51 protein-coding genes (2 of these 51 running past the window's edge) are annotated in these 56,739 nt (G+C 72.3%); 28 read left to right on the top strand and 23 right to left on the bottom strand.

Annotated elements, in window-relative coordinates:
- Positions 1-723, bottom strand: the start of a protein-coding gene (locus ACZ6TU_RS06985) for an alpha/beta hydrolase (protein WP_469547378.1). The gene continues 813 nt to the left of window position 1, outside the view; 723 of the gene's 1,536 nt are visible here — the first part of the coding sequence; the start codon lies at positions 721-723; the stop codon falls past the left edge of the window.
- A 474-nt stretch (positions 724-1,197) separates the two neighbouring features.
- Between ACZ6TU_RS06985 and ACZ6TU_RS06980 the strand changes: the two genes are divergently transcribed.
- Positions 1,198-1,713, top strand: a complete 516-nt coding sequence (locus ACZ6TU_RS06980) for a signal peptide protein (RefSeq protein ID WP_467679132.1) — start codon at positions 1,198-1,200, stop codon at positions 1,711-1,713.
- A gap of 182 nt (positions 1,714-1,895) precedes the next feature.
- On the opposite strand, the gene ACZ6TU_RS06975 is transcribed toward ACZ6TU_RS06980, so the two are convergent.
- The gene (locus tag ACZ6TU_RS06975; RefSeq protein ID WP_469547201.1) at positions 1,896-2,075 is read right to left on the bottom strand and encodes a hypothetical protein; all 180 of its coding nucleotides are present in this window, start codon (positions 2,073-2,075) and stop codon (positions 1,896-1,898) included.
- 58 nt (positions 2,076-2,133) lie between these two features.
- Positions 2,134-2,640: a hypothetical protein gene (locus ACZ6TU_RS06970; protein WP_467679130.1), complete on the bottom strand. Its 507-nt coding sequence runs from the start codon at positions 2,638-2,640 to the stop codon at positions 2,134-2,136.
- A gap of 98 nt (positions 2,641-2,738) precedes the next feature.
- Here ACZ6TU_RS06970 and ACZ6TU_RS06965 point away from each other — a divergent pair, with 98 nt between their 5' ends.
- Positions 2,739-4,082 carry a BTAD domain-containing putative transcriptional regulator gene (locus ACZ6TU_RS06965; RefSeq protein ID WP_469547199.1) on the top strand — a complete coding sequence of 448 codons (1,344 nt, stop codon included), beginning with the start codon at positions 2,739-2,741 and terminating at the stop codon, positions 4,080-4,082.
- 46 nt (positions 4,083-4,128) lie between these two features.
- On the opposite strand, the gene pip is transcribed toward ACZ6TU_RS06965, so the two are convergent.
- Entirely contained in the window at positions 4,129-5,097 is a 969-nt protein-coding gene (gene pip, locus ACZ6TU_RS06960; RefSeq protein ID WP_467679126.1) for a prolyl aminopeptidase, read from the bottom strand.
- A 320-nt stretch (positions 5,098-5,417) separates the two neighbouring features.
- On the opposite strand from pip, the gene ACZ6TU_RS06955 reads away from it, so the two are divergent.
- Positions 5,418-6,359 carry an amidohydrolase family protein gene (locus ACZ6TU_RS06955; protein ID WP_467679124.1) on the top strand — a complete coding sequence of 314 codons (942 nt, stop codon included), beginning with the start codon at positions 5,418-5,420 and terminating at the stop codon, positions 6,357-6,359.
- Between the two features lie 273 nt (positions 6,360-6,632).
- Here the strand turns inward: ACZ6TU_RS06955 and ACZ6TU_RS06950 are convergent, their stop codons facing one another.
- Positions 6,633-7,625, bottom strand: a complete 993-nt coding sequence (locus ACZ6TU_RS06950) for a LacI family DNA-binding transcriptional regulator (RefSeq protein ID WP_467679440.1) — start codon at positions 7,623-7,625, stop codon at positions 6,633-6,635.
- Between the two features lie 324 nt (positions 7,626-7,949).
- Between ACZ6TU_RS06950 and ACZ6TU_RS06945 the strand changes: the two genes are divergently transcribed.
- Complete coding sequence (locus ACZ6TU_RS06945; protein ID WP_467679122.1) at positions 7,950-10,001, top strand: RICIN domain-containing protein; 2,052 nt, start codon at positions 7,950-7,952, stop codon at positions 9,999-10,001.
- 140 nt (positions 10,002-10,141) lie between these two features.
- Here ACZ6TU_RS06945 and ACZ6TU_RS06940 read toward each other — a convergent pair whose 3' ends face one another.
- Positions 10,142-10,819: a response regulator gene (locus ACZ6TU_RS06940; RefSeq protein ID WP_467679120.1), complete on the bottom strand. Its 678-nt coding sequence runs from the start codon at positions 10,817-10,819 to the stop codon at positions 10,142-10,144.
- Entirely contained in the window at positions 10,816-12,057 is a 1,242-nt protein-coding gene (locus tag ACZ6TU_RS06935) for a sensor histidine kinase (protein ID WP_469547196.1), read from the bottom strand. Before ACZ6TU_RS06935 ends, ACZ6TU_RS06940 begins: the two co-directional genes overlap by 4 nt.
- 183 nt (positions 12,058-12,240) lie before the next feature.
- On the opposite strand from ACZ6TU_RS06935, the gene ACZ6TU_RS06930 reads away from it, so the two are divergent.
- Genes ACZ6TU_RS06930 through ACZ6TU_RS06920 form a run of 3 tightly spaced genes read left to right on the top strand, consistent with a single transcriptional unit; the run spans position 12,241 to position 15,157 of the window.
- A complete protein-coding gene (locus tag ACZ6TU_RS06930) occupies positions 12,241-13,590 on the top strand; it encodes a glycosyltransferase 87 family protein (RefSeq protein ID WP_469547194.1) in 1,350 nt (449 codons plus the stop codon).
- Between the two features lie 6 nt (positions 13,591-13,596).
- Positions 13,597-14,733, top strand: coding sequence for a glycosyltransferase family 4 protein (locus tag ACZ6TU_RS06925; RefSeq protein ID WP_469547192.1), 1,137 nt, complete (start codon positions 13,597-13,599; stop codon positions 14,731-14,733).
- 7 nt (positions 14,734-14,740) lie between these two features.
- Positions 14,741-15,157 (top strand): SMP-30/gluconolactonase/LRE family protein, encoded by a 417-nt coding sequence (locus ACZ6TU_RS06920; RefSeq protein ID WP_469547190.1) that lies wholly within the window; start codon positions 14,741-14,743, stop codon positions 15,155-15,157.
- Positions 15,158-15,191: 34 nt separating this feature from the next.
- Here ACZ6TU_RS06920 and ACZ6TU_RS06915 read toward each other — a convergent pair whose 3' ends face one another.
- Both ACZ6TU_RS06915 and ACZ6TU_RS06910 read right to left on the bottom strand, forming a co-directional pair.
- Complete coding sequence (locus tag ACZ6TU_RS06915) at positions 15,192-16,625, bottom strand: DEAD/DEAH box helicase (RefSeq protein ID WP_467679111.1); 1,434 nt, start codon at positions 16,623-16,625, stop codon at positions 15,192-15,194.
- A 155-nt stretch (positions 16,626-16,780) separates the two neighbouring features.
- Complete coding sequence (locus ACZ6TU_RS06910) at positions 16,781-16,984, bottom strand: cold-shock protein (RefSeq protein ID WP_010032345.1); 204 nt, start codon at positions 16,982-16,984, stop codon at positions 16,781-16,783.
- Between the two features lie 348 nt (positions 16,985-17,332).
- Here ACZ6TU_RS06910 and ACZ6TU_RS06905 point away from each other — a divergent pair, with 348 nt between their 5' ends.
- From ACZ6TU_RS06905 to ACZ6TU_RS06895, 3 genes are all read left to right on the top strand, one after another.
- Positions 17,333-19,546: an MMPL family transporter gene (locus ACZ6TU_RS06905; RefSeq protein ID WP_467679109.1), complete on the top strand. Its 2,214-nt coding sequence runs from the start codon at positions 17,333-17,335 to the stop codon at positions 19,544-19,546.
- 107 nt (positions 19,547-19,653) lie between these two features.
- A complete protein-coding gene (locus tag ACZ6TU_RS06900; RefSeq protein ID WP_469547186.1) occupies positions 19,654-20,904 on the top strand; it encodes a sensor histidine kinase in 1,251 nt (416 codons plus the stop codon).
- On the top strand, positions 20,901-21,581 hold the full coding sequence (locus ACZ6TU_RS06895; protein ID WP_467679105.1) for a response regulator transcription factor: 681 nt from the start codon (positions 20,901-20,903) through the stop codon (positions 21,579-21,581). The genes ACZ6TU_RS06900 and ACZ6TU_RS06895 overlap by 4 nt, the downstream gene beginning before the upstream one ends.
- Before the next feature lie 6 nt (positions 21,582-21,587).
- Here ACZ6TU_RS06895 and ACZ6TU_RS06890 read toward each other — a convergent pair whose 3' ends face one another.
- From ACZ6TU_RS06890 to ACZ6TU_RS06865, 6 genes are all read right to left on the bottom strand, one after another.
- Positions 21,588-22,757 carry a serine hydrolase domain-containing protein gene (locus ACZ6TU_RS06890; protein ID WP_469547184.1) on the bottom strand — a complete coding sequence of 390 codons (1,170 nt, stop codon included), beginning with the start codon at positions 22,755-22,757 and terminating at the stop codon, positions 21,588-21,590.
- 97 nt (positions 22,758-22,854) lie between these two features.
- Positions 22,855-23,562, bottom strand: coding sequence for a response regulator (locus ACZ6TU_RS06885; RefSeq protein ID WP_467679101.1), 708 nt, complete (start codon positions 23,560-23,562; stop codon positions 22,855-22,857).
- A complete protein-coding gene (locus ACZ6TU_RS06880; RefSeq protein ID WP_469547181.1) occupies positions 23,559-24,737 on the bottom strand; it encodes a sensor histidine kinase in 1,179 nt (392 codons plus the stop codon). The genes ACZ6TU_RS06885 and ACZ6TU_RS06880 overlap by 4 nt, the downstream gene beginning before the upstream one ends.
- Positions 24,737-25,588, bottom strand: coding sequence for an ABC transporter permease (locus tag ACZ6TU_RS06875; RefSeq protein WP_467679098.1), 852 nt, complete (start codon positions 25,586-25,588; stop codon positions 24,737-24,739). Before ACZ6TU_RS06875 ends, ACZ6TU_RS06880 begins: the two co-directional genes overlap by 1 nt.
- Positions 25,585-26,556 (bottom strand): ABC transporter ATP-binding protein, encoded by a 972-nt coding sequence (locus ACZ6TU_RS06870; RefSeq protein ID WP_467679097.1) that lies wholly within the window; start codon positions 26,554-26,556, stop codon positions 25,585-25,587. Before ACZ6TU_RS06870 ends, ACZ6TU_RS06875 begins: the two co-directional genes overlap by 4 nt.
- Before the next feature lie 91 nt (positions 26,557-26,647).
- The gene (locus ACZ6TU_RS06865; RefSeq protein WP_467679095.1) at positions 26,648-27,301 is read right to left on the bottom strand and encodes a MerR family transcriptional regulator; all 654 of its coding nucleotides are present in this window, start codon (positions 27,299-27,301) and stop codon (positions 26,648-26,650) included.
- A 199-nt stretch (positions 27,302-27,500) separates the two neighbouring features.
- On the opposite strand from ACZ6TU_RS06865, the gene ACZ6TU_RS06860 reads away from it, so the two are divergent.
- Together ACZ6TU_RS06860 and ACZ6TU_RS06855 are read left to right on the top strand one after the other, a co-directional pair.
- Positions 27,501-28,421, top strand: coding sequence for a hypothetical protein (locus ACZ6TU_RS06860; protein ID WP_467679438.1), 921 nt, complete (start codon positions 27,501-27,503; stop codon positions 28,419-28,421).
- Positions 28,418-28,888 carry an ABA4-like family protein gene (locus tag ACZ6TU_RS06855; RefSeq protein ID WP_469547178.1) on the top strand — a complete coding sequence of 157 codons (471 nt, stop codon included), beginning with the start codon at positions 28,418-28,420 and terminating at the stop codon, positions 28,886-28,888. The genes ACZ6TU_RS06860 and ACZ6TU_RS06855 overlap by 4 nt, the downstream gene beginning before the upstream one ends.
- Here the strand turns inward: ACZ6TU_RS06855 and ACZ6TU_RS06850 are convergent.
- Both ACZ6TU_RS06850 and ACZ6TU_RS06845 read right to left on the bottom strand, forming a co-directional pair.
- Positions 28,873-29,532, bottom strand: coding sequence for a response regulator (locus ACZ6TU_RS06850; protein ID WP_469547176.1), 660 nt, complete (start codon positions 29,530-29,532; stop codon positions 28,873-28,875). The genes ACZ6TU_RS06855 and ACZ6TU_RS06850 overlap by 16 nt on opposite strands.
- A 13-nt stretch (positions 29,533-29,545) precedes the next feature.
- On the bottom strand, positions 29,546-30,811 hold the full coding sequence (locus tag ACZ6TU_RS06845) for a sensor histidine kinase (RefSeq protein ID WP_469547174.1): 1,266 nt from the start codon (positions 30,809-30,811) through the stop codon (positions 29,546-29,548).
- 111 nt (positions 30,812-30,922) lie between these two features.
- On the opposite strand from ACZ6TU_RS06845, the gene ACZ6TU_RS06840 reads away from it, so the two are divergent.
- Together ACZ6TU_RS06840 and ACZ6TU_RS06835 are read left to right on the top strand one after the other, a co-directional pair.
- Positions 30,923-31,696, top strand: a complete 774-nt coding sequence (locus tag ACZ6TU_RS06840; protein WP_467674444.1) for an ABC transporter ATP-binding protein — start codon at positions 30,923-30,925, stop codon at positions 31,694-31,696.
- On the top strand, positions 31,693-34,074 hold the full coding sequence (locus ACZ6TU_RS06835; RefSeq protein WP_469547172.1) for an FtsX-like permease family protein: 2,382 nt from the start codon (positions 31,693-31,695) through the stop codon (positions 34,072-34,074). The genes ACZ6TU_RS06840 and ACZ6TU_RS06835 overlap by 4 nt, the downstream gene beginning before the upstream one ends.
- 30 nt (positions 34,075-34,104) lie before the next feature.
- Here the strand turns inward: ACZ6TU_RS06835 and ACZ6TU_RS06830 are convergent, their stop codons facing one another.
- The 3 genes from ACZ6TU_RS06830 to ACZ6TU_RS06820 are packed head-to-tail and all read right to left on the bottom strand — an operon-like array spanning position 34,105 to position 36,847.
- Positions 34,105-35,553: a hypothetical protein gene (locus ACZ6TU_RS06830; RefSeq protein WP_469547170.1), complete on the bottom strand. Its 1,449-nt coding sequence runs from the start codon at positions 35,551-35,553 to the stop codon at positions 34,105-34,107.
- Positions 35,550-36,002: a hypothetical protein gene (locus tag ACZ6TU_RS06825; RefSeq protein WP_469547169.1), complete on the bottom strand. Its 453-nt coding sequence runs from the start codon at positions 36,000-36,002 to the stop codon at positions 35,550-35,552. The genes ACZ6TU_RS06830 and ACZ6TU_RS06825 overlap by 4 nt, the downstream gene beginning before the upstream one ends.
- 5 nt (positions 36,003-36,007) lie before the next feature.
- Positions 36,008-36,847, bottom strand: coding sequence for a glycoside hydrolase family 16 protein (locus tag ACZ6TU_RS06820; protein ID WP_467674451.1), 840 nt, complete (start codon positions 36,845-36,847; stop codon positions 36,008-36,010).
- A 453-nt stretch (positions 36,848-37,300) separates the two neighbouring features.
- Between ACZ6TU_RS06820 and ACZ6TU_RS06815 the strand changes: the two genes are divergently transcribed.
- Positions 37,301-41,167: an nSTAND1 domain-containing NTPase gene (locus tag ACZ6TU_RS06815; RefSeq protein ID WP_469547166.1), complete on the top strand. Its 3,867-nt coding sequence runs from the start codon at positions 37,301-37,303 to the stop codon at positions 41,165-41,167.
- 46 nt (positions 41,168-41,213) lie between these two features.
- Here ACZ6TU_RS06815 and ACZ6TU_RS06810 read toward each other — a convergent pair whose 3' ends face one another.
- Both ACZ6TU_RS06810 and ACZ6TU_RS06805 read right to left on the bottom strand, forming a co-directional pair.
- The gene (locus ACZ6TU_RS06810) at positions 41,214-42,128 is read right to left on the bottom strand and encodes a hypothetical protein (RefSeq protein WP_469547164.1); all 915 of its coding nucleotides are present in this window, start codon (positions 42,126-42,128) and stop codon (positions 41,214-41,216) included.
- A gap of 132 nt (positions 42,129-42,260) precedes the next feature.
- Positions 42,261-42,641: an ArsR/SmtB family transcription factor gene (locus ACZ6TU_RS06805; protein ID WP_467674457.1), complete on the bottom strand. Its 381-nt coding sequence runs from the start codon at positions 42,639-42,641 to the stop codon at positions 42,261-42,263.
- A gap of 97 nt (positions 42,642-42,738) precedes the next feature.
- Between ACZ6TU_RS06805 and ACZ6TU_RS06800 the strand changes: the two genes are divergently transcribed.
- The 13 genes from ACZ6TU_RS06800 (at position 42,739) to ACZ6TU_RS06740 (ending at position 56,450) form a co-directional block, all read left to right on the top strand.
- Entirely contained in the window at positions 42,739-43,944 is a 1,206-nt protein-coding gene (locus tag ACZ6TU_RS06800) for an MFS transporter (RefSeq protein ID WP_469547162.1), read from the top strand.
- Between the two features lie 224 nt (positions 43,945-44,168).
- Positions 44,169-46,214 (top strand): flavin monoamine oxidase family protein, encoded by a 2,046-nt coding sequence (locus ACZ6TU_RS06795; protein WP_469547160.1) that lies wholly within the window; start codon positions 44,169-44,171, stop codon positions 46,212-46,214.
- Entirely contained in the window at positions 46,211-48,055 is a 1,845-nt protein-coding gene (locus ACZ6TU_RS06790) for a thiamine pyrophosphate-binding protein (RefSeq protein ID WP_469547158.1), read from the top strand. The genes ACZ6TU_RS06795 and ACZ6TU_RS06790 overlap by 4 nt, the downstream gene beginning before the upstream one ends.
- 25 nt (positions 48,056-48,080) lie before the next feature.
- Complete coding sequence (locus ACZ6TU_RS06785) at positions 48,081-48,590, top strand: inclusion body family protein (protein ID WP_338781416.1); 510 nt, start codon at positions 48,081-48,083, stop codon at positions 48,588-48,590.
- A 341-nt stretch (positions 48,591-48,931) separates the two neighbouring features.
- Complete coding sequence (locus ACZ6TU_RS06780; RefSeq protein ID WP_469547155.1) at positions 48,932-49,300, top strand: hypothetical protein; 369 nt, start codon at positions 48,932-48,934, stop codon at positions 49,298-49,300.
- 78 nt (positions 49,301-49,378) lie between these two features.
- Positions 49,379-49,927: a GNAT family N-acetyltransferase gene (locus ACZ6TU_RS06775; protein WP_469547153.1), complete on the top strand. Its 549-nt coding sequence runs from the start codon at positions 49,379-49,381 to the stop codon at positions 49,925-49,927.
- 10 nt (positions 49,928-49,937) lie between these two features.
- Entirely contained in the window at positions 49,938-50,849 is a 912-nt protein-coding gene (locus ACZ6TU_RS06770; protein WP_469547151.1) for a LysR family transcriptional regulator, read from the top strand.
- A 165-nt stretch (positions 50,850-51,014) separates the two neighbouring features.
- Positions 51,015-52,184, top strand: coding sequence for a CaiB/BaiF CoA transferase family protein (locus ACZ6TU_RS06765; protein ID WP_467674471.1), 1,170 nt, complete (start codon positions 51,015-51,017; stop codon positions 52,182-52,184).
- A gap of 19 nt (positions 52,185-52,203) precedes the next feature.
- The gene (locus ACZ6TU_RS06760) at positions 52,204-52,977 is read left to right on the top strand and encodes a crotonase/enoyl-CoA hydratase family protein (protein WP_467674473.1); all 774 of its coding nucleotides are present in this window, start codon (positions 52,204-52,206) and stop codon (positions 52,975-52,977) included.
- A 7-nt stretch (positions 52,978-52,984) separates the two neighbouring features.
- Positions 52,985-53,731, top strand: a complete 747-nt coding sequence (locus tag ACZ6TU_RS06755; RefSeq protein WP_467674475.1) for an acetoacetate decarboxylase — start codon at positions 52,985-52,987, stop codon at positions 53,729-53,731.
- A complete protein-coding gene (locus tag ACZ6TU_RS06750; RefSeq protein WP_469547148.1) occupies positions 53,728-54,678 on the top strand; it encodes a 3-hydroxyacyl-CoA dehydrogenase NAD-binding domain-containing protein in 951 nt (316 codons plus the stop codon). Before ACZ6TU_RS06755 ends, ACZ6TU_RS06750 begins: the two co-directional genes overlap by 4 nt.
- 1 nt (position 54,679) lies before the next feature.
- Complete coding sequence (locus tag ACZ6TU_RS06745) at positions 54,680-55,882, top strand: acyl-CoA dehydrogenase family protein (protein WP_467674479.1); 1,203 nt, start codon at positions 54,680-54,682, stop codon at positions 55,880-55,882.
- A 145-nt stretch (positions 55,883-56,027) separates the two neighbouring features.
- On the top strand, positions 56,028-56,450 hold the full coding sequence (locus ACZ6TU_RS06740) for a hypothetical protein (RefSeq protein WP_469547146.1): 423 nt from the start codon (positions 56,028-56,030) through the stop codon (positions 56,448-56,450).
- A gap of 65 nt (positions 56,451-56,515) precedes the next feature.
- Here the strand turns inward: ACZ6TU_RS06740 and ACZ6TU_RS06735 are convergent, their stop codons facing one another.
- Positions 56,516-56,739, bottom strand: the final stretch of a protein-coding gene (locus tag ACZ6TU_RS06735; protein WP_469547144.1) for a protein-arginine deiminase domain-containing protein. It continues 1,666 nt past the right edge of the window; the window shows 224 of its 1,890 coding nt (coding positions 1,667-1,890); its start codon lies off the right edge, out of view; its stop codon occupies positions 56,516-56,518.

Raw genomic sequence — 56,739 nt, 5'->3', positions numbered from 1 at the left:
GTCGAGGAAGCGGCTCATCGCGCCGTCCAGGGCCAGGTACTGGGGCCGGTCGTAGGCGTAGGGCTCGTTGGCGTAGTGCTCGGGGTCGTAGGCACCGTCGAGCGCCAGCGCGCGCACCCGCTCGGGGAACATGGCGGCGTAGACGGTGCCTATGTAGCTTCCGAACGACCGTCCGTAGTACGTCAGTTGCTCCTCACCGAGAGCCTGACGCAGCAGGTCGATGTCGCGGGCGACGTACTCGGTGCCCACGTACGGCGCCAGCTCGCCCGCGTTGTCCTGGCAGGCCTGGCCGAACGCGGCGGCCTGGCGCACGGCGGGCTCGTAGGCGTCCGGGCCGGGGACGCCCTTGGCGGCGGTGATGGCCTGGGTGTAGGTCGGGTCGTCCCAGCACGTGACCGGTGAACTGCGCCCGACGCCGCGTATGTCGTACCCGAAGACGTCGAAGGAGTCGCGCATCGCGGCGGGCAGGCCGGCGTAGTTGCCGCGCACGAAGTCCACGCCGGAGTTGCCGGGCCCGCCGGGCTGGAGGAAGAGCGTGCCCTTCTTCTTGGCCTGGTCCGGGGCCTTCTTGCGGATGACCGCCAGAGTGATGGTCTTGCCCTGCGGGTCGCGGTAGTCCAACGGCACGTCGGCGTTCGCGCACTCGAAGCCGCCCTGGCAGTCGGACCAGGACAGGGACGGCACGGACGGCTGCCCGTCGCTCTCGTCCGGCTCGGCGGCCATCACCTGGGCGGCGGTTCCGGCGAGAGCGAAGGAGACGGCGGCGGCGATGGCGATCCTCAGGCGCGGGAGGCGTCTGCGCGCGCGGGTGCCGGACCGACTCGGTCCATGAGCTTGCTCGGTCACTGTGGTGATTCCCCTCGGGCGCGGCGCGTGTGCCGTCGAGCACCCTGCGGTGCGGCTGGTTGTTGAAGTTTCTAGCTCACCCGGAGGGGGAAGGGAATGGCGATCGGCCTTGTGGCCCTCATCCCGCGAGATCTCTCCAATACCCGCCGGTAGTTGCGGTGCCGTTCACTTCCGGAACGGTGGGGAGTACCCGACGGCGATGCGGGGTGCCTCGGCCGTTCGGCCGATCCGCGGGGGCCGGGCCGCTGCCTGGGATCCGCTGCGTAGTCTGAGGACAACACTGGTCAAGTGCCGTGTCCGGCCGACCGGTTCACCCGAGCGAATTCCTCCCCCACCCCAAGGACAGCCAACGTGTCGTCGTCGAAAAACAGTCGTCTCGAAGTCGCCGTTCTCGCCGCCCTGGTCGCGGTCACCGGCCTGGCCACGGCGGGACCCGCCCTCGCGGCCGCGCCGGCGGTCACCACCGCGGTGACCGTCACGGCTTCCCGGGCGCAGGAGCCCGCCACACCCACCGATTTCGTGGACCTGCCCCCGAGTCCCCTCCGGGCCGGGGGAAGCCAGGAGGTCACGGTCACGTACCGCAACGCCACGCCGACGGACACGACCGTCGCTCCGCAACTCCTGGTGACGTCCCCGGACACCGCGCCGTTCCTGTCGCCGTCGGACGTCAAGGTGGAGCGGCGCACGGGGCACGGCTGCTGGGTGCCCGTGCGGCTGGGCAGCCAGACGGGGACGCTGTTCACGGATCTCATGGGGGCGCAGCGGGAGTTGGGCGCGGGGGAGACGCTCAAGGAGCGGTACCGGGTGACTGTCCTGAACCCGAAGGCGGTTGGGACGGTGGAGCCGAGGGTGGCGTTGTACGGCTGAATCGGCGCTCTCGTCCCAGGACGGAGGGGCTGATGCCGAGGTGGGGCGGGGCGCGGACGTTCCCCGTCACCACCGTCTGAACGACGGCAGCTACGGCGGCCAGTGCCGCGAGTACGGAGACCGCCCCCGGCAGCGCCTGGCCCTCGCTCACGCCTCGGCTACGCGCCGATGGTGACACTCAGTCAGGGCCGCCGCCATTCGTCCCGACCGGCACGCCCGGCCCGGCCCGGCACACCGATGGACGCGCGGCCGAACGGGCCGGGGCGGTCCGGCCGTCTGTCGTCGGGTGCGCTGCCCGCACGGTGCTCGACGCCCGCGACCGTGCCGTACTCACGGCAGGTCGGCTGCCTGGAGGTCGCCACCGGCCCGGCCCGTATGGAACAGGCCCACCAGGACGTCGAGCAGGGCGGGCAGGCCCGTTCAGTCGATGTGCGCACACAGATCGTCCGTCGTCCCGTGCAGGAGTCGTACGGACTTGTATCCGGTGGGGCCGATGTCCATCGTGTAGACGCCGTCGACGAGGTACAGGCCGCGCGGCAGACTGCCCTGGTCCTGGCCGACCCCGACGAGCACCGGGCCGTGCACGGACCAGAGTTGGGAGCCGTCGGGCCGGTACTCGACGACGGCCGAACCGCTCGCGTCGGCGTCGTAGGAGGCGCCGGTCCCGGTGTTGGTGACGCGTACGACCAGATCGCCCTTGTACGCGACCCGCCGCACGGAGCCGTCGGGGTAGGTGCTCAGCACGCGCCGCACCACCTCGTCGACGACCGGCTCGCCGTGGACGGGGAAGTCGCACCGCACGCCGGCGTCGACGTCCCACGGCGCGGAGGGTGCCGGTTCCCAGCCCTTCGCCGTCTCCGCGGACGCGGGCTGCGTCCCGACGAGCACGGCGGCAAGTGTCAGCGTGGCGAGGGCGGTTCGGCGCATGGTTCTCCCTGGGCAGAAACGGGTGGAAGGAGGCCAGCCTCTCCCCGGCCTCTGACCAAAGCCTGACCATCGACGTCCCGTTAGGCTGCCGGACAGCCATGGAGTTCCAACTGCTCGGTCCGTTCGCCGCCCGCCACGAGGGTCGGCAGGTGCTGGTGGGCAGCCGCCGCCAGGAGCGGTGCCTGCTGGCCGTCCTGCTGCTGCACGCGGGCCGCGCCGTCCCGACAGATCGCCTCATCGACCTGCTGTGGGACGACGAGCCGCCCGCCTCCGCCCGCGCCACCGTCCACACCTATGTCGGCCGCCTGCGCGCCGCGCTCAGACCGCACGGGGTGTCCGTGGAGACCCGGCACGACGGTTACGCCGTGGAGCAGGGGCCTCATGGGATCGACGCCCAGGAGTTCGTCGGGCTCGTCGGGCAGGCGGCGGACTCCGCTGATCCCGCGGAGCGGATCCGCCTCTACGACCAGGGCCTCGGGCTGTGGAACGGCCCGCTGCTCGCGGACGTGGCCGACGAACGGCTGCGCACGCGCCTCGGCGGCAGGCTGGGCGAACTGCGCCTGTCCGCCGCGGAGCGTCGGGCGGAGGACCAGGTCACGATGGGTCTGCACGACCGTGTCGTGGCGGACCTGACGCCGCTGCTGGAAGAGCACCCGACCCGTGAACGGCTGGTCGGCGCCCAGATGACCGCCCTGTACCGCGCGGGCCGCCAGGCCGATGCGCTCCAGCTGTATCGCAGCACACGCACCCTGCTGGCCACCGAACTCGGCATCGAACCGAACGGCGAACTCCGCACCCTGCACGAGCGCATACTGCGCGCCGACCCCCGGCTCGACCGGCCCCCCGGGCCCGTCTACGCGGTGCGGGTCGGCGACCAGTGGCTGCCGTGGAGCACGAGCGGACACCCCGCGCTGGAGTTCTGCAACACCTACGCCGGGTGGGGCGGGGAGCGGCTGCCCGGGTCGGACTGGCTGCGCGGCTACGCCACGCTCGCCGTATGGGCCGGTCACCTCGACCTGATCGAGGACCGGCAGGTCACCCGGCTGCGGGAACAGGCCCTGCGGCAGCCGGCCAAGGCCGCCGCCGTCCTCGACGAGGCCCGGCGGTTGCGTACGGACCTGTACGCCTGCCTGACCGATCCGCAGGACCGCCGGGCGTTCAAGGCGGTGGCCGGGGTGGTGGAGGACGCCGCGCGGCTCTCGGTCTTCACGCGTGGCGAGGACGGTCTCGGACGCTGGCAGCCGTCGCCCTCCGCCGGTCTTCGCCTGCCCGTCTGCGCGGTGGCCCGCAGCGCGGGCGAACTGCTCGCCGACCCGCGGCGCTTCACTGTCCGCGGCTGCCCCAGCCGGGACTGCGGCTGGCTGTTCCTCGACGAGAGCGGGCGGCGCCGGTGGTGCAGTCTGGCGACGTGCGGTGCCAAGAGGTCGGCCGACGGCCGATGACAGTGGTTCGCTCCGACACCGGCGTCCGCACCGTCGAGGGCATTTCCTACGGGGTGCGGGCCGGCCGGAACCGGTCCGTGGCCGCCAGCACGGCCTCCGTCGTGGCATCCCCCGACAGCCCGTGCCCCTCCTCGCCGATCAGCACGAGTTCCGCGTCCGGCCACACCTGCGCCAGCCGCCACGCGACGTCCGGAGGCCCGCTGATGTCCATCCGCCCGTGGACCAGCACGCCCGGGATGCCGGAGAGCTTCCCGGCGTCGCGCAGCAGCGCCCCGTCCTCCAGGAATCCGGCGTGCCGCCAGTAGTGCGTGACGAGGCGGGCGAAGCGCAGCCGGAAGTGCGGGTCCTCGTAACGGGAATCGGGCTTGTGCCCGGGGTGCGTGGACACGTGCACGTCCTCCCACCGGCACCACTCCCGCGCGGCCCGCTCCCGTACGGCCGGGTCGGGGTCGGCGAGCATCCGGGCGTACGCCTCCACCAGACTGCCGTCGCGCTCCGGCTCGGGGACGGTGTCGCGGAACCGGTCCCATTCCTCGGGGAAGATCCGGCCCATGTCCCGGGTGACCCACTCCACCTCGCGGCGGGTGGTGTTGGTGACGCTGAAGAGGACCAGCTCGGACACGCGTCCGGGGTGCTGCTCGGCGTAGGCCAGCGCGAGGGTCACGCCCCAGGAACCGCCGATGACGAGCCATTCCCCGATGCCGAGGCGCCGGCGCAGCAACTCGATGTCGGCGATCAGGTGCGGGGTGGTGTTGGCGTCGAGCGGGGTCCGCGGATCGGCGGCGTCGGGTGTGCTGCGCCCGCACCCACGCTGGTCGAAGAGCACGATGCGGTACGCCGCCGGGTCGAACAGCCGGCGCCAGAACGGCCCCGCCCCGGACCCGGGCCCGCCGTGGAGCACGAGGGCCGGCTTGCCCGCCGGATTCCCACAAGTCTCCCAGTACACGCGGTTGCCGTCGCCGACGTCGAGCATGCCGTGCTCGTACGGCTCGATGGGGGGATAGAGCTCGGCCATGTGCGACGCACTCTCCTCGACCCTCGGCAGATGTAACAGCGCTGTCAGACTAGGTGCTCCGCCACATCCTGGTGGCGCGCCCGAAGCCGTGACCAGGGGTGGGCGGAGCCCGCAGACAGGTCGTACTGTGTCTGCCCCGCTCGCGCGATGGCGCTGTTCCCCTCCTCGTCGCGGCGTACGGTGGCAGCGTGGCAAACGAAGACCTGGGGCGGACTCTGCGTCGCTTGCGCCGTCTGGTCTCCTTGACGCAAGGATCCCTCACCGCCCCCCTCGCGCAAGGCAGTGGACCCACCACCGCACCCGGCCCGATCGTGGACGGCATGGACGATCACCGCGTGGTGCCGGTCGACGACCCTGCCGGTTCGCCCGGACACGGGACTGTGGGTGGTGCGGAAGTCGAGGAGGTCCGCCGTTTCTGGGGGCGGCTCGGGCTTCCCGGGCTGCTCGACGTGCACACGCACTTCATGCCCGAGCGGGTGCTGCACAAGGTGTGGGGCTACTTCGACGCGCTCGGGCCGATGACCGGTGGGCTGGAGTGGCCGATCACCTACCGGAAGGAGGAGGCGGAACGGGCGGACATCCTGCGGGAGTTCGGCGTGCGGGCCTTCACGGCGATGCTGTACCCGCACAAGCCGGGCATGGCTCGCTGGCTGAACGGCTGGGCGGCCGACTTCGCCCGCCGCACCCCCGACTGTCTGCACACCGCGACCCTCTACCCCGAGCCGGGCGTCGAGGCGTACGTCCGGGAGGCCGTCGAGGCGGGCGCGCGGGTGTTCAAGGCGCATGTGCAGGTGGGGGCGTACGACCCGGCCGACGAACTGCTCCAGCCGGCGTGGGGGTTGCTGGCCGAGGCCGGGATCCCCGTCGTGATCCACTGCGGCTCCGGGCCCGCGCCCGGCAAACACACCGGCCCCGAGCCGATCGCCCGGGTGCTGGCACGGCACCCCCGGCTGCGGCTGGTCGTCGCACATATGGGAATGCCCGAGTACGAGGAGTTCCTCGACCTCGCCGAGCGGTACGGGGAGGTGCGGCTGGACACGACGATGGCGTTCACCGACTTCACCGAGAAGCTCGCCCCGTTCCCGCGCCGGGCCCTGCCCCGGCTGTCCGACCTCGGCGACCGCATCCTGCTCGGCTCGGACTTCCCCAACATCCCTTACCCGTACGTGCACCAGCTGCACGCCCTGGAGCGGTTGGGTCTCGGGGAGGAGTGGCTGCGGGCGGTGTGCCACGACAACGCGGCGGGGTTGTTCGGGATCTGAGCTTGATGCTCAAGCCCTGAGGCGGGTGCGTTCCCATGCAGCGGAGGTGGGGACGGTCATTCGCCGAGGCCCTGGCCGAACCCGCCGTCCACGGGCAGTTCCACGCCGGTGGTAAAGGTGGCCTCGACGGCCGGGTACAGCGCGGCGGCGGCGATCTCCGCCACGGTGCCTCCCCGGCCCACCGGCGTGGAGGCCGCCTCCGGCGCTGCCTCGATCCGCCGCCCAGGGACAGCCACTGGGGAGGTGCCGAGCCGGGCTCTGCCGCGGCCGGGCTCACGCCCGAGTCCCCGGTGCCCCCGTACTCTCCCGCCGCACCAACCGCGTGGGCACCAGCGCCGTACCGTGCTCCTCCCCGTCCTGCCGCATCTTGCTCAGGACCCCCTCCACACACAGCCGCCCCACCTCCGCGAAGTCCTGGTGGATGGTGGTGAGGGGTGGGAGGAAGGACGCGGACTCGGGGATGTCGTCGAAGCCGATGACGCTGATGTCGCCGGGGACGCGCAGGCCGCGTTCGTGCAGGGCCCGGAGCAGGCCCAGGGCCATCTGGTCGTTCGCCGCGAACACGGCCGTGCAGTCCGGCTCGTCGGCCAGTTGCAGCCCGGCCCGGTAGCCCGACTCGGCCGACCAGTCGCCCCGGACCGGGGGCGGCGGGACGCGGCCGGCCGCGGTCAGCGTGTCGCGCCAGGCGTTGGCGCGGCGCTGGGCGGCGAAGGAGCCCTCCGGGCCGGCGAGGTGCCACACCGTCTCGTGGCCGAGGTCCAGGAGGTGCCGTACGGCGTCCCGGGCGCCGCCCGCCTGGTCGGTGTCGACCACGGTGTAGCGGTCGCCGGCGTCCGAGTCGGCCACGACGACCTGCACACCGGGCGGGAGCGAGACCGTCACCGCGTCCAGCAGATGGATCTCCATGATGACGATCACGGCGTCCACGGCGAGTTCGCCCAGGCGGGAGAAGGCGCCGTTCACCTCGTCCTGGGTGGGGACGGCGACGGGCAGCAGCGTGACGGCGTAGCCGTGCTGGGCCGCGGAGGTGGCGATGGCCTCCAGGGTGCGGATGTTGCCCATGGTGGAGAGGGAGAAGGTGATCACGCCGAGGGTGCGGAACTCGCCGCGCTTGAGGGCCCGTGCGGCGCTGTTGGGCCGGTAGCCCAGCTCCCGCATGGCGGCCAGGACCTGCCGGCGGGTGTCCTCGGTGACGCCCGGGAAGCCGTTGGAGACGCGGGAGACCGTCTGGGAGGAGACACCGGCGAGCCGGGCCACGTCGGCCATGGACGCGCCCTGGCGGGGGCGGGCCGGACGCCTTCTCGTACGGCTCGTGCCCATGGCTTCTCTCTCACCGTCCACTGTGCCCACCTGCCCCTCGCTTCCCTCGCCGCGCAGCCGGCGCAAATTTCGGTCCGGAACGACTCCTTGACCCCTGAGATTCGGACAGTGTAGACATCCCGCCAGTGGATGTTTACGTAAACATTGCCTAGTCGAAATCGTACGAGAAGGCACCAAAACAGCATTAAAGCTCGCACCAGTCGCACCACGTAGGCCCCGATCTCTGCGCCCGCCGGGACGCGCGGACGCAGAAGAGCTGGAGTACTCGAGATGGCACACCGCACCCGCAAGAGAAGGCTCCTCGGGGCCATCGGCGTCACCGCCGTGGCGACCGGAACCATCCTGGCCACCGCCACCCTGCCCGCCGCGCACGCCGAGCCCACCGCTCAGGCGGCCGGGGTCACCGTCCGCCCCGACCCCTCCTACCAGCAGGAGAAGTTCGAGGGCTGGGGCACGAGCCTGGTCTGGTTCGCCAACGCCACCGGCGACTACCCGCCCGCGATACGCGAGAAGCTCTACAAGCTCCTCTTCGGCGACGAAGGCCTCGCCCTGAACATCGCCCGCTACAACATCGGTGGCGGCAACGCTCCGGACGTCAAGGACTACCTACGGGCCGGCGGCGCGGTCGAGGGCTGGTGGAAGGCCCCGGCGGGCACCACCCGCGAGGACGTCGACTGGTGGGACGCGGAGGACCCGGCCGACTGGAACAAGAACGCCGACAAGACGCAGCGCTGGTGGGTCGACCGCATCAAGAAGGACATCACCCACTGGGAGACCTTCAGCAACTCCCCGCCCTGGTTCATGACCGAGAGCGGCTACGTCTCCGGCAACTTCGACGCGGGCAAGGACCAGTTGAAGCCGGAGTCCGTCGAGGACTTCGCCAAGTACCTGGTGGGCGCGACCGAGCGGCTGGAGAAGGCGCACGGCATCAAGGTCGACACCCTCGACCCGTTCAACGAGCCGAACACCAACTACTGGGGCACCAAGCTCGGCCCGGACGGCGAGCCGACCGGAGGCCGCCAGGAGGGCGCCCACATGGGCCCCGAGCTTCAGCAGAAGGTGCTCCGCGCACTCGCCCCGGTCCTGGAGAAGTCCAGGAGCGGCGCGGAGATATCCGCGATGGACGAGACCAACCCCGGCACCTTCGCCACCAACTGGAACTCCTACCCCCAGGAGGTCCGCGACCTGGTCGACCAGATGAACGTCCACACCTACGGCACCGGTCAGCGCACCACCGTCCGCGACCTGGCCAAGGCCGCCGACAAGCCGCTGTGGATGAGCGAGGTCGAGGGCGACTGGGGCGACGGCCAGAGCTTCACGGACATGCGGCCCGGCCTGGGCCTGGCCCAGCGCATCGTCGACGACCTGCGGGAACTGGAGCCCCGCGCCTGGGTGTTCTGGCAGCCGGTCGAGGACCACGACAACATGAAGCCGGGCGGCGAGTCCGCGAAGGGCGGCAACTGGGGCGAGATCCAGCTCCCGTTCAGCTGCACGTCCAAGGACACCCTCGAAACCTGCCCGGTCTACACGAACACGAAGTTCGACACGGCCCGCAACTTCACGCACTTCATCAAGCCCGGCGACCGGCTGATCAAGACGAACGACACGTCCAGCACCGCGGCGATCTCCCGCAAGGGCGACGCGGCGACGGTCGTCCACGTCAACAGCGCCACCGAGTCCCGTGAGGTCACCCTCGACCTGTCGAAGTTCGGCCGGGTCTCCTCCCGTGCGACCGTCACCCCCGTGGTGACCAGCGCCGACGGCAAGCTGGAGAAGCAGAAGGCGGTCCGGGTCTCCGGCAAGCAGGCCACGGTCACCGTGCCCGCCCAGTCGGTGACGTCCTTCCTCGTCGAGGGTGTCTCGGGCGTCGCCAAGGACGCGGCCGAGCTGAAGAAGGGCCACACCTACCGGCTGACCGGCGTCCAGAGCGGCAAGGACCTCAGCCTCGCCGACAACGGCACGGGTCTGGTCATCAAGAGCGCCAATGCCGCAGACCCCAGCGGTCAGCAGTGGAGGGTGGAGCAGATCCGCGGCACGGACAACCGCAAGCGGTACGTCTTCACCGAGGCCGAGTCGGACAAGCGCCTGGCCGTCCGCGACGGTGCCCTGGTCGCCGAGCCGGACGAGGGACGCCGCGACAAGGCCACCGAGTGGATCATGTCCACGACCGGCGACGGCACCTGGACCCTGGTCAACGCCGCTACCGGTCAACTCCCGGACGTCGGAGGCCAGTCCACGAACGAGGGCGCCTCGGTCGGCCTCTGGCAGCCCAACTCCGGCTCCAACCAGCGCTGGAAGGTGACGGACGTGACGGGCGGCTAGCCCTTCTTCCCCCCCACGCCCTCTACGACGCCCTCGGCCTGCCGCACCGCCTGGTGACGGCTGGGTCGGGGGCGGCAGAGCGGTATCGGGTCGAACGCGCTGTCCGGCAGAGGTGAATGGGCAGGTCGCGGACTTCGGTCTCAGCCGCCCTCCCCCGGCGTCACCAGCCCCGCCTCGTACGCCACGATCACCGCCTGGGCCCGGTCGCGGAGTTCCAGCTTGGCGAACAGACGGTTGATGTGCGTCTTGACCGTGTGGTCGGTGATGGTCAGGCGTTCGGCGATGTCCGCGTTGGACAGGCCCTGAGCGATGAGGAGCAGGACCTCCACCTCGCGGGCGGTGAGACGGTCGAGGAGGGACTTCGGGGCGGTGACGGGACGGCGCGGGGCGAACTCGGCGATGAGGCGGCGGGTGATGCCGGGGGCCAGCATGGCGTCGCCGGCGGCCACCACCCGCACGGCGTGCAGGAGTTCCGGGAAGGTCGCGTCCTTCAGGAGGAAGCCGCTGGCACCGGCCGCGAGCGCGTCGAAGACGTACTGGTCGAGGTCGAAGGTGGTGAGCATCAGCGCCTTGGTGGCGCCGTCGGTCTCCCGGAGGATCGTGCGGGCGGCCTGGATTCCGTCCAGCTCGGGCATCCTGATGTCGAGCAGGGCCACGTCCGGGCGGTGGGCCAGGGCGAGGGCGACGGCCTGAGCGCCGTCCTCCGCCTCGCCCACGACGTCGATGTCGTCCTGGGTGGTCAGCAGGTTCACGAACCCGGTGCGTACCACCGCCTGGTCGTCGGCCACGATCGCCCGGATCGGTTTCCGCGCCCTCACTCGTACACACCCTCCGCGAAGCTCTTAGCGCCTGCCCGCACCGGGAGTTCGGCCTCGATCAGGAATCCGCCCTCAGGGCCGGCGGGTCCGCTGGTCAGACGTCCGCCGAGCAGGTTCGCACGCTCGCGCATGCCGCTCAACCCGTGCCCGCCCGCGCCGAGCCGGGGTGTCCGGGGGCCGGGGCCGTCGTCGGTGATCCGTAGCCGGACCTCGTCCTCGTCGTAGGTGAGAAGGATGTCGACCGCGGCGCCCCGCGCGTGGCGGCGGGCGTTGGTCAGGGCCTCCTGGACGATGCGGTAGACCGTGAGTTCGAGGGAGGGCGGGAGCACAGGGGGGCGGCTGCCCGCGGTGTGCAGGGCCACCTCTCCGCCGCCCGACCGGTGGGCTTGCAGCAGCGCCTCCAGGGAGTCGAGCGTCGGTTGCGGCACGACGGGTGCCGCCTCCTCGGCTCCGGCCTCGTCCGCGCGCAGCACGCTGAGCAGCCGGCGCAGTTCGGTCAGGGCCGAGCGGGCCGACGAGGCGATCTGCTGGAAGCCGTCGCGCGCGGGCGGGGACAGGTCGGGTGTGGTGTACGTGGCGCTCTCCGCCTGGACGGCGATCACGGACACCGAGTGCGCCACTATGTCGTGCAACTCTCTTGCTATGGCCGCTCGTTCCTGGGCCGCGGCGTGCCTGCGCTCCATGGCGATGAGTTCCCGCTGGGCCGCCTCGCGCGCCTGCCGGGACTCCTCCCGGCTGCGGGTGGCGTCCGCGACACCGACCGTCGCCACCACGCCCACGGCCAGGACGAACGACTCCATGAAGTACGACAGTGAGCCGTCGGCGCCGACGGCGGGCGCCCGGCCGCCGAGGTCGTACACGCCCATGGCCATATGGCCCACGTTGACGAGCAGCGAGCCGGCGATCGCGCCTGCGCTGAGCAGCGCGGGGTGCAGGACGCGGTGGCGGGCGAGCGCGTAGAGGCCCATGACCCCCGCCACCGCCACCGTCATCAGCAGCTCCGGCCGGAAGAGGAAGTTCAGCAGCGCCGCCGGTACCACCAGGAGCCCGATGCGGGGGTCATGCCGCCGCCACAGCAGGGGGAGCACCACGAAGGGCAGTGTGGCCAGGACCGCCGTCGAGGTGATGCGGGCGTGCAGGACCTCGACCGCGGCCAGGACGACCAGCAGGACGCCGCTGACGTACGGGTAGCGGGGGGAGCGCGGCCATGCGGCGGGGCGCAGGGACGACTGACGCATCCCCACATTGTCGGCCGGAGCGGTCAGGCCCGCGTCACCGTACGGGTTGATCCGGGTGCCGGACGAGTACCACGGGTCGACTCCCAGGATCGGTGCCCGGTGTGACGCTTCGGGTCCGCTCCTTGCGAAGACTTGCCGGAAAGACGGAGGGAAGGCCGGCCGGCGGTGGACAAGGGGAGCGGGATGAAGGGGCGTTCACGGGGGCCGTGGTTCGGCTCGCTGGTGGCGGGCTCGGCGGCAGCCGTGCGTATCGCCTTCCCGGTGGGCCTCCCCGGCCCCGGCCCCGCTCCCGCCTCCCTTCCGCCGTCTGGGCGGAGTACCGGCCGCCGCTGGGAGGCCCTGTGCTGGACCGCCTGTGCCGTCTTCGCACTGCTGCTGTGTGTGCGTACGACGATCGCCCCGCACCAGGTGTGGGGCGCCTGCGCCACCGGTGGATACGGTCTCGCCGCGCTCGTGGCCCGTCTCTCCGCGCGGCCCTGGGGTCTGGCGGGGGCGGCGGTGGCCGCCGTCGGGTCCGTACTGGTGCCGCTGGTGTTCCTGGTCGCCGACGGGGCACGGCAGTTGGAGGTCACGGTCGTCGAGCGGTCCGGCGGGCTGCTGCTGGACTCCGGCACGCCGTACGTCCCGGACCCGGCCGGACTGCGGGACTACAACCCGTACCTGCCCGGCATGGCGCTCTTCGGGCTGCCCCGGGCCGTCCTCGGCGACGTCCCGCTCGCGGACGCCCGGCTGTGGTTCGTGCTGGTGTCACTCGGGGCCATGGGGCTGGCCGCCGCGCTGTGCGGGAGCGCCGAGCCGTCCCTGCGCGGCAGCGGCCCGAGCCTCTCGCCGGCCCAGGCCCTCCTCTGGCTCGCCGCCACCCCCGCCGTCGCCCTCCCGCTCGCCGTCGGCGGTGTCGACCTGCCGGTCATCGCCCTGATGTGTCTCGCGCTCGCCCTCGCGGGCCGCGGCGGCGGCCCCGCAGCCACCGGGCTCGCGCTCGGCGCCGCCGCGTCGTTGAAGTGGACGGCCTGGCCGCTGCTGCCCGTCGGGCTCGCCCTGCTTGCCGTGACCGCCGGGCGGCGGGCCGCCGTACGAGCCGGGGTCACGGCCGTCACGTCGGTCGTGCTCGCGGTGCTGCCGGCTGCGCTCGCCGACCCGGAGGCGTTCGCCGAACACGTGCTGCTCTTCCCGCTCGGCGAGGGGGGCACCGGGTCCCCGGCGGCCAGCCCGCTGCCCGGGCATCTGCTGGCGACGTACGTGCCGGGAGGCTTCGCCCTCGCGGTGGCGGCGCTGGCGCTGAGCGCGGTCGCGGTGGCCGTGTCCCTCGTGACGCGCCCGCCGCGCACCACCGTCGCCGCCGCCGACCGGCTCGCGCTGGGCCTCGGGATCGCCATGTGCCTGATCCCCGCCACCCGCTTCGGATACGTCGTCTACCCGCTGGTGCTGCTCGCCTGGTTCCGGCTCGTGCCGGCGGGCCGGTGGTGGCCCGTGGACCGAGTCAGCGAGGCGCACCGTACCCACCCGCTCACCGCGAAGCCGCTGGAGGACTGACCGACCATGCCGCGCACGCTCGTCGTCACCAACGACTTCCCGCCCCGGCAGGGCGGCATCGAGACCTTCGTCCACGCCATGACGGTCCGTTTCCCGCCCGACCGGGTCGCCGTCTACACCTCCAGCACGCCGGGCGACCGGGCCTACGACGCCCGGCTGCCGTTCCCCGTGGTGCGGGACCGTACCCACATGCTGCTGCCGACCCGGCGGGTCACCGCCCGGGCGGTGGAGCTGGCCCGCCGGTTCGACTGCGACAGCGTCTGGTTCGGGGCGGCGGCCCCGCTCGGGCTGATGGCGAGCGAGCTGCGGCGCCGCACGGACGTGCGGCGGCTGGTCGCCACGACGCACGGGCACGAGGTGTGGTGGGCGCGCACGCCCGGGGCTCGCGCGCTGCTGCGCCGCATCGGCGCCGGGGTGGACAGCGTCACGCACCTCGGCTCGTACACCCGCGCGCGGATCGCCGCCGCCGTCGGACCGGAGGCGGCGGCGCGCATGCGGCGGCTGGCTCCGGGCGTCGACCCCGAGGTGTTCCGGGGCTCGGCGGCGGGGGCGGCGCGGGTGCGGGAGCGGTACGGCCTGGGCGAGCGGCCGGTCGTGCTGTGTGCGGCGCGGCTGGTCCCGCGCAAGGGACAGGACACGCTGATACGGGCCTTACGCCTGGTGCGGTACAGCGTGCCCGACGCGGTTCTGCTGCTGGTAGGGGACGGGCCGCACGCTCGTGCCCTGCGCCGGCTCGTGGCCGCGGAGGGACTGGCCGGCGCGGTGGTCTTCGCGGGCGGGCACCCGCACGAGGAGATGCCCGGCTTCTACGCCGCCGCGCAGGTGTTCGCGATGCCGTGCCGGACCCGCAGGGCGGGCATGGAGGCGGAGGGCCTCGGGATCGTGTTCCTGGAGGCGGCCGCCGCCGAACTGCCGGTCGTCGTCGGCGACTCGGGCGGGGCGCCGGACACCGTACGGGACGGGGAGACCGGGTTCGTGGTGGACGGCCGTGACGTGCGGGCGCTCGCCGACCGGCTCGCGCTGCTGCTGGACGACGTGGAACTGGCCCGGGAGATGGGCTGCAGGGGCCGCGAGTGGGTGCGCGGGGAGTGGGGGTGGGACCGGGCCCACGGGCACCTGACGTCCCTGCTCGGGGCGGGCTGAGGCGGGGGTGCCCCCGAGTCCTCAGCGCTGCTCCACGACCTCGATCGTCCGCAGCGCGCGCGGTGCGGTACTCCGCGTGGACGGCGGCGAGTCGGTGCCGGTCGCGGAGGACCGCGGCGCTCCCCAGGGGCTCACCATCCGCGGCGACGAACTCTTCACCGTGGACACCGTGGACACCGTGAACCGTCGGCTCTGGTCGGTCTCCCTGGCGACGGGCGGCACCCGCGTCGAGGCGGAAGACCTGGCGGTCGGCATCCCCCCGGGGACGACGCCGCGCCCGGCCCCCGCCCTCTTCACCCACGGACTGCCCGGCGTGGCCCCGGGGTTCGCGGGTCTCACCACCGCCCCGGACGGCTCCCTGCTCCTGTCGTCGAACGGGGAGGGGACGGTGGTGCGGCTGTCTCCTGCGCGGACCGGCACGTGACGCGGACCGCGCGGCCTCCGCTCCTGGGAGCGGGTCAGCGGCGGCGGCCCCGGGAGGGCCTGCCGCGCCGTGCGCGCGGGGCGGAACCCGTGCGCGCGGGGCCGCTCTCGGAGGGCGGCGGCGTGAGGACGACGGGCACGCCCGACGGCGCCTGGGCGCCGGTGATGCGGCTCAGTTCGGCCTCGCCCGAGCGGACCCGGGTGACGCGCGGGGAGATGCCGGCGTCGGCCATCAGGCGGGCCGTCTCGCGGCGCTGGTGGGGCAGGACCAGCGTGACGACGGTGCCCGACTCGCCGGCCCGGGCGGTACGGCCGCCCCGGTGCAGATAGTCCTTGTGGTCGGCGGGCGGGTCTACGTTCACGACCAGGTCGAGGTTGTCGACGTGGATACCGCGGGCGGCGACGTTGGTGGCCACCAGGACGGTGACCTCGCCGTCCTTGAACCGGGCCAGCGTCCGGGTGCGCTGGGACTGGGACTTCCCGCCGTGCAGGGCCGAGGCGCGCACCCCGACGGCCAGCAGCTTCTTGGCCAGCCGGTCGGCGGCGTGCTTGGTGTCCAGGAACATGATCACGCGGCCGTCGCGGGCGGCGATCTCCGTCGTGGTGGCGTGCTTGTCGTCGTCCTCCACGTGCAGCAGGTGATGCTCCATCGTGGTGACCGCGCCGGCCGACGGATCCACGGAGTGGACGACGGGGTCGTGGAGGTAGGTGCGGACCAGGCGGTCGACGTTGCGGTCCAGCGTGGCCGAGAACAGCAGCCGCTGGCCCCCGGGGCGCACCTGGTCGAGCAGGGCCGTCACCTGCGGCATGAAGCCCATGTCGGTCATCTGGTCGGCCTCGTCCAGGACCGTGACGGTGACGCGGTCCAGCCGGCAGTCGCCGCGGTCTATGAGGTCCTTGAGTCGGCCGGGGGTCGCGACGACGACCTCGGCACCGCCGCGCAACGCGCTCGCCTGGCGGCCGATCGACATACCGCCGACCACCGTGGTGAGCCGCAGGCGCAACGCCTGCGCGTAGGGGGTGAGGGCGTCGGTGACCTGCTGGGCCAGTTCCCGGGTGGGGACGAGGACGAGGGCCAGCGGCTGCCGGGGCTCGGCCCGCTGCCCGTCGATGCGAGCCAGCACGGCGAGGCCGAAGGCGAGCGTCTTGCCCGACCCCGTGCGCCCGCGGCCCAGCACGTCCCGGCCGGCCAGGGAGTTCGGCAGCGTCGCCGCCTGGATCGGGAACGGCACGGTCATGCCCTCGGCGCGCAGCGCGGCCAGCAGCCGCTCGGGCAGACCGAGTTCGGCGAAGTCCTCGACGGCGGGCAGCGCCGGGGTGATGGTGGCCGGCGGCGCGAACTCCCCGCCGGGCGCGGTAGGGCGCCGGTGGCCGCCGCGGCCCGCGCCGGCCGTACGGGCGGAGGTGCTGCGGCCCCCGGCCTTACGGGAGTGGGGCGAGCCGTTGTTCTTGCGAGCGGTGCGATCCAAGGGGATCCTTCCTCGATGCGGCACGTATCGGGGAATTCCCGGCGGCCGGGGCGGGCCGCACCAGGATTCGCAACACTGAGCCGGGTGTTGGATGAAACGAGGCTGGGGCCCGCACCTCACGGTGCGGGCCCCGGTCACGTCGGACGCGTCAAGCGTCAGGCGGGCACGATGTTCTCGGCCTGCGGGCCCTTCTGGCCCTGCGTGACGTCGAAGGTAACCTTCTGGCCTTCCTGAAGCTCGCGGAAGCCGGAGGTGGCGATGTTCGAGTAGTGGGCGAACACGTCGGGACCGCCGCCCTCCTGCTCGATGAAGCCGAAGCCCTTTTCCGCGTTGAACCACTTCACAGTGCCAGATGCCATGCTGAATCTCCCTTTGGGGGACAAACCCGAGACCCGCACTTTACGGACTCGGAGTCGCTGAAATGATCACCCTCGGAGAGATCCGAAAATCCTCGGAAACTAAAAAGAGTGCTCGTCGACGAAGGTCGATAGAGCACTCGAAGTCTCTGGGAACCAAAACTGCAACAACAAAGACGGTAGCACAGGCCGCGGCGCATGGCTCGGGAATCTCGTACCCGAGGCGGACCGCCGGCCCGCTCGTACTGCGTTCTGAGTAGCCAGGATTGTCGGCAGCCGCACGACGACGGGACGCCCCGCTCGCGGAGAGCCTTGGCAGACGATCGACACCAGATGTGGAGACCCGCTGCCGTGGCTACTTTCCTGTATCGAGTGGGCCGACTGGCCTTCCGGCGACGTTGGTACGTCGCCCTGGTCTGGGCGGCCGTCCTGGCCGCCGTCGGGCTCGGCGCCCTCAGGGCGCCGGGGGCCGCCGACGAGGGGTTCTCGATGCCCGGCATCGAGTCCCAGAAGGCGTTCGACCTGATGGAACAGCGCTTCCCCGGGGCCACGGCGGACGGGGCGACCGCCCGGGTCGTGTTCATCGCGCCCGGCGGCGAGAAGGTGACCGCCCCCGAGAACAAGCAGGCCATCGAGAAGGCCGTGGCCGGCCTGGGCGACGGCACGCAGGTCGCGAGCGCCGTCGACCCGTTCCAGGCGAAGACGATCAGCAAGGACGGCTCGACCGCCTTCGCGACCGTCACCTACAAGGTCGAGGGGAACGACCTCACCGACGCCAGCCGGACCCATCTGGAGCGCGCCATCGAGGGGGTTCGGGACTCCGGGCTGACCGTCGAGGCGGGCGGCAGCGCGCTGGCCGACAACGCCGGGCCGGGCGGCACGGCCGAGGTGATCGGCGTCTCGATCGCCGCCGTCGTCCTTCTCATCACCTTCGGCTCCCTGGCCGCCGCCGGGCTCCCCCTGCTGACCGCCGTCATCGGCGTCGGCGTCAGCATGGCCACGATCCTCGCCCTGTCCCAGGCCCTCGGCCTGTCCACCACCACCGGCACCCTGGCGATGATGCTGGGCCTCGCCGTCGGCATCGACTACGCCCTGTTCGTGGTGTCCCGCTACCGGGAGGAGCGCGCCAAGGGCCGTGCGCCGCGGGAGGCGGCCGGACTCGCCGTCGGCACGGCCGGGTCCGCGGTCGTGTTCGCCGGGCTCACCGTCGTCATCGCGCTGGCCGGGCTCTCCGTGGTCGGCATCCCGATGCTCACCAAGATGGGCCTGGCCGCCGCCGGCGCGGTCGTCGTCGCCGTGCTGATCGCGCTGACGCTCGTCCCGGCCTTCCTCGGCTTCTGGCCGAACGCCGTGCTCACCCGGCGGGCCCGCAAGAGCGGCCGGATCGAGGAGAGCGGCGACACCAACGGCGGCAGCCGCTGGGCCCGGTTCGTGCTGCGCCGCCCGATACCCGTCCTGCTCCTCGGCGTCGTCGGCCTCGGTGCCCTCGCCCTGCCCGCGGCCGGCCTCCAGCTGGGCATGCCCGGGGACGAGGCCAAGCCGGTCTCCACCACCGAACGCCGCGCCTACGACGCGCTCGCCGAGGGCTTCGGGCCGGGCTTCAACGGGCCGCTGACCGTCGTCGTGGACGGCAGGGGTGCCGCCGATCCCAAGGGTGCCGCGGACGAGATCGCCAAGGAGATCGGCGCCACGAAGGGCGTCGTGTCCGTCTCCCCGGCCCGCTTCGACGACGCCGGTGACACCGCCGTCTTCTCCGTCGTGCCGTCCACCGCGCCGACCGACGAGAAGACCAAGGACCTGGTGACGACCATCCGGGGCGAGCGCCCCGCCATCGAGTCCGCCACCGGCGCGAGCTTCGAGGTCACCGGCAGCACCGCGATGAACATCGACATCGCGCAGAAGGTTCAGGCCGCGCTGGTCCCGTATCTGACCGTGGTCGTCGGCCTGGCGATCGTGCTGCTGCTGGTGGTCTTCCGGTCCCTGCTCGTCCCGCTCAAGGCGGCCCTCGGCTTCCTGCTGTCGGTGCTGGCATCCTTCGGCGCGGTCGTCGTGGTGTTCCAGCAGGGCCACGGCGCCGAACTCTTCGGCGTGGAGCAGACCGGCCCGATCATGAGCCTGATGCCGATCTTCCAGGTCGGCATCGTCTTCGGCCTCGCGATGGACTACGAGGTGTTCCTCGTCTCGCGGATGCGGGAGGCGTACGTCCACGGCGAGTCGCCCGCACAGGCGGTCACGTCCGGCTTCCGGCACAGTGCCCGGGTGGTCGCGGCGGCGGCCCTGATCATGATCGCGGTCTTCGCCGGGTTCATCGGCGAGAGCGACTCCATGATCAAGATGATCGGGTTCGGGCTCGCCTCCGCCGTCCTGTTCGACGCCTTCGTCGTCCGGATGGCCATCGTGCCGGCCGTCCTCGCCCTGCTCGGCGACAAGGCCTGGTGGCTGCCGAAGTGGCTGGACCGGGCGCTGCCCCGCGTCGACGTGGAGGGAGAGGCGCTCGCCCGCCGGCCGGAGACGGAGGAACCGGCCCCGGACCCCGCACCGGACCTGGAGCCGGCGCGCACCTGACCCACCCCGCACCAGGGCCGTCCGTGGCGAAGGACACGGGCGGCCCCTCGGGCGTTCCCGCCCGACGTCGACCACCATGGGTCCCAGCCCACCCCCCGGAGAGCCCGATGAGTATCACCCTGGAGCGGCGCTACGCGGATCGCCTGGAGGAGTTCTCGGCACGCCACCCGTTCCTCGTCGATCTGGCCATGGTCCTGGCGCTGATGGGCTGCTCGGCCCTCGGCGGTTCGCTCACCCTGCCCGGCGCCGAACCGCCGGACCAGGACAAGACCGCCACCGTCCTCACGGGCATCGCCTGTCTCGTCCTGCTCAAGCACCGCACCCACCCGCGCACCGTCGTCGTCGTGGCCGGGGGCTGCACGGTGGCCGCGGTCACGCTCGGCTATCTGGTCACGCCGCTGCTGCTGGCCCCGGTCATGGCGGCGCTCTACTGGCTGGCCGCGCTCACCGACCGGAAGTCCACCCGCGCCTACGGCATCACCACCCTGGTCGCGGTGACGCTCGCGGCAGTGTTCTCCGACTCCATGAACCACGTCTCGCTGCTGCTCAGGACGATCGGCCCGGTCTTCTGGCTGATGCTGCCCCTGGCCGCCGGCAAGATGACCCAGTTGCGGCGCGCCTACCTCCAGTCCGTGCAGGCCCGGGCCGAACACGCCGAGCGCACCCGGGAGGAGGAGGCCCGGCTGCGCGTCACCGAGGAACGGATGCGCATCGCCCGCGAGCTGCACGACGTCGTCGCCCACCACATGGCCCTGGCCAACGCCCAGGCCGGCACGGCCGCGCACCTCGCCCTCACCCACCCCGAGCAGACCCAGAAGATCCTCACCGACCTGACCGGCACCACGTCCTCCGCGCTCCGGGAGCTGAAGGCCGCGCTGGGCCTGCTGCGGCAGAACGACCACGCGGACACCGGCCCCGGCTCCACGGCCCTGGAACCGGCCCCCGGCCTGGCCCGCCTGCCCGAGCTGGTCTCGGCGTGCGAGTCGGCGGGCCTGGAGGTCACCGTCACCACGGAGGGGGAGCCGCAGCCGCTGTCACCCGGCGTGGACCTGACCGCGTTCCGGATCGTGCAGGAGGCGCTCACCAACGTCACCAAGCACGCCACCGCCGAGGCCGCCCGTGTACGCCTCGCCTACACCGGCTCCCGCCTGCTGATCACCGTCACCGACGACGGCACCGGCAAGCCGGCGGCCGAGGCCCCTCAGGGCCGCGGCTTCGGCGTCATCGGCATGCGCGAACGCGCCCACTCCATCGGCGGCGAACTGTACGCCGGCCCCCGCCCCCAGGGCGGCTTCGAGGTCACCACCGCGCTGCCGCTGCAACCCACCACCCATCCCGCAGAAGGAACCACGCCATGACCATCAGGGTGCTGCTCGCCGACGACCAGGCCCTGCTGAGGGCCACCTTCCGGATCCTCATCGACTCCTGCGCGGACATGGAGGTGGTCGCCGAGGCCTCCGACGGCGCGGAGGCGGTGGAGCTGACCCGCGTCCACCACCCCGACATCGTCCTCATGGACATCCGCATGCCCGGCACCGACGGCCTCACCGCCACCGCCACGCTCTGCGCCGACCCGGACCTGTCCGCCACCCGCGTCCTCATCCTCACCACCTTCGAGACCGAGGACTACGTCGCCCAGGCGCTGCGGGCCGGTGCCAGTGGCTTCCTCGGCAAGGACGTCACCGCCGACACCCTGCTGGCCGGCCTGCGCACGGTGGCCTCCGGCGACGCGCTCCTCTCACCCGTCGCCACCCGCTCCCTCATCACCCGCTTCCTCATGGCACCCGCCCCCGACGCCCACCTGGCACCACCGGAGCGCCTCGCCGACCTCACGGTCCGCGAACGCGAGGTGATGGCCCTGGCCGCGGAGGGCAGGTCCAACACCGAGATCGCCGAGGACCTCACGCTCAGCCCGCTGACCGTACGCACCCACATCCACCGGGCCATGACCAAGCTGCACGCCCGCGACCGTGCGCAACTGGTCGTCATCGCCTACCAGACGGGCCTCGTACGGGCGGCTCCGCCGACCGTGTGAGGGCTGCTAAGGCCGCCCGTACACCGCCACCATGATGTTCTCCGCCACCTCGTTCATGTCCTGGCCCTTGGCGTCCGTGGAGTTGACGCTGTACACGAGAGTGCGCGAGCCGTCGCGGGTGGAGGCGATGGCCGCGTTGTAGCCCCAGCGCCCGCCCGTCTTGCCCCACACCTCGCGGCCGCCCAGCACCTTCATCGAGAGGCCGATGGAGTACGCGGCCGGCTTCCCGCTCTTGAAGTCGGTCACCTCCGGCAGCGTGAACATCTCCTCCAGGAGCGGTCCGCGCACGACCCGGCCCCCGAACACGGCGTTGGTGAACCGTTCGAGATCCGCCGTGGTCGAGATGATGTCCCCGGCCGCCCAGCCGTCCGTGGACCCCCACACGGACACGTCGCGCAGCCCGGTCGTGCCGTCGTCCAGCCGCATGGTCTGGTAGCCGTGGTTGTGCCGGCCGGTGATACGCGGGTTCTTCCCCGGCAGGTACGTGTCGTGCAGCCCGAGCGGGCGCAGGATCCGCCGGGCGACCTGACGCTCGTACGAGTCACCGGTGACGCGCTCGATCAGCAGACCGGCGACCGTGTACCCGATGTTGAGGTAGTGCTGCCGCTCGCCCGGCGCGAACTCGGGCTTCTTCGACGTCGCCGAGCGGACCATGTCCCGGGGGTCGTAGATCCGGAAGCGGTCGGCGTACGCCTCCTCGAGCGTGCCGGGGAAGTCGGGGGCCGGGATGCCGTGCGTGTGGTTCAGGAGCTGCCGGACGGTGACGCCCCCGTACGACGCCGGGATCAGCTCCGGCAGGTACGAGCGGGCACTGCGGTTCAGGTCCAGTCGGCCCTCGGCGGCCAGTTGCAGGGCGACCGCCGCGGTGAAGACCTTGGTCACGGAACCGGCGCGGAAGCGGGCGCCGGGATCGGCCGGCCTGCCGGTCCGCAGATCGTGCACGCCCGAACTGCCGCGCCAGACGCCCTCGTCGCCTCCGACGCGCACGAGTGCCGCGGTCGCGTCGGCGCTGGGGAGGCCGGCGATGGCGGCGGGGAGGGCGGGGTTCCGGGGCTGAGCGGCAAGGTGGGCGGGGGCCCGGTCAGGAGGCGTGGCGGCGGCGGCCGGGAAGGCGGACGGACCCGCCACGACTCCTGCGAGGAGTACGGCGGCCAGCAGGGAAGCGGTACGGGGCATGGTCAACTCCGTGGGTGTGAGCCGTTGTTGTCGGTACGGCTCCATCCTCGGGACCGGCGGCGTCGCGCGGATCGCCCCCGCAGGGGGTCTCGGACGGTCAGTTCCTCGCCGACGTGGGGGAGGGGCCGGCCCGGTCCGCTCCCCCGGGCGGGGGATCCCCGGCCGCGACGAGCCCGGTCTCGTACGCGCAGATCACGGCCTGGATCCGGTCCCGCAGTCCGAGCTTGGCCAGCACGTTGCCGACGTGCGTCTTGACCGTGTGGTCGCTGACCACCAGCTCCGCGGCGATCTCGGCGTTCGACAGGCCCCGGGCGAGCAGCAGCAGCGTCTCGCGCTCCCGCCCGGTCAGCACGTCCAGCCGTGCGGCGGGCCGCGGGTACCTCGTGGACCGCGTGTACTGCTCCACCAGACGCCGGGCCACGGAGGGCGCGAGCAGCGAGTCGCCTTGGGCGACGACCCGTACCGCGTGCACGAGGTCGTCGCGGCGGACGTCCTTGAGCAGGAAACCGCTCGCGCCCGCGTGCAGCGCGTCGTACACGTACTCGTCGGAGTCGAAGGTCGTGAGCATCACCGTCCGGCAGTCGCTCGCGGCGCTGATCGCACGGCAGGCCTCGATCCCGTCCATGCGCGGCATGCGCACATCGAGCAGCGCCACATCGGGGGTGTGCCGCCGCACCGCCTCGACGGCCTCGGCCCCGTCACCCACCTCCGCGACGACCTCGATGTCCGGCTGGACGTCCAGGATCAGCGCGAAGCCGCTGCGCACCAGCTCCTGGTCGTCGGCGACCACCACCCGGATCGTCACCGCCCGGTCTCCACCGCGGCCGGTACGGGAAGCCGCACCCGCACCTCGAAGCCCCGCCCGTCCGCTCCCCGCCCGGTCATCGCGCTCCCCCCGAGCGCAGCCGCCCGCTCCCGGATCCCGATGAGCCCGTGCCCGCCCCGGCGACCAGCGGCCCCGGCCTGCGGACCACGCCCGTCATCTGTCACTCGCACCCACAAGTCGCTGCCTCCGTAGGACAGTTGTACGGTCACGGTACGGGCTCCGGAGTGTCTGACGGTATTGGTGAGGGCCTCCTGGACCACCCGGAAGACGGTCGCCGCGACCGCCCCCGACAACGGCCGGACCGGCCCCTCCGTCCGGTACACGACATCCAGCCCGCTGCCGGCCCGCACCCGGTCGAGCAGACCGGGCAACTCCGCGATCCCGGGCTGCGGTTCGCGCGGGCCGGCACCACCGCTCTCGTCGTCACCCTCACGCAGCACGCCCAGCATCCGGCGCAACTGCACCATGGCGTCCCGCCCGGTCGCGGAGATGGCGTCGAAGGCGGCCTCGGCCCGCTCCGGCGCGGCACGCACGGCCACCGGCCCGGCCTCCGCCTGCACGATCATCAGGCTCACGGCGTGGGAGAGGATGTCGTGCATCTCCCGTGCGATCCGGGCCCGTTCGCGCGCGGCGGCCTGCTCGGCCTCGACGCGGTGGGCCCGCTGACGTGCGTCGGTGAGCCGCCCGAAGACATAGGCGGCCGCGAACACGAAGACCGAGAAGGTCAGTTCACGAGCCGACCGCGTATTGAGCCACACCCCCACCGGCACGGCGACCAGCAACACGACCCCGGCGACGAGCCGTTTGCGCGCGGGCGACAGCGCGGCAATCGTGTACACGACCACAAGCCCGGTGTACGGCAACGGCTGCCCGGGCCCCTCCACGGTCAGCCGGTACAGCGCGTTGGCGGCCAGCACCGCGAACAGTACGGCGACGGGTGCGCGCCGTCGCCAGACCAGGGGCACCACGGTGAGCGTGCTGAGCCCGTACGCGGCCCAGGTCGCCGGCGGTGCCCCGGCCGCCCGCGGCACGACGAACGGCATGGTCATCGCGCCCTGGACCAGGAGGGCGACACCGATGTCGACGAGGAGCGGATTGGCCTCCGCCGACGCCCGGCCACGCTCCAGCCACCCTCGCAGCTCCCCGTGCTTCACTATCCGACCCGCTGCATCGCCTTCTGGCGCCGCTCCGCCATCGCGGCCCCGGACTCGCGGCGGGCCATCCGGCGCAGGACGGACGGTGCGAGGAGCAGCCCGGCGACCGCCCAGGCCCCCAGTACGCCCGCTGTCTCCAGGTGCTGCCAGGAGGCGCCGATCTCGGCGGCGACCGCTTCGGACGGCAGCAGCGCGGCCCGCAGGCCGAGGCCGAGCCAGTACACGGGGAAGATCTGCCCGACGGTCTGCAGCCACTCGGGAAGCTTCGACAGGGGGGTGTAGATCCCGGAGATCACGACGAGTCCCATCACCGGGAGCATCAGCAGCCCGACGGTGCGCGGACTGCTGACCAGTGAGCCGATGACGGCGCCGATCGGCAGGGTCGCCAGGAGGCCCAGCGGGATCACCCACACCAGCGTCAGCAGCGCTCCGCCGCCCTGCCGGGCAACCCCGTCCACCAGGAACACGCCGACGGCGAAGGGGAGGGCCATGGAGACGAGAGCCGTCCCCGACACCATGACGATCTTGCCGACGAGGTGGCCGACCATGCCGTGCGGCACGGCCTTGGCCCGCAGCAGGGTGCCGTCCTCGCGTTCGGTCGCGAGCAGTTGCGCCGTGGTCGTCATCCCGGTGAACGCGAGCGTCATGCCCAGCAGGCTCGGCAGTATGAACGCGCCGGTCGAGATGCCGGCGCCCTTCAGCGGGTCGTCCCCGGCCAGGAACAGCGGCACCATGATCAGGACCGTCCAGAGCACGTAACCGAACACGTCCTGGCCGGTGGTGAAGGTCTGCCGGAGTTCCGTCCAGCCGCGCCGCACTCCTAGTCCCGCCGCGTACCACACCGGACTCATCGCGCTTCCTCCTCGAAGGCGTGTGCCGCCCGTTCGTCGGGGACGCTCCCCGCCTCCAGCTCCCGCACCATCGTCAGGTAGGTGTCCTCCAGGCTCGCCCGGCGCACCTCCAGACCGCCGATCGCGTCGCCGTGTTCCTCGAACAGCCGGCGGACGAACCGGGTGGGCTCGGGCGTCGACTCCTCGAAGGGCCGCCCGTCCCGCGTCCAGCGCACGGTGGCCTCGGCCGATGCCTGCCGGGACAGCTCCTCGGCCGGGCCGTCGGCCACGATCCGGCCGCCCGCCAGGATGAGGATCCGGTCGGCGAGCTTCTCGGCCTCGGCGAGGTCGTGCGTGGTCAGCAGGACGGTGGTGTTCTCGTCCGCGAGCCCGCGGACCAGGCCGTGGAACTCGTTCCTGGCCTCCGGGTCCAGACCCGCCGTCGGCTCGTCCAGGAACAGCAGCTCGGGCCTGCCCACGATGCCGACGGCCACGTCGAAACGCCTGCGCTGCCCGCCGGACAGGGTTCCGATCCGCTTGTCCGCCTGCTCGGTCAGGCCCACGGCGGCGATGAGCTCGTCGGCGTCCCACGGCCGCCGTACGAGGTCGGTGGAGTACGGGGCGTAGTACGAGCCGAGATGGGTCAGCAGTTCCCGCACCCGCCACTTGCCGTGGTCGCGCCAGGACTGCAACACGATGCCCAGGCGCGCACGCCACCGCTCGTCCCCGCGAGCCGGGTCGGTGCCGAGGACGCTCACGTCACCGGCCGAGCGCATCCGGAAGCCTTCCAGGACTTCGATCGTGGTCGTCTTGCCCGCGCCGTTCGGGCCGAGCAGCACGACGACTTCACCGCGCCGGGCCGTGAAGCCGACCCCCTTCAGTACGTCCTGGCTGCGGTAGCGCATCCGCAGGTCCCGTACGTCGATAACCCTGTCGCTCTCAGGCGGTCGGCTGCTCCCGGCCTCGGATAAGGCGTGAGCGGTTGTCATCGGTGTTCCCCCGTCCGTCTGGCAGCAGCCGGTCGGGCCGCCCCGTGCGAACACATTACCGAACGGTTCAGTACCGGACCGGGCTCCGCGGCTAGCTCTTCTCGCCCTTGGGCGCCCCCTCCGCCCCGTACAGCCCGGCCGACGCGTCGACATGGGCCAGGCGGCGCAGGGCGCTGAACACCGCCTCGCCCAGGACGGTGCCGATGACCACGCCCTCCACCATGTCCTCGACCGCGACCCGCCGGTCCACGTACGCGAGGTCGGCCTGGGCGACCTGTTCGGCGGCTTCGGCGTAGGTGTCGAGGAGTTCGGCGAAGGTGCCGTGGCCCAGCCGGGTCAGGGCGGCCAGGGCTCTGGAGAGGTCGGCGGCGGCGGGGTTCGACTCGTGGGCGCGCCAGCCGCGCCGGGAGATGAGGTCGGCCACGGCGGTGCGGGCGGCCGACGATTCGGCGTCGTCGTGGTCGGCGGCCGTGCCGCCCATGCGGTCGGCTGCCGCGCCGAGCACCTTGTGGAGTGAGCGCTGCGGGTCGTCGACGGCCGCCAGTACCTCCGCGATCTCCGCGACCTTCATGCCGCCGACGTCGAGCAGGGCGCGGATCAGCCGGAGCCGGCGTTCGTGTGTCTCGTCGTAGCTCGCCTGGTTGCGGCTGGTCAGCTCCCCTGCCGGGAGCAGCCCTTCTCGGACGTAGTACTTGATCGTCGGCACCGGAACCCCGGTCTTCCGGCTCAACTCTCCGATGCGCAATGCCGGTTCACTCCTTGCCCTTTGCCCTGCCCGTGGCGTCGGCGCTTGCCGACCCGGCACCAATGATAGATAGTGGGGCTATCGGATAGTGGATAGTGTCGGTATCTATTCGACCTCTTCACTGGTGTCTAGCTCAGGGGTGGGCATGGTGTTCTTACGTACGTCCTGGCATCGGCCGCTGGTGGTGTTCTCGGCCGCGATGGCGGTCATGGCGGTCGTGTCCGCGGTGGGGCTCCTGGTCGACGACCGCGTCCTCGTGGGGGCGCCGATCTGGGCCAAGCCGTTCAAGTTCGCGGTCTCGTTCGTGGCGTACTGCCTCTCGCTCGCCTGGATGCTGTCGCTTCTCCCCGGTCGGCGACGCGTGGGCTGGTGGGCGGGGACCGTCGTCGCGCTGGCGAGCCTCGTCGAGATGGTGATCATCACCGGGCAGGTCGTACGCGGCAAGCGCAGCCACTTCAACCACGAGACACCCTTCGACGAGGCGCTGTTCAACGCGATGGCCGTCACGGTCGTCATCCTGTGGACCGGCACGCTCGTCGTCGCCGTGCTGCTGCTGCGCGCCCGGATCGCCGACCGGGCGTCCGCCTGGGCCATGCGCTCCGGGATGCTGCTGGCGCTGGCCGGGGCCGCCGTCGGCTTCCTGATGACCCAGCCCGCGCCGGGGCAGCGGCGCGGCGTCTCCAAGGTGGTCGGCGCGCACAGCGTGGGCGTGCCGGACGGGGGTCCCTCGATGCCGCTGACCGGCTGGTCCACGACCGGCGGTGATCTGCGGATTCCGCACTTCTTCGGCATGCACGCGTTGCAACTCCTGCCGCTGCTGCTCATGATGCTGACCGTCCTCGCACCGCGCTTCGCCCGTCTCGCCGACGAGCGCGTCCGGCTGCGTCTCGTGCTGGTCGCCTCGGGTGCGTACGCCGCCGTCTTCGCTCTCGTCCTCTGGCAGGCCCTGCGCGGCCAGCCGCTGATCCGTCCGGACGGGGCGACGCTGGGGGCGGCCGGCCTGACGCTGATCGCCGTCGCTCTCGGGGTGTACGGGGCCGTGCGGACGGGCCGGACGCCTCCGTCACACGGGGCGTCGGAGGCGACAAGTGCGCCCGCCTCGAAGGACCTCGTGCCATGACCGGATTCCTCTTCGAGCTCTCCTTCCTCCTGGCCGCGCCCGTCTGGCTGCTCATGATCTTCGCGCCGGCGTGGGGGCCGACCGCGCGCATCGCCGGGTCACCGTTGACCGTGGTGCCGGTGCTCTTCGTGTATCTCGCGCTCGCGGTACCGGTGTTCCCCGAGTTGTGGACCGCGGTCAGCAGTCCGGACCTCGGCAGCTTCCGCGAACTGACGGCCCTCCCGGACGGTGCCGGTGCCGTCTGGGCGCAGGTCATCGCCTGGGATCTGCTGATCGGTCAGTGGATGTACCGCGAGGGCCGGCGGCTGGAGATCTCCGCCCTGCTGATGGGGCCGCTGCTGGTTCTCACGATCCTGCTGTCGCCGTTCGGGCTGCTGGTGTTCCTGGGGCTGCGTGCGGTGCAGGCGCGGCGGGCGGGGCCGCGGCCCTCGACCGGCGGGCCGGTGCGGAGTCAGGCGCGCAGGTAGGCCAGTACCGCCAGGACCCGGCGATGGTCGTCGGGGGCCGACGGGGGCAGGTCCAGTTTCTGGAGGATGCTCGCGATGTGCTTGGCGACGGCCGCGTCCGTGACGACCAGGCGGCGGGCGATCGCCGCGTTGGAGCGGCCCTCGGCCATGAGGGCGAGGACCTCGCGTTCGCGGGGCGTGAGCCGGTCCAGGGGGTCGCGGCGGCGGGCGAGGAGCTGGCGTACGACGTCCGGGTCGACGACCGTCGCCCCGGCGGCGACGCGGGCGACGGCGTCGGCGAACTCCTCGACGTCGCCGATGCGTTCCTTGAGGAGGTAGCCCGTTCCGACGCTGCCGCGGCGGTCGTCCAGCAGCTCGTCGGCGAAGGTCTGCTCGACGTACTGGCTGAGCACGAGGACCGCCAGCCCGGGCTGCTCGGCCTGGAGCCGGCGGGCCGTGCGCAGGCCTTCGTCCGTCTGGTTCGGTGGCATACGCACGTCGGTGATCACCAGGTCGGGGCGGTGTTCCCGGGCGGCGGCGAGCAGGGCCGGGCCGTCGCCCACGGCGGCGAGCACCCGGTGGCCGAAGCGCTCCAGCAGATGGACGAGACCTTCCCGCAGGAGGACGGCGTCTTCCGCGATCACCAGGCGGAGGGACTGCCGCATCAGGTCTCCGTTCTCAGGAGGACGGTCCGGCGCACGGGATCTCCGCTCTCAGCAGTGTGGGCCCACCGGGCGGGCTGGACAGGAGCATTCTGCCGTCGGCGGCGGCGATCCGGTCCGCGAGGCCGATGAGGCCCGTGCCGCGAGCGGGGTCGGCGCCGCCGGAGCCGTTGTCCTCGATGTCGAGGCGGAGCACACCGTCGAGGCAGCGGGCGATGACGCGGCAGCGGCCGGCGCCGCTGTGCCGGGCGATGTTGGTGAGGGCCTCGGCGGTCACGTAGTACGCCGTCTGCTCGACGGCGGCCGGCAGCCGGCCCGGGAGGTCGAGGTCGAGGTCCGTGGGGACCGGGCAGCGCCCGGCGATGTCCCGTGCGGCGGCGGGCAGTCCGCGTTCCGTCAGGATCTGCGGGTGGATGCCCCGGATCAGTTCGCGCAGCTCGGTGAGCGCCTCCTTGGCGAGGGCGTGGGCCTCGCCGACCTGCTTCGCCGCCGCGCTGCCGGGCGGCAGGTCGAGGGTGGCCAGGCCCAGCTTCATGGTGAGGGCGACGAGCCGCTGCTGCGCGCCGTCGTGCAGGTCGCGTTCGATGCGGCGGCGTTCCGTCTCGAACGCGTCGACGAGGCGGGCCCGGGACCGTACGACCTCGCGCAGTTCGCGGTCTCTCGGGAAGAGCACGGCACGGCCCACCGCCGCACGGACGGCGGCCCACGCCCCGATGGGATACGCGGCCACGGGCAGCAGCAGCGCGCCCGCGACCGGGCCCGCCACGGTCTGCCAGGGCATGGCGGTGGGCTGGAAGGGCGTCAGGAGGAGGAAACCCGGGATGCCGAGCGAGACCAGGACCACGGCGAGGTCCATCCAGCCGACCGCCAGGACGGACACGGCGCCGTAGCCGACGGTGCGGGGACCGTGCCACGGACGCTGCCGGTCGCCACCGCCACCGCCACCGCCACCGCCCCCGCCCCCGCCCCCGCCACCGCCCTCGCCACCTCTTCCGCCGCCACCACCGCTTCCGCCACCGTCGCCCCGGTCGACGAGAGAGAGGCGGCGGTGTTCCAGGGGACCGGCGAGGGCGCCCCCGAAGACCACCAGGGCCCCCGCGCAGAGCACCCTGGCGAATGTGCCGATGGGCGCGGCGAACAGCCCGGCCACACCCAGGTAGACACCGGTCGCGAACACCCCGCCGGACAGGAGATAGCCCAGTGCGCGCCACGGCCAGACGGTGCACAGGAACCCCAACGGGCTGCGGGTGAGGGCCTCCAGGACGGTTCGAGGGGTGGTCACGCGGTCGACCGTAGCGGCGCCGGATGGTGGAGGCAGTAGTGCCAGGTGGAGTATCGGCCCTCGCCCAGGCGGCAATGTGCCGGACGGTGTTCCCGTCGTTGCCTTGAAGGCATGACCAAGACGAACATCACGACTACGCCAGGCATTTCGGCCCTGCTGCCCGTCCAACTCCGATCGCTGACCAAGCACTACGGCACCGGCGGCCGCGCCGTCACCGCACTCGACGACATCACCCTGGACTTCGCGGCCGGGACGATGACGGCCGTCATGGGCCCCTCCGGCTCCGGCAAGTCCACCCTGCTGCACTGCGCGGCGGGCATCGACCGGCCGAGCGCCGGCGAGGTGCTGATCGGCGGTACGGAACTGGGCGCGCTGGACGAGAACGCGCTCACGGTGCTGCGCCGGGACCGGATCGGATTCGTCTTCCAGGCGTTCAACCTGGTCTCGGCACTGACCGCCGCGCAGAACGTCGAACTGCCCCTCAGACTGGCCGGGACACGCCCCTCGGCGGACGAGGTGCACGCGGCACTCGCCGCCGTCGGGCTCGCGGACCGTCACGGACACCGGCCGAGTGAACTGTCCGGCGGCCAGCAGCAGCGCGTCGCGATCGCCCGGGCGATGATCGCCCGGCCCGCCGTCCTCTTCGCCGACGAGCCGACCGGCGCGCTGGACAGCAGCGCCTCGCGGGTCGTGCTGCGGCTGCTGCGGGACCTGGTGGACAGCCGCGGACAGACGGTCGTGATGGTGACGCACGACCCGGCCGCCGCGGCGTACGCGGACCGGGTGCTGCTGCTGGCCGACGGCCGGCTCGCGGACGAACTGCCGGGCGCCGAGGGCGCCGAGACGATCGCGGCGCGGACGGCCGCCCTGGAGGTGCGGCCGTGATCAGCCTGGCGACAGCGAGGGAGCGGTGGACCTCCTTCCTGGGGTCCTTCGTGGCCGTGGCGCTGGGCGTCGCGGTCGTCACCATGAGCGCACTGGTGCTGCTGTCGGACGGTACGGGAGTGCCGCAGCGGCTCGCGGGGGCGCCGGTGCTGGTGCGGAGCCCGGCGGGGGCGCCGACCGCCGGGATGTTCGCGGAGAACCCGCCGTGGGCGCCGGAGCGCGCCGAGGAACTGCGGCGGGAGCTCGGCCGGTTGCCGGGAGTGGCCACCGCGGTGGCCGACCGGTCCTTCTACGCGCAGGCGCCCGGCAGCGAGCAGCGCACGGGGGAGCGGCAGGGCCACCCCTGGTCGGCCGCGGCGCTCGCCGCGTACGGCCTGAGCGGGGGCAGGCCGCCGACGGCAGAGGGCGAGATCGTCGTGGACGACTCCCTCGGTCACCGGCCGGGCGAGCCCCTCACGGTGCTGACGGCACGCGGACCGCAGCGTTTCTCGGTGTCCGGCACGATCGACGGCCCCGGCTACTACGTCACAGACCGGCGGGCCGCCGAACTGGCGGGCGGAGTACGGGCCATCGGGCTGGTCCTCGGTCCCGGCACCGACCCCACCCGGGTCGCGGCCGCCGCCCGGAGCGTCGTCGGCGCTGACGGCACCGTCCTGACCGGCGCCTCCCGTGACGCGCTCGCGCCGAAGCAGGACGAGATGACCCGATGGATCGGCGGCCAGGTGCTCACCGCCATGGCGCTGCTCTCCGCCTTCGTCACCGTCTTCAACGTGTCCTCGACGTTCGCGTTCGCCGTCGCCCAGCGGCGCCGTGAGTTCGGCCTGCTGCGCACGATCGGTGCGACACCGCGGCAGGTGCGGCGGCTGGTGTACGGGGAGGCCCTGGCGGTGGGCGTCGTCGGCGCCGGGGCGGGGGCGGTCGCGGGAGTGGCACTGGCGCCCGCGATGACCGGGTTGCTGATCGACGCGGGCTTCCAGCCGGCGGGCTTCGAGGTGAGCATCCGGTGGTGGGTACCGGCAGCGGCCTGGGCCCTGGGTGTGGTCGTGGCACTCGCCGGAGCGGGTGCCGCCGCACGTCGGGCCTCCCGGGTGAAGCCGCTGGAGGTGATGCGGGAGGCCGCGGTGGACAGCCGGCCGATGACCCGCCGCCGGTGGGTCACGGGGCTGCTGGCGACGGGCCTGGGCGCGGCCTGCTCGGCGGGCACGGCCGTCGCGGGGGCCGACGCCATGGTGCTGCTGGTCCTGGGCGCGGCCATGTGCCTGACGGCCGGACTCACCCTCCTCCTGCCGGTGTTGACCCGGCCCGTCATCGGGGCGCTGACCCGGCCGCTCGCCCGGCGCCCCGGGGCCACGGCCGTGCTCGTACGCGAGAACATGCTCACCTCGGTGCGCCGTACCTCCGCCACGATCGCCCCGGTGCTGGCGACCGTCGCCTTCGCCGTACTGATCACCAGCGCCGTGCAGACCACCCAGAGCGCCGACACCACCCGGCAGGCCGCGGCCCTACGGGCCGAGGCGGCCGTAGTGCCGCGGGGCACACCGGGCCTGTCGGACGCCGCGGTCGACCGGGTCGGGGGCACGGCGCTGCTGTCGACGACGGTCTACGGCGGCGAGGGCAGGGCGGCCCTGTCGGCGGCCGGGGTGACGCCCGCGTTCGAGCAGACGTACAAGGCGCGGGCACCCCGCGGGGACACCGTCGTCGTCACCGCCGCCGTTGCCGCCGCGCACGGCTGGCGGGAGGGCCGTGCCGCCACCCTCACCTTCGAGGACGGCCGCACCCGGCAGCTGCGCGTGACCGCCGTGCTGGACGACTCGATGCCGTACCAGGTGTTCCTGCCGCGTGAGCTGGTACGGGCCCACGACCCGTCGGCCCTCGCGGACGTCGTGTACCGCACCACCGCCACACCCACGCCGTCCCTCTCGGGACTCGGCGCCGAGGAGGTCCCGGTGGCGGTCCACGCGGCCTCGGACGACGCCGAGGAGGACCGGCTGGTGTGGCTGTTCACCCTGATCCTCGTCACCATCACGGCGGGCTACACCATGATCGCCGTCACCTCCACCGTGCTGACGGCGACCGCGGGCCGGGTGCGGGACCTCCGCGTCCTGCGCCTGTCCGGTGCGACACCGCGCCAGGTGCTGCTGACGCTCGCGGCGGAGACGTACTGTGTCGTCACCCTGGGCGCCGCCCTGGGCCTCGCGGTGGCCGCTCCCGCCCTGTTCGGCACGGCCCAGGGGCTGCGGCGGGAACTGGGACTGCCGGTCGAACTGTCGGTGGCCTGGCCCTGGGTCGCGGGCGTGGTGACCGGCTGCCTGCTGCTCGCCACGGCGGCCACCGTTCTCCCGGCCCGGGCCGCGCTGCGGCGGATGCGGCGGGCGTGACGGGCCGGGACGGGCCGGGAGAACGGCTGGTCACCGTTCGACGACCGGGCGGAACGCGTCCCGTACGCCGGACTTGGACGTGGAGACGAACTGGTCGCCCGGCCCCAGGTCGTGCAGGTAGTACTCGTAGCGCAGGACGCTCGGGCAGCTTCCGCCGCCGATCTGGACCGAGCGCGGGTCGAGGCGCTTGCCGGTGCGCAGTTCGTAGACCTTCAGGGGGATCTTGACCTTGTAGAAGGTCACTTGGTGGGGCAGGTACTTCGACTTGTCGTTCTCGTAGGCGCAGGTCTCCACGGCGGCTCCGTTCTCCGCCGCGTCCGCGCAGACCACGAGCGCGGCCTTGGCCGGGTCGCCGGTGCGCCAGGAGCCGGGGAGCTTGTCGGTGTACTCGGAGTCGCCGAGGAACAGGGCGCGGTTGGTGCCCTTGCGGTAGGGCGGGGCTCCGCTGTACTTCGCGGGCTTGGAGCAGTAGCCGGAGTCGGCACCGTAGGTGTTCTCGACCAGGCCGCGCACGTGGTCCAGTTCGATGGCGAGGGTGGCCTTGCGCACGCCGTCGCGGGCCTCGTCCGTGCGGGCGTCGTCCGGGTAGGAGTCGAGGAGTCGCTGGTAGTGGGTCCGCGCCTGCCGCCAGGCGTCCTCGGTCATCAGGCGGTCGCCGCAGCCCACCAGGGCGGCGGGTTCCGTGCGTGCCGCCGTGCCGGCGGAGCGGTCCAGGACGTCGTGGGTGGGGCCGCGGTCGCGGAGCCAGGCGGTGAGGGCGGCGGTGTCGCAGGAGTTGTCGGTGGGCAGGCCGTCGAGGAAGGTGTCCAGGACCGTCCTGACGGTCTGCTCGTTGCCGGGCTCGTTCAGGACGCCGGCGAGCGTGCCGAAGCCCCGCCCCAGGTCCTCGGTGCTGCCCCTGTGTGCGGCGCGGGCCAGGGCGGCCGCTGCCCCGTCCAGGCGGTGGCACGCCGCCACCACCGCGTCGCCGGGTTCCACCACCGGCGCGCCCGCCAGGCGGTGGCCCCACCACACCTCGCCCTGTGCGGCGACGGCCGCCTCGCAGTCGCCGCCCTCGCGGGCCGCGGTGACGCGGTTCCCGATGCCGTACGCGTCGGTGCGGAGCAGTACGGCGGTCAGCACCACCGCGAGCGCGAGGGCGAGCGTGCCCGCGCGCTGCCCGCGTCGTACGGCCTGCTCCGGGCGGCGACGCGCCAGGTACCAGCCGTGGGTGATGCCGGCCGCCCACCACAGGAGCAGCAGGATCTCGTACCTGGTCTCGGCGGTGGAGGCGGTGAGGTCGAGGAGCACGGCCGTGCCGAGCACGGCGATCGCCGCCAGTCGCCACTGACGCAGCAGCAGATAGCCGATGCCGAGCAGCGTGGCGTTGCCGAGGGCGACCGCCGGCGGGTCGGCGGGAGATGTCGGCGGGTCGGCGGGAGATGCCGGCGGGCCGGCTGGGGCCGGGGGCCGCGGTGGGTCGTACGCCGGGTAGGTCATGTGGTGGTCACCCCCGGAGCCGGAGCGCGTACCGAGAAGTACCGGCGGCCCGTCTCGCCGCTCACCGTCCACAGGGCCGCCAGGTCCGCGAACGCGATCAGGAACGCCGGGAGGCTGGGTGCCCCGGCGACCAGCGAGCCGAGGAAGGCGAGGACCATCCCCAGGGCCACGAAGGACAGGCACACGATGAGCACCACACGGACCCAGAGGCGGCGGCCCCGCGCCAGGACGACACAGACGGCCTGGAGTGCCGCCAGGCCCCAGCAGAACATCGCCACGAACCAGGCCAGGGCCATCGGCATCAGCAGGTCCTGCCCGTGGTCCAGCTTGCTCTGGTTCTCGTCGATGACCGCCCAGCCGCCGAAGACGTTGCCGAGCGCGTGTCCGCCGGCCAGGACGAGGACGAAGATCAGGGATTTCGGCATACGCGTCGTCGTGGAGTCCGGCATCACGGTCACCTCACGCTCTCGTCGTCCGGCAGGTCGTAGACCCGCGCCCAGTCCACTTCGTAGACGGCGCTCTGGAGGCCGTCCCCGTGGAAGTTGTCGAGCTGGATGGTCTGGTGCATCGACGGGGCGCACTGGACGCAGTCACGGTCCGCGTTCGCGCCGCCGGAGAAGCGGAACCACTCCTCGCCGTCGATGAAGCCGCGCAGGTAATCCGGGGTCCACTCGACGGCCACGTTGTGCCACCGCGACAGGTCCACACCGCACGTGCGGGCGTGCTCCTGCTGTACGGGCACGTCCTCCGGGTGCGGGTAGTGCAGGAACGCCTCGGCGCACCTCTCGCCGGGGGCGTCGTTCTCCAGGTAGTCGTACTCGCCGTCCTCGGGGTGCTCGTTCGAGTCCGGCCACAGGATCAGCAGCGGGTGGTACGGCCGGCCGTTGCCGGGGGCGGTGACCCTTGAGCGCACGCGGGCCTCCCATCTGCCGTACTTCTGGCCGTACTGCGAGGCGAGCCAGCCGGTGTCGCCGTCCGCCTCGCCGGTCATGCGCAGGACTCCGCCGAAGACACGGGTGTTGGCGTCGCAGCGGCGGCCGTTGTCGCTGTGGCCCGGCCAGCACGTGTCAGGACCGCCGCCGGCCAGGCGCCACTTGGCGCGGTCCGGTACGGCGGGGCCGGCCTCGGAGCCGTAGCCGAACTCGTCCGACCACGCGGGGAGCGGGTCGCCCCAGCCGTACCGCTCTGCTGCCGTTGTCGCCGAGTGCGGAGTCGTCGTCGCGGTGAGCGTCATCGTGAGCGCCGCCGCGCCCAGCCCCACGGCGAGGTGCCGGGTGCGATGTCGTCCGTGCATGGCTCTCCTCCAGCCTGTCGCGGTTGTGAGCGGACGCGGGGCGGCCCGAACCCTCCCCTCGCAGGGTTCGGACCGCCGCCCCATGGCCCGTCCCGGCCACGTCCTTCGGCTATTCGACCGCCGTGCGCCGTTGTTCGGCTGGCACCTCACCAGCACCGAACAACCCCGGGCGTGCGGAGTTCTTGTCCCCGGGGAACTCGCGCCCGCATGCGGAGTAGGTGTCGGTGTAGGTGCGCTCACCCAGCGGCACTGAGTGCTCGGTTCTCGCAGCGCAGTCGGCGCAGTCCATCGTGGTGTGCGCGGGGTGGGCCGGGCGGATGTCCCGCCCGTGTTTGCGGCCCATGCGGGCACGACGAAGGAGCAGTCTCCTCGTAAGGAACAAGTGAAAGGCCGTGTCCCGTACGGCGATACGGTCGATGGTCAAGGGAGGGCGGACGAGGGGGGGGCACGCACGTGCCGGGACAATCAGGGCCGGGTCGCGCCGAGGGCGAGCTGGATCCGGAGGCCGGGCCGGTGCAGCGGTTCGCCGCCGGGCTGCGTGCGCTGCGCGAGTCCGCGGGCAGGCCCACGTACCGGGAGATGGCCCGGCGGGCGCGGTACGGGGTGACCACGCTGTCGCAGGCGGCGGCGGGCAAGCAGCTGCCCACCCGGGCGGTGACGCTCGCCTACGTCAAGGCGTGCGGCGGCGACCTCGCCGAGTGGGAGCGGCGCTGGCGCGAGGCGTCGGGCGAACTGGCCGCCGAGACCGCCGCCGACGACACCGCCCGGCCGCCCTACCGGGGCCTGACCCGGTTCGAACCGGGCGACGCCGACCTGTTCTTCGGACGGGACCAGCTCGTGGAGCGGCTCACCGAGCTGAACCGCAAGCACCGCTTCACGGCCGTCTTCGGCCCCTCCGGCAGCGGCAAGTCATCGCTGCTGCGGGCGGGCCTGATCCCCCGGCTGCGGGCGGCCGACGACGCTGACGTGCCGCCCGCGGCCGTACGGATCCTCACCCCAGGTGCGCATCCGCTGCGCACGCACGCCGAGAGGCTGGAACCCGTACCGGACACCGACGCCGACACCTGGCTGATCGTCGACCAGTTCGAGGAGCTGTACACCCTCGGCGTCGACCCGGCCGACCGCGACACCTTCATCGATCGCCTCGTCGCCGCCACCACCGCCGGCAGCGGGCTGCGCGTCGTCATCGCGGTGCGGGCCGACTTCCTCGGCCGGTGCGCCGAACACCCCCGCCTCACCGCCGCGTTGCAGGACGCCACGCTGCTCGCCGGGCCGATGAGCCGGGCGGAACTGCGGGAGGCCATCGTCCGCCCGGCCACCGCGGCCGGACTGATCGTCGAACGCTCCCTGACCGACCGCCTCCTGGACGAGGTCGAGGACGCCCCCGGCGGACTGCCTCTGATGTCGCACGCCCTGCTGGAGACCTGGCGCCACCGCAGCGGCCGGGCCCTGACCGAGACCGCGTACGATGCGGCCGGCGGACTGCACGGTGCCGTCGTACGGACGGCCGAGCAGGTGTACGGCGAACTGACGGAACCGCAAGCGGAGTTGGCCCGCCGCATCCTGCTGCGCCTCGTCGCGCCCGGATGGGGGTCCCCTCTGCTCGAGCGAAGCCGAGAGCTTGGGGGAGGGACCGCCGACACGCGCCGCCCCACCGACCACGCGGAACTCGACTTCGGCAACCCCGCCGACACCCGGGTGGTCCTGGAACGCCTCGCCCGGGCCCGCCTGATCATCTTCGACGACGGCACCGCCGACCTCGCCCACGAGGCGCTCATCACCGCCTGGCCCCGCCTGCGCGCCTGGATCGACGCCGAACGCGACCGGCTGCGCGTCCACCGCGCGCTCTCCGAGGCGGCCCGCACCTGGCAGGACCTCGGACAGGAGAACGCCGCGCTCTACGCCGGCTCCCGGCTGTCCGCCGCCCGTGACGCCTTCCCCGCGGACGGCGCCGCACCCGGCAGTGACGAACTGACCCCGATGGAACGGCGGTTCCTCACCACCTCGCTCCGCCGCCGGCACCGCGCCGCGCTTCTGCGCCGCACGGTCGTGGCCGTACTCGCCGCCCTCGCCCTGCTCGCCACCGGCACCGCCGTCGTCGCCCTCCAGGCCCGCGCCACCGCACAGGCCGAACGGGACGCTGCCGTGTTCGGCGGGCTCACCGCCGAGGCCGACCGGGTCCGCGACACCCACGCCGGGCTGGCCGCCCGGCTCGACGTGGCCGCATACCGCATGCGCTCCACCCCGGACCTGCGGACCCGGCTGGCCTCGGACGCGGGCCGGGTCCTCGCCACCCGGCTGACCGGCCACGACGGGGTCGGCAGCTCCGTGGCGTACGCGCCCGACGGCCGCACCCTGGCCGCCGGCGGCCACGACGGCACGGTCCGGCTGTGGGACACGGGCGGCAGGGCCCTGGGCGAACCGCTCCGACTGGGGACGGACCAGGTCGGCGCGGTCGCGTTCGCACCGGCGGACCGGGACCTACTGGCGGCCACCGGCGAAGGCGGTGCCATCCGCCTGTGGGACGTGCGTGACCGGGAGCACCCCCGCACCCTCGGCCGCCCGCTGGTGAGCCACGACGGGGAGAACATCGTCTCCGTCGCCTTCGCCCCCGACGGCCGCACGCTGGCCACGGCCGGCGACGACGGCACCGTACGCCTGTGGGAGCTGACCGACCCGGCCCGCCCCACGCCGCTCGGCAAGCCCGCCGCGGCCGACGACTCGGAGCACCGCAGCGTCCGCGCGGTCGCCTTCGCCCCGGACGGGAACACCCTGGCGACGGCGGGCTACGACGGTACCGTCCGGATGTGGCGGTACGGCGAGAACGACGGGATCGCACCGCTGGGCAAGGCCCTGCGCGCCCACACCGACCCGGTCTGGACACTGGCCTTCTCACCCGACGGCCGCACGCTGGCCACCGCCGGCTTCGACGAGACCGTACGGCTGTGGGAGGCGTCCCGCCCGGGCCGGCTCACGTCACTGGGCGAACCGCTCGCCGGGCACACCGCGCCCGTCATGTCGGTCGCGTTCAGCCCCGACGGGGAGACCCTGGCGAGCGCGGGCGAGGACGACGCGCCCCTCCTGTGGAACGTGGCCAACCCCGCCTATCCGCAGCAGCTCGGGGAGCCGCTGACCGGGCACACGGAGCCCGTGTGGGAGGTGGCCTTCAGCCCCGACGGCCGTACCCTCGCCAGCATCGGCGCCGACGGCGGCGTCCTGCTCTGGCACCGGCCGCCGACCGTCCTCACCGACTTCACCAACCCGGTGACCGCCGTCGCATACAGCCCCGACGGCCGCCTGCTCGCCGCCGCCAGCACCGACGACGGCCTGGTCCGCCTGTGGGACGTACGCCGCCCGGACCGCCCGCGCCGGCTGCCGCGGCCGCTCACGCACGAAGACCGGGTGCTCGCCGTCGCGTTCGCGCCGGACGGTCGTACGGCGGTCAGCGGCTCCGCGGACGGCACCGTACGCCTGTGGGACGTCTCCACGCCCGACCGCCCCGCCCCGCTCGGAACACCCCTGCGCGCCCACGACGGGGGAGCTCACGCCGTCGCGTTCGCGCCGGACGGCCGCACCCTGGCCACCGGTGGCGCGGACGACACGGTACGGCTGTGGGACGTACGCCGCCCGGACCGCGCACAGCCGCTCGGCGCACCGCTGCGCGGCCACACGGACGCCGTCACCTCCGTGGCCTTCGCCCCCGACGGCCGCCTCCTGGCCACCGGCGCCGAGGACGCCACGGCCCGCCTGTGGCACGTGAACGGCGACGGCGCCCGGGCCCGGCCCGCGGGCGTCGCCCTCACCGGACACGAGGAGTCGGTCGAAGCGGTGGCCTTCGCCCCGGACGGCAGGACACTGGCGACGGGCAGCGACGACCGTACGGTGCGGCTGTGGGACGTGCGGGGCGTCGAACGGGGCGACCGCGCGCGCCCGGCGGGGGAGGAGCTGACCGGACACCGCGCGGCGGTCAGAGCCTTGTCCTTCGCCCCGGACGGAAAGACGCTGGCGACCGGCAGCGGCGACCACACGGTCCGCCTGTGGGACGTGTCCGACCCGGCCCGTGCCGAGCCGGCCGGCCAGGAACTCACCGGCCATCTCGACACCGTCACCACCGTTGCGTTCAGTCCGCGCGGCGACGCCCTCGCCTCCGCCGGCTACGACCTGACGGCCCGGGTGTGGACCCTGGACGCGGACCGCGCGGCGGAGTACGTCTGCGAGCACACCGGCGGGGTCCTGACCCGGGCCGACTGGCAGGAGTACCTGCCGCAGCTCGGCTACCGGGAGGCCTGCCAGGGGCGTCTCACCTCCACGGGGCGGTGAACGACCGGCCTCCGCCGTGATCGAACGTGTTTCCGTCGCCGTCTCCCTAGGGCAGGGCGAACTTCAGTACGGCACCGTCCTTGTTGTGCGCCACGACGGTCGCCTTCAGGGCGCCGCCGAAGCCGGCCTCGCCGCCCGCGCCGCCGAGTTGCATCAGGGTGCCCCCCGACTGGAAGGTGACGGAGTCGTCGGCCACGATGACGTGCACCTTCGTGCCCTTCGCCGTGATGTCCGCCGTGGAGGTCACAAGCACCTCGCACGCACCGTCCGAGCAGGCCCGGTAGTTCTTCCCGTCCGCCGCCTTGGGCAGCGGGCCGGTGGGGTCGGGCGCGGGCGAGTCGCCCTCCCCGGACGACCCGTCGGGCTTCCAGCCCGGCGCGCACTGCTCGGCCTGCTCGTACGCCGCCGCGAGCCGTGGAACCTTCTTGGCCAGCGCGGGCAGGTCCGGCTCGGGCGGGGTGAGGGACTGGACCTGCTTGTCGACGTCCGCGGCGGTGCTCTCGGCGTACTCGAGGCCCACCGCGGGTGACTGGGCTTCGAGCTCGTTCGCGACACTCCTCACCTTCTTCCGCAGGGCGTCGCGCAGCCGGTCGGCCGCGGGAACGCCCGACGGGCCGAGGGCCTCCAGGCCGTCGGCCACGGTCTCCACGTCCGCCGGTGTCGTGGAGAGGTAACCGAGGGCGCGGGCGTGGGCGAACATCCCGGTTTCGTCGTCAGAGTCCCGGATCTCCTTCAGATCCGCGGCGCTCTCCTTCCGCAGGTTCTGGAGCGCGACCGTCGACTCGCACATGTCGCCGACCCACTCCACGAGTTCGGACGACGGCGACGACGACGGCGACCGAGTCGGCTTCGGCTCGGCCGACGACTCGGCGGCCTTCTCGTCCGTCCCGCCCTCCCCACAACCCCCGACGGCCAGCACCAGCCCGGCGACCACGACCGCGACGCCCCTGCTCCTGTCCATCCGACGACCCCTCTCCGTGTTGCGGACCTTCCCGGCGAGCCCAGTTCAGTCGCGGCACGGATTGTTCGGCCACCCGGTCCGCAGCCTGAACAACGCGTCCGGGCGGTCGTCGGTGGCGGTCCTCGCCTCAGTTCACGGCGTGTCCTGAGTCCACGCCGCCACCAGCTCCAGGAGGCCGGGGAAGCGGGCGTCGAGGTCGGCCACGCGGACGTGGCTGCGGCGTTCCAGGCCGTACTGGCGCTGGCGCGTGACACCGGCCTCGCGCAGTGCCTTGAAGTGGTGGGTGAGGGACGACTTGGGGCGGTCGAGGCCGAACCAGCCGCAGGAGTGGTCGAACGCCTCCGACTCCAGGAGGAGCTTGCGCACGATCGTCAGGCGCAAGGGGTCGCTCAGCGCGCCCAGCACCGTTTCCAGGCGCAGTTCCTCGACCGCCGGTTCGGGCAGCGGTTCCGGCAGGCTCTCCGGCTCGGGCAGCACCTTGATGACCGGCACGTCGTGAGCCGTCGCGGACATGGGCAGCTCCCTGTCATCCGAATCGCTTGTACGAGTTTCATCGTACTGCATGCTAGGTTCGAAAAAACTCGTACTGAGCTCACCGGAGGGACCAACCATGTCGGAAAGTCAGGCCGCAACCCGTACCCCCACCTGGTGGGTGTGGCTGGCCGCGTGGCCGGTCACCGCCGTCTTCGTGCTGTCCAACGCCGCGACGCCGCTGTACGTACTGTGGCAGCGCGACATCGGGTTCTCCAAGGGCACCCTGACCGTCGTCTTCGCGCTCTACATCGTCGGGCTGCTCGGCTCGCTGCTCGTCTCGGGTGTCGTCTCCGACCGGCTGGGACGCAAGCCCGTGCTGCTGCCCGCGCTCGCCCTCGCCCTGGCCGCCTGCGCGATCTTCGCGACGGCCACGACGGTCACCGCGCTGGTCGTCGCCCGGCTGTTCACCGGGATCGCCGTCGGCGCCGTCGTCTCCGCGGGCATGGCCGCCGTGACGGACGTGGCGGGCCCGGAGCGCAGGCGGCTGGCCGCGCTGCTCGCCTCCTGCGCGATGGTCTTCGGGGCCGGCCTCGGTCCGCTGCTCGCCGGCGTGCTGTCCGAGACGCTTCCGGCGCCCACCGTGACCGTCTTCGTCGTCGAGGCGGTCCTGCTCGCCACGGCCGTCCTCGCCGTGCTGCGCATGCCCGTACGCCGTCCCGACCCGTCCGGGAAGGGCGCCTGGGCGCGCGTGCCCGGCGTGCCGCACGGCAACGGCGTTCATCTCGCCCTGGGCATCGCGGTGTTCGCACCCGGCATCACCGCCACGTCCTTCGTGCTGTCGCTCGGCCCCACGCTGCTGGCCGAACTGCTGGGCACCACCAGCCGGATCGTCTCCGGGGCCATGGCGTTCGTCATGTTCCTCGCCGCCACAGGCGTCCAGTTCGCGGTGCGGACACTGCGCCGGATCACCATCCTGACCGCCGGTGCGATCAGCACCGTCCTCAGCATGGCCGCGCTGATCAGCGCCGTGCACGCCTCGTCGGTCCCCCTGCTCGTCGCTTCCGCCCTGCTCGCCGGGGCCGGCCAGGGCATGGGCCAGCTCGGCGGCCTCTCGCTGCTCAACTCCGCTGTCCCGCCGCAGCGGCTCGCCGAGGCCAACGCCGCTCTGAACGTGGGCGGTTACCTCCCGGCCGGCCTCCTGCCGGTGTCCACGGGCTACCTCATGGACGCGGTGGGACTGCCCACCGGGGCGACCGTCTTCGGCACCGTCCTGACGGCCCTGGCCGTCGTCGGCGCACTCGTCGTCCTCGCGGGCCACCGCCGGGTTCCCGAACCCGCGTGATCGTCCGGCGGCGCCGGGGGCCCGAGGATTTCTGCATTCCGTAAGTGAATTGGTGATGGGATTTTCTCGCGCCCCCTTTACCTTCCGCCCCTGGTGAATCTCCCGTATTTCGCAAAGGAATTCGAGCAAGTCGAAATCCCGTCAGGTGACGCGATCGCTGATTTCCGGACTTTATGTGCGAGTGAAACCGCGAAATCGTTTCGGCATATCTACGATCGGCAGCTATGACCGACTTACCTCGGGACGACTCGGCCACCCGTGCCCGCTGGCAGACCTGCCTCAGGCTCGCCCGCGAACTCCTCCTCGTCGGGCCGGACGGCACCGACCTCAAACTCGGCTATCTGCACACCCTGATAGACACGGGCCGCCTCGGCCCCACCCATCACCCGCGCAAGAAGATCCTCGTCATCGGCGCCGGCATCACCGGTCTCGTCGCCGGCCGGCTGCTCAAGGACGCCGGACACGACGTCACCGTCCTGGAAGCGAACGCCAGCCGGGTCGGCGGACGCATCAAGACCTTCCGCGCCACCAAACACCACCAGCCCTTCGACGACCCGGCCCAGTACGCCGAGGCCGGGGCCATGCGGCTGCCCGACTTCCACCCGCTCGTCCTCGCCCTGGTCGACAAACTCGGGCTCGGCCGCCGCCAGTTCTACAACGTGGACGTGGCCCCCGGCACAGGCAGCGGCCCCGACGTCCCCGTGCCCCCGGTGACGTACACCTCCTTCACCGGCCGCACCTGGACCTACGGCGACGACAGCCCCGACTTCCGCGAACCCGACAAGCGCGGCAACTCCTGGATCCGCGCCAACCGCACCCAGGTGCGGCGCGCCGACTACGCCGCCGGTCCCGAGCGGATCAACGAGGGCTTCCACCTCACCGACGACGAGGTCCGCGCCCCCGTCGTGAAGATGGTCGACGACGCGCTGGAGAGCGTGCGCGACTACTACTCCGACGTCGTCGACGGCAAGCGCGTCAACAAGCCCCTCGAGGAGTGGGTCGAGGGCTGGGCGCGGGTGATCCGCGACTTCGACGGCTACTCGATGGGCGGCTTCCTGCGCGACCACGCCGGACTCAGCGACGAGGCGATCGAGGCCGTCGGCACGCTGGAGAACATGTCCTCGCGGCTGCATCTCTCGTTCTTCCACAGCTTCCTGAGCCGCAGCGACATCAACCCCGGCGTCCGCTACTGGGAGGTACCCGGCGGCAGCTGGCGCCTGCCCCACGCGCTGCACCAGGGCCTGCGCGACGAGGTGCGGCTCGGCCACCGCATGATCCGCCTGGAGTTCCACGACCCCAGCCGCGACACCGACCCCGAGGGCACCGGCGCGGTCGGACCCGACGGGTGGGGCGTGGCCGTGCAGACCGTCGCCGAGAACGATCCACAGGCCCCGCCGCGCCTGTGGACGGCCGATCTGGCGATCGTCACGATCCCGTTCTCCGCGCTGCGCTTCGTGGAGATCGTCCCGTCGATGTCGTACAAGAAGCGCCGCGCGATCATCGAGACCCACTACGACCAGGCCACCAAGGTGCTGCTGGAGTTCAGCCACCGGTGGTGGGAGTTCACCGAGGACGACTGGCGCGAGGAGCTCGACCGCATCGCACCCGGCCTGTACGAGTACTACCGGCTGGGCGGCCAGGTGGACACCGGCACCGACACCGCCCTCTCGCTCTCGGAGTCGGGCACCGACCTGCTGGCGGCCGCCGTCAAGGACAGCAGCGTCACCGAGGAGATGCGGCAGCTCAACAGCACCCTGCCGCTGCGCGGCCCCGCGCTCCGCCCCGCCACCCACTGCTTCGGAGGAGGATCGGCCACCGACAACCCCAACCGGTTCATGTACTACCCGTCGCACCGGGTCGAGGGCAGCACCGGCGGCGTCGTGCTCGCCTCGTACTGCTGGTCCGACGACGCCGCCCGCTGGGACTCCATGCGCGGCGCGGAACGCTACGTCTACGCCCTGCGCAACCTCCAGGCCCTGCACGGCCGCCGCATCGAGGTGTTCTTCACCGGACGCGGCGCCACCAAGAGCTGGGCCCGCGACCCGTACGCCTTCGGCGAGGCCGCCATCTACACCGCGCACCAGATGACCAGCTTCCACCTGGACGTCTCCCGGCCCGAAGGCCCCGTGCACTTCGCCGGAGAGCACACCTCCCTCAAACACGCCTGGATCGAGGGCGCCCTGGAGAGCGCCGTGCGTGCGGCCCTCGCCGTCCACCAGGCCCCGCCGGTCACCACCCCGGGCGCGGACCGGGACGGGGGCCACTGGTGATCGCGATCGAACCCGGGTGCACGGTCGCCCGCTACCTCGCCCTGCGCCTGGCCGAGCTGGGCATCACCCACCTCTTCGGCGTTCCCGGCAACCACCTCGGCCCGTTCCTGACGACCCTGCGGGCCGAGGGCGACATCGAGTGGGTCGGCACTCCCACCGAGGGCGGGGCGGGCCAGGCCGCCGACGCCTACGCCCGTATCCACGGCATCGGAGCGGCCGCGGTCACCTACAGCGTCGGCGCGTTCAACCTGCTCAACGCATGCGGAGGCGCCTACGTCGAACAGGTCCCGCTCGTCGCCGTCAACGCCTCCCCGCCCTACGAGCAGTGGCAGAACTACCGGGCCGTCGGCCTGCTCACCTCGCACATGAGCCCCCGCCCGGAGAGCAACCTGGACGTCTACCGGCAGGTCACCGTGGACGCCCAGGTCATCTCCAACCCGGGTCTCGCCCCCGGCCAGATCGACGCCGCGCTCACCGCGTGCCTCTCCGAACGCCGGCCGGTCTACCTGGAGGTCATGGAGGACCTCTGGGACGAGCCCTGCCCCGAGCCGGAGGGGCCGATCGTTCCCCGGGAGCGGCCGTTCAGCGCGCGCAACCAGCCCATGCTGGACAAGGCCGTGCAGGCGGTCCTCACTCTGGTCGAGGAGCATCCCGGCACGGACGGCAGGCCCCGCCCGATCGTCTGGGCCGGCGAGGAGATCGACCGGTTCCGCCTCGGCGGGCAGCTCACCGACCTGGTGGAGGCGACGGGTGTGCCGTTCTGCACCACCGTCGGCGCCAAGGCCGTCGTCGACGAGGACCTGCCGCAGTTCCACGGCGTCTACAACGGCGGCGCCAGCCACCCGGACGTGCACGCCGTGTTCAAGGACTGGGCCACCTGCCGCATCGGGCTCGGCGCCTGGTCCACGTCGAAGAATCTCGGCGGGGAGCAGTGTGTCGGCGGCGACTGGGTGATGGCCGCGCACGGCGGCGTCAGCGTCGGCACCTCCTACTTCCCCGACGTCCAGCTCACACAGTTGCTGCCCGCCCTCCAGGACGCGCTGGTGAAGGCGTACGGCTCGGGAGGCCTGGCCGCCGACTACTACGCGGAGTCCTACGCCCACCACGGACCGCTCGGCGACCGCCCCGCGGCCCTCGGACACCACCGCGCCTCGCTCCGCGCCGCCGGTTCGGCAGCCCGGCACGGTGCCGGCCCACGCCTCACCTACGACACCGTGTTCGACCGGCTCAACCACTTCCTGAACCACGAGACGCGGGAGGACTGGACGGTCGTCTCCGACGCCGCGTTCTCCCTCATCGGCTCGATGAACCTGTCCCTGCCGGCGGGCGGGTTCCTGTCGCAGGTCAGCTGGCTGTCCATCGGCTGGTCGGTCGCCGCGGCCACCGGCGCCGCGTTCGCCCCCGAGCGCGGCGAGGCCCGTCCGATGGTGTTCGTCGGCGACGGCGCCTTCCAGGAGACCTGCCAGGAACTCTCCACGCACACCAGGCACGGGCTGCGGTCGGTGGTGTTCGTCATGGACAACGGCCACTTCTACGGCGTCGAGCAGATGCTGGTGCATCCGCGGTACTACGCGGACGAGGACGCCGCCGACCCGGACTTCTACAACGTCCTCCACCCCTGGCACTACGACCGCCTCGCGGACGTCTTCGCCGGCAAGCACACCCCGGCGCACGGCGTCACCGTCGCGCACACCGCGGAACTCGACGACCTCCTGGACCGCCTCACCGACCCGGCCGACCCGCTCAACGCCGGACCGCTCCTGGTCCGCGTCCGACTGCACCGCCACGACTACCCGCGGGCGATGGCATACAAGGTGCCGAAGCCCTCCCACACCAGGTGAGTCCCGTACCCGAAGGGGGAAAGACATGGCTGAACTCAACGTACTGATCTCGTTCGACGCGGCCACGATCGTCGAACAGAACCCCAACGCGTCACGCAACCCCGACGCGCCCACGCAGGTCGACCCGCGCCTGATCTACATGACCACCCGCCACGACCACATCGTCGGCACGTCGGGCGCCGAGCTGAACCTGCGCGCCGAACCCGGGGACAGCATCAAGTGGCGTGAGACGACCCTGTCGCTCGGCAGCGAGTACAAGGCACTGCTCTACCGGTACGTGAGCAGCGACAGCCAGCACCGGCTCATCAGGACGCCGGAGATCGAGGTGGTCAGCGGCATCTACCCGCTGCCCAAGGAGGGCACCGAGGGCAGGCCGGAGTTCGAGACCCAGCGGTACCAGGACCACTACTGGCGCACGACCGTCAAACAGCCCGGCAAGGTCGTCTACCACTTCTACTTCCAGATCCTGGACCGTCACCGCCAGTTGAAGGGCTACTTCCAGTGGGATCCCTTCATCACCATCGAGGACTCCTGACGCACGCGCGGGCGGCGGTCACACCGACCGCCGCCCGCGCGAGCGGACGGAACCCTGCGGCCCGGTCCGCACGCCCTGCTCCGCCCGCATTCGCGCGGCAGTGGGGCAGTGGGGCAGTCCCCGGGTTGTTGTGAGGGAGTGGTGGAGCCGGCCGATCACGTGCTCGACGGCATGCGAAGATCACGACGAGCGCGCGCGTTCGCGCGCCGCGTGGCACGGGGGTGCATTGCGTGAGCGGCCTGTCCTTGGTTCCGGCTGCTCGCTGTTCGGTCGTTGCGGAAGACGGGCGTGTACCTCCGGCCCGCTGACACACCGCCCGCAATGCGAGCACGGAGGAACATGTGAAGTCACTGAAGCGACGGGGTCTCACCGTAACCACGGTCCTCGCCACGGCGGCCTTCGTCGCCGGGACCTTCGGCGCCACCGCGGCGTCGGCCTCGACACAGAGCACCACGACGAAGGCCGCGGCCCGCGCCTGTGCCGGAGGGGACTACGTCAAGGCACACGAGAGCGTGAAGATCCGCAAGTCGAAGAAGCTCAACTCCACCGCCCTGGGCCTGCTGCCCAAGGGCAAGAAGGCCAAGCTCCTGAAGTGCTCGGTCGACCTGGCCGGCACCTACTCGCTCTGCGGCTGGGACGACGACAACCGCTGGCACCACATCTCGTACCGAGGCATCAAGGGCTACGTGCCGCTCGCCTGCGTGGTCTAGGGAGCGTCTTGCCGCCCTCGATGTGAGCGGCAGCGGTCCTGAGGGATCGTCGTCGGACGGTTGTGCGACGATCCCCGCGTGAATGATCTACGCGTCCGCCCGGTCACCGAGGCCGATCTGGCCACCCTCGTCCGCCTCCGCGACGACGCGGCCCGCTGGATGCTGGCCCGCGGCATCACCGGGCAATGGCGGCCGGGGGAACTGGACGAAGACCACTTCCGCCAGGTCATGGCACACGGCGAGGTCTGGCTCGCGGAGGCCGGCGGGCGCGTCGCCGGAGCCTGGGAGCTGTGGTGGGAGGACGAGGCCGCTTGGGGGCCGCAGCCGCCCGTGGCCGGGTACGTGCACCGGCTCATGGTGGACCGGAGCACCACCGCGCCCGGCACCGGGCGGCTGCTGCTGGATGCCGCGGAACGCCGGGTGGCCGAGGCCGGACGGACCCGGGTCCGCCTGGACTGCCTGGCGGGCAACGCACAGCTCAACGCCTACTACCGGCACGCCGGTTACCGCGTCGTGGGCCACAAGGAGGGCAAGCCGCAGCCGGGCGGGGCGCCCAAGTCCTTCACACTGCTGGAGAAGGAGCTCTCCGGCCCCGCAGCCCCCAGTACCGTCGGCCGCACCGGTTAGGGTGAACCGCGTGGAGCTCCTGCACCTGCGCTATTTCGTCGCCGTCGCCCAAGAACTGAATTTCTCCACCGCGGCCCGCAAACTGCACATGGCGGCGTCCCCGTTGAGCAGGCGGATCAAGGATCTCGAGAACGAACTCGGACACCGGCTGTTCGACCGCGACACCCATCATGTGCGGCTCACTCCGGCCGGCAGTGCGCTGCTGCCGATCGCCCACGGTGTCCTGGAGCAGGTCGACTCCATCCAGTGGCGGCTGGACGAGACGGCCCGGCCGCGGCGGACCACCCTGCTGCTCGGTGTTCCCAGCGGCATCCATCCGGACCTGCGGATACGGATGGACGCCCTCGCCGAGCGGGTCAGCGACCGGTTCGAGATCAAACGCTGGCCGGGCGGCACCGAGCGTCTGGTCGACGCGGTGTGCGACGGCAGACTGGCGCTCACCCTCGCCCGGCTGCCGGTCGGCGGCGACCCGGCCCTGGAGCAGCTGCCGGTGATGTCGGAGCGGCTCGGCGCGGTCGTGCCCAGGGACCGATTCTCGGGGCGGGAGTCGATCGCCCTGGCGGAGCTGTCCGGGCTCGCCTACGCGGGCTCGCCCACGGCCGTGACCAACGCGTATTTCCGCGGCCTCGACCAGCAGCTGGCCGAGCTCGGCATCAAGAAACGCATCGAGATCGGCAGCGCGACTTTCGACGGGGTTTCCGAGATAGTGTCCAGTGGCCTGGCATTCTCCATTTCCATGCTGGATCCGCGAAGCCCCGTGCAGAATCACCGTCTCGACAATGTGACCGTCCTTCCCTTCTCGGATTTCCATCCCCGGTTGGAGACCGGCCTGGTGTGGCGCAAGGACCGTGCGCACGGCGGTGACCTGGAGGAAGTCGTCACCGTCGCCCGCGAGGTCTTCGCCGAGCCACTCCGAGCCTGACCCGACCAGGCATTCAAAAAGCATTCATCAAGGCGGCATGACCACTGCGGTCATACCGCCTTTCGTCAATTGGTCACTCCATTCGTTTCCGTTCTCCATCCCCTCCTTGCTAACTTAGTTTCCAGATACACACACATGGCGAAGCGAGGAGTTGAAGGAAAAGCGATGACGGACATCACGGACACCGCCACCGGCCCCCTGGAAGGTATCCGCGTGATCGACCTGTCGACCGTGGTGATGGGCCCCTACGCGGCACAGATCCTCGGCGACCTGGGCGCCGACGTGATCAAGATCGAGTCGCCCGCCGACACCGTGCGCGTGGGCCACTACCGCACCACGCCGGGCATGACCCCGCTGAACCTCAACGTCAACCGCAACAAGCGCAGCGTGGCCCTCAACCTCAAGGAGGACACGGACCGGGAGCGGGCGCTGCGGCTGATCGACACCGCGGACGTGCTGATCACCAACATGCGGCCGGGCGCACTGCACCGCCTCGGCCTGTCCTACGACGACATCGCCGCCCGCAACCCGGGGCTCGTCTACGCGCACGCCCAGGGCTTCCGCAGCGACTCGGACCGGGCCGGCAACGCCGCCTACGACGAGACCGTGCAGGCCGCGTCCGGCCTGGTCGACATCGCCGACCGCGCGCTGGGCGAGCCCGTCTACCTGCCGACCATCATCGGCGACAAGGTCTCCTCCCTGACCATCGCCTACAGCGTGCTCGCCGCCCTGCTGCACCGGAACAGGACCGGGCAGGGCCAGCTCGTCGAGATCCCGATGACGGACACCCTCATCGCGTTCAACCTGGTCGAGCACCTGGCGGGACACACCCACGTGCCCGAGACCGGCTCCACCGGCTTCCCGCTGTCGATGCTCAAGGGCCACAAGGCGGTGCGCACCAAGGACGGCCTGGCCTGCGTCATCCCGTACAACCCGCAGAACTACCGGGACTTCTTCACCGCCGCCGGACGCCCGGACCTCGCCGAGGACCCGCGGGTGGGCGGGGACGCCGTCGACAGTGCCGACCACGAGGACCTGGCCGCGCTGATCGGCGAGTGCGCCCCGGCACTGACCACCGAGGAGTGGGCGGAGGTGTGCGCGAAGCACAGCATCCCGATGGCCCCGGTGCTGGAACTGGACAGCGCCCACGAGGACCCCTACGTCCGCGACGGCCACCTGCTCGACACCGTCGAGCACCCGACCGAGGGCACCGTCCGCACGATCGGCATCCCGCTGCGCTTCTCCGCGACGCCCGGCTCGATCCGCCGCCTGGCGCCGGTCGCCGGCCAGGACACCGAGGACGTCCTCGCCGAGCTCGACGCCGCCGCCCGCTGACCGTCACAGGAGGACAGCCATGAGCACCCCCACAACTCCCGTACGCACCGAACGGATCGGCTCCACCCTGCTGATCACCCTCGACCGCCCCGAGGCCCGCAACGCCGTGAACGCCGCGGTCGCCACCGGCCTGACCGCCGCACTGGACGAACTGGAGGCCGACCCCGAGCTGCGGGCCGGCGTCCTGACCGGCGAGGGCGGCACGTTCAGCGCCGGCATGGACCTCAAGGCCGCGCTGCGCGGAGAGTCGCCCGAGATCGAAGGCCGCGGCTTCGGCGGCCTGACCGAGGCCGAGCCGGCCAAGCCCCTGATCGCCGCCGTGGAGGGCTATGCCATGGGCGGCGGCTTCGAACTCGCCCTGGCCTGCGACCTGATCGTCGCGGCCGAGGACGCCCGGTTCGGGCTTCCCGAGGTCAAGCGCGGGCTGATCGCCGCGGGCGGTGGCGTGATCCGGCTGCCCAAGCGCATCCCGCACCACCTGGCCATGGAACTCCTGCTGACCGGCGAGCCCGTCGACGGCCGCCGTGCCGGCGAACTGGGCCTGGCCAACCGGGTCACCGCCACCGGCCAGGCCGTCGCCGAGGCGCTCCGGCTGGCCGAACGGCTCGCGGAGAACGCCCCGCTCGCGCTGGCGGCCGTCAAGCGCGTCGTCCGCGCCGCCGACGGTGCGCCCGACGCCGACGCCTTCGCCTTCCAGCGCGGAGAGATGAAGACCCTGATGGCCTCCGCGGACGTACGCGAGGGCATGACCGCCTTCGCCGAGCGCCGCCCCGCGCGGTGGACGGGGCGGTGAGGCCGGTATGAAGGCCGAGGACGTACGTCAGCACGTCACCACCCCGCTCACCAGCCCGGCGTTCGCGCCGACGGTCCCGCGGTTCACCGACCGGGAGTACCTCAACGTCGTCTACCGCACCGACCCCGACGCACTGCGGGCCGTCGTCCCCGAACCGCTGCGGATCGGTGAACCCCTGGTCCGGTTCGAGGTCATGAAGATGGGCGACGTCAGCGGATACGGCCCCTACACGGAGTCCGGCCAGGCGATCCCCGTCAGCTTCGAGGGCGAGCACGGCGAATACCTGCACGCGATGTACCTCGACAACTTCCCGGCGACCGCCTCCGGCCGTGAGGTCTCCGCCTACCCGAAGGCGCTCGGCTCCCCGTCGCTCACCGTCGACTCCGGCGCGCTCGTCGGCACCCTGGATCACGGCAGCCTGCGGGTCGCCACCGCGACCATGGGCTACAAGCACCACGAGCTGGACCGGCAGGAGGCCCGGGCGCAGATCACCGTGCCGACCTTCATGCTCAAGACCATTCCCGGCTACGACGGTTCGCCGCGGGTGCAGGAACTCGTCCGCACGCGCATCACCGACGTCACCGTCAAGGAGGCGTGGACCGGCCCCGCCCGGCTCCAGCTGTTCCAGCACGTGCTCGCCCCGCTGGCCGACCTGCCGGTGCTCCAGATCGTCTCCGCCAGCCACATCCTCACCGACCTGACGCTGTCCGGCGCCGAGCCGGTCCACGACTACCTGAAGGGAGCCGCGTCATGACCCGCACCTTCCGTACGGCCGCGGTGATCGGCGCCGGGACCATCGGACTGTCCTGGACGGCACTGTTCGCCGCGCACGGCCTCACGGTCCGGGTGAGCGACCCGCGACCGGACCTCGCCGAGGCCGTGGACGAGGCCCTGGCGCAGTCCGCCCCGCACCTGGCCGCCCGTGGCCTGGACGTGACGGGCCTCGCCGACCGGGTGCACATCGCGGCCGACGCCACCGAGGCGGTCCGGGACGCGGACGTCGTACAGGAGAACGGCCCCGAGCGTGTCGAGTTCAAGCAGGACCTGTTCGCCACCCTGGCCAGGGAAGCACCCGGCCACGCGCTGCTGCTCAGCTCCTCGTCGGCCATCCCGTCGACCGCGTTCACCAAGGAGCTGGCGGACGACGACGCCGCCCGCGTCCTGATCGGCCACCCCTTCAACCCGCCGCACCTGGTCCCGCTCGTCGAGGTCGTGCCCGGCGAGCGCACGGGCGAGGACGCCGTGCGGGCCGCGGTGGACTTCTACACCTCGGTCGGCCGCACCCCGGTCGTCGAGCGCAAGGAGATCCCCGGCTTCGTCGGGAACCGGCTCCAGAACGCGCTCAGCCGCGAGGCCGTGTACCTCGTCGAACAGGGCGTGGTGACGCCCGAGGAACTCGACACGGTGATGACCAACTCGCTGGGGCTGCGCTGGGCCACGGTCGGGCCGTTCCTCGGCTCGCACCTGGGCGGCGGCCCCGGCGGCTACCGGCACATGGCCGAGCACATCGGCGCCTCGATGAAGCGGATGTGGGCGGGCCTCGGCACCCCGTCGCAGAACCACGACCAACAGGAACGGCTCATCGCAGCCGTGGAAAAGGCCTACGGCTCCTCCACGTACTCGGAACTCACCGGGACGCGCGACCGCAGGCAACTCGCTGTCCTGTCCGCCCTGGACAGCGCCGACAAGGAGGAGAACTGAGATGACCACCACCAAGGAAGCGCTCGAAGACCAGCTCACCGCGGACTTCTACGCCTACGAGACGCTGCTGCCGGACGAGGAGCGCAAGATCCTCCTCAAGGCCCGCGCCCTCCTGCGCGACGAGATCAAGCCGCTGGTCAACGCCAACTGGGCCAAGGGCGAGTTCCCCCGGGAGCTCATCGGCATCTTCCGCGACAGCGGCCTCGCCGGCCTGCCCTACGAGGGCTACGGCGAGCACCGCCCCGCCGTCTCCAACCTGCTCAGCGGCATGCTGGCGATGGAACTGAGCCGCACCGACGCCTCGGTGGCGACGTTCTTCGGCGTCCACAACGGCCTCGCGATGTACTCCGTCCACTCCGGCGGCGACCAGGAACAGCGCGACCGCTGGCTGCCCGGGATGGCGGCGATGGACAAGATCGGCGCGTTCGCCATGACCGAGCCGCTCGGCGGCTCCGACGTCGCGGGCGGCATGCGCACCACCGCCCGGCGCGAGGGCGACACCTGGGTCCTGAACGGCGCCAAGAAGTGGATCGGCAACGCGACCTTCGCCGACTACGTCGTGGTGTGGGCGCGGGACGTCGACGACAACCACGTCAAGGGCTTCGTCGTCGAGAAGGGCACACCCGGCTTCGAACCGGCGAAGATCGAGGGCAAGATCGCCTTCCGTATCGTCGAGAACGCCGAGATCACCCTGACCGACGTCCGGGTACCGGAGGCGAACCGCCTGCAGAACATCAACTCCTTCCGCGACGTCGCCGAGATCCTGCGCGCCACGCGCGGCGGGGTGGCCTGGCAGGCGCTGGGCGTCATGGCCGGCGCCTACGAACTGGCCCTCGACTACGCCCGGGAACGCCGTCAGTTCGGCCGTCCGATCGGCGGTTTCCAGCTCGTGCAGGACCTGCTGGTCAAGAGCCTGGGCAACATCACCGCCTCGTGGGGCATGCTGGTGCAGCTCGCCCGCTTGCAGGACGCCGGTGTCTTCCGCGACGAACACTCCTCCCTGGCCAAGGCGTTCGTCACCGCGCGGATGCGGGAGGTCGTGGCCTGGAGCCGGGAGATCTTCGGCGGCAACGGAATCCTGCTGGAGCACGACATCGCCCGCTTCTTCGCCGACGCCGAGGCGATCTACTCCTTCGAGGGCACCCGCGAGATGAACACCCTGATCGTCGGCAAGGCGGTCACGGGCCGGAGCGCGTTCGTGTGATGCCGGTCCGGACGAAGCAACCCCAGGTCTTGGACCTGGGGTTTCGTCATGCTTGGCGGCGTCGCCCGACTGTCCGGTTCGAGTGTTTCACTGAACAGCTGTGAGTGGGACCCTGACGAGCACCCTCGGGGAAGGAAGCACCGGCATGATCGAGTGGAGACCGCTGGGCACGGGAGCCAGGCCCGTTCCGAGGCCCGTGGCGACACCGCTGGTGTGGGCCGGGGCGTTCGGCGGCGCGCTGGTGCTGGTGGCAGTCCTCAACACCCTGGTGGGGACGGGCCGTCCGGGACTGGCCCTGCTCGCGCTGTCCGTGCTGGCCGCGGTGCTCGGCCTGTGCGCACGCTTCACGGCGGCCCCCGGAACGGCCGTCCTGTGCTGGCTGTTCCTCAACGGCTTCGCCATCCCGCCCGCGGGTACCCTCACCTGGGCCGGCCCCCGCGACACGACATGGCTGGCCTGCCTGCTCACCGCCACGCTCGTCGGCACGGCCCTGGCCCGCGTCGCCCACGCCCGCGCGGCCTACCGCCGACTGGCACCCGGGCGGGGCGACGGACCGTACCGCTCCTGACCGTCCGGTTCCGCCGCCCCGGGCCGACGGGCCCGAACCGCCCGCCGCCTACCCGCCGTTACAGCTCACCCCACCGGCCGCTGCCACCACGCGGCCGTCGCGTCGCGCAGGGTGTTGGTGCCGCAGTGCACCTCGCCCATGCCGAGGTGGTACGTGTACCAGTCGTCGATGTACGACACCTTCAGGCCGACCCGCTGGTAAGCGGCGTTGACGGCCTGCGTGAAGATGTCCTTGCCGCCGATGACGGGCCCCCACTGGCGCGGGGCGAGGTAGCGGTCGCGTCCCAGGA

The sequence above is a fragment of the Streptomyces sp. NPDC052064 genome (assembly GCF_055585925.1).
This window is presented reverse-complemented; position numbering and strand designations above follow the sequence as displayed.

Excerpts from the sequence above, each read along its gene's own strand:
- ACZ6TU_RS06930 (WP_469547194.1), top strand. The coding sequence starts at position 12,241 with ATGAAGGGGCGTTCACGGGGGCCGTGGTTCGGCTCGCTGGTGGCGGGC.
- ACZ6TU_RS06875 (WP_467679098.1), bottom strand. The coding sequence starts at position 25,588 with ATGAGTCCGGTGTGGTACGCGGCGGGACTAGGAGTGCGGCGCGGCTGG.
- ACZ6TU_RS06900 (WP_469547186.1), top strand. The coding sequence starts at position 19,654 with ATGAGTATCACCCTGGAGCGGCGCTACGCGGATCGCCTGGAGGAGTTC.
- ACZ6TU_RS06860 (WP_467679438.1), top strand. The coding sequence starts at position 27,501 with ATGGCGGTCATGGCGGTCGTGTCCGCGGTGGGGCTCCTGGTCGACGAC.
- pip (WP_467679126.1), bottom strand. The coding sequence starts at position 5,097 with ATGGCCGAGCTCTATCCCCCCATCGAGCCGTACGAGCACGGCATGCTC.
- ACZ6TU_RS06800 (WP_469547162.1), top strand. The coding sequence starts at position 42,739 with ATGTCGGAAAGTCAGGCCGCAACCCGTACCCCCACCTGGTGGGTGTGG.
- ACZ6TU_RS06755 (WP_467674475.1), top strand. The coding sequence starts at position 52,985 with ATGAAGGCCGAGGACGTACGTCAGCACGTCACCACCCCGCTCACCAGC.
- ACZ6TU_RS06745 (WP_467674479.1), top strand. The coding sequence starts at position 54,680 with ATGACCACCACCAAGGAAGCGCTCGAAGACCAGCTCACCGCGGACTTC.
- ACZ6TU_RS06955 (WP_467679124.1), top strand. The coding sequence starts at position 5,418 with ATGGACGATCACCGCGTGGTGCCGGTCGACGACCCTGCCGGTTCGCCC.
- ACZ6TU_RS06765 (WP_467674471.1), top strand. The coding sequence starts at position 51,015 with ATGACGGACATCACGGACACCGCCACCGGCCCCCTGGAAGGTATCCGC.
- ACZ6TU_RS06965 (WP_469547199.1), top strand. The coding sequence starts at position 2,739 with ATGGAGTTCCAACTGCTCGGTCCGTTCGCCGCCCGCCACGAGGGTCGG.
- ACZ6TU_RS06830 (WP_469547170.1), bottom strand. The coding sequence starts at position 35,553 with ATGACCTACCCGGCGTACGACCCACCGCGGCCCCCGGCCCCAGCCGGC.
- ACZ6TU_RS06910 (WP_010032345.1), bottom strand. The coding sequence starts at position 16,984 with ATGGCATCTGGCACTGTGAAGTGGTTCAACGCGGAAAAGGGCTTCGGC.
- ACZ6TU_RS06945 (WP_467679122.1), top strand. The coding sequence starts at position 7,950 with ATGGCACACCGCACCCGCAAGAGAAGGCTCCTCGGGGCCATCGGCGTC.
- ACZ6TU_RS06825 (WP_469547169.1), bottom strand. The coding sequence starts at position 36,002 with ATGCCGGACTCCACGACGACGCGTATGCCGAAATCCCTGATCTTCGTC.
- ACZ6TU_RS06935 (WP_469547196.1), bottom strand. The coding sequence starts at position 12,057 with ATGCGTCAGTCGTCCCTGCGCCCCGCCGCATGGCCGCGCTCCCCCCGC.
- ACZ6TU_RS06970 (WP_467679130.1), bottom strand. The coding sequence starts at position 2,640 with ATGCGCCGAACCGCCCTCGCCACGCTGACACTTGCCGCCGTGCTCGTC.
- ACZ6TU_RS06785 (WP_338781416.1), top strand. The coding sequence starts at position 48,081 with ATGGCTGAACTCAACGTACTGATCTCGTTCGACGCGGCCACGATCGTC.
- ACZ6TU_RS06820 (WP_467674451.1), bottom strand. The coding sequence starts at position 36,847 with ATGCACGGACGACATCGCACCCGGCACCTCGCCGTGGGGCTGGGCGCG.
- ACZ6TU_RS06740 (WP_469547146.1), top strand. The coding sequence starts at position 56,028 with ATGATCGAGTGGAGACCGCTGGGCACGGGAGCCAGGCCCGTTCCGAGG.
- ACZ6TU_RS06850 (WP_469547176.1), bottom strand. The coding sequence starts at position 29,532 with ATGCGGCAGTCCCTCCGCCTGGTGATCGCGGAAGACGCCGTCCTCCTG.
- ACZ6TU_RS06855 (WP_469547178.1), top strand. The coding sequence starts at position 28,418 with ATGACCGGATTCCTCTTCGAGCTCTCCTTCCTCCTGGCCGCGCCCGTC.
- ACZ6TU_RS06750 (WP_469547148.1), top strand. The coding sequence starts at position 53,728 with ATGACCCGCACCTTCCGTACGGCCGCGGTGATCGGCGCCGGGACCATC.
- ACZ6TU_RS06760 (WP_467674473.1), top strand. The coding sequence starts at position 52,204 with ATGAGCACCCCCACAACTCCCGTACGCACCGAACGGATCGGCTCCACC.
- ACZ6TU_RS06950 (WP_467679440.1), bottom strand. The coding sequence starts at position 7,625 with ATGGCCGACGTGGCCCGGCTCGCCGGTGTCTCCTCCCAGACGGTCTCC.
- ACZ6TU_RS06925 (WP_469547192.1), top strand. The coding sequence starts at position 13,597 with ATGCCGCGCACGCTCGTCGTCACCAACGACTTCCCGCCCCGGCAGGGC.
- ACZ6TU_RS06870 (WP_467679097.1), bottom strand. The coding sequence starts at position 26,556 with ATGACAACCGCTCACGCCTTATCCGAGGCCGGGAGCAGCCGACCGCCT.
- ACZ6TU_RS06895 (WP_467679105.1), top strand. The coding sequence starts at position 20,901 with ATGACCATCAGGGTGCTGCTCGCCGACGACCAGGCCCTGCTGAGGGCC.
- ACZ6TU_RS06795 (WP_469547160.1), top strand. The coding sequence starts at position 44,169 with ATGACCGACTTACCTCGGGACGACTCGGCCACCCGTGCCCGCTGGCAG.
- ACZ6TU_RS06810 (WP_469547164.1), bottom strand. The coding sequence starts at position 42,128 with ATGGACAGGAGCAGGGGCGTCGCGGTCGTGGTCGCCGGGCTGGTGCTG.
- ACZ6TU_RS06890 (WP_469547184.1), bottom strand. The coding sequence starts at position 22,757 with ATGCCCCGTACCGCTTCCCTGCTGGCCGCCGTACTCCTCGCAGGAGTC.
- ACZ6TU_RS06805 (WP_467674457.1), bottom strand. The coding sequence starts at position 42,641 with ATGTCCGCGACGGCTCACGACGTGCCGGTCATCAAGGTGCTGCCCGAG.
- ACZ6TU_RS06840 (WP_467674444.1), top strand. The coding sequence starts at position 30,923 with ATGACCAAGACGAACATCACGACTACGCCAGGCATTTCGGCCCTGCTG.